Below are 57,671 nucleotides of genomic sequence, written 5' to 3' on the forward strand. Positions count from 1 at the left end.
GGGGATGTCCGAGAACTCCTACAATGCCGTGCTCTACTATGAGCAGTATGGTTTGCAGGCGCGCCTTGCCTATAACTGGCGCAGCAAGTTCCTGGTGGATCCGGATGCCTGGGGCGGCCCGGCCTGGATAGACGACTACGGCCAGTTGGATGCCAGCATCAGCTACGACATCACAGACAACTTGACCCTGTTCAGTGAAGCCTCCAACCTGACCAACAACCGCTACTCCGGTTACATCAAACGCGAAGATCAGGTGAATTATCTGGAACGCTTCGGTACCCAGATAGCCGTGGGTATTCGCGGCAGCTTCTAAAAACAGAGTTTGGGTGAAAGGATAACGCCTTCCGCCCAAACTCCATGTCGGCCCGGGAAACCGCCATATAGCCTAGGCTGACATCTTTCAAGTTAATCCTTCAAGCCGATGATTCTTAATTAAAAGCTACTCTGTTGCTCCCAAGTCACCCACTTGCTTAACAAGCAAAACCTGGGTTAGTCTCTAGCACTCCTTTTAACACCCGGCTGACAAAAGTAGACGCGATTCAGCCGACTCAGCATCCGGCATAGAAGGCCGGCTTCAAGGAATTGGCCGGGCGGTTAATCCCAAGCACTTCCCCCAAAATCAAAGGACTCGAAAACTGTGATCACCTGCTATATCAAATACGTCATCAAACCCAAGCAACTGGCCGAATTTGAACGCTACGCCAAAATGTGGATCCCCTTGGTGGAAAAGTTCGGCGGCACCCATAATGGTTATTTTCTGCCGAGCGAGGGTGCCAGCAATATCGCCCTGGCTCTGTTCACCTTCCCGAGCCTGGCAGAATACGAAAGCTATCGCAATCGAGCCAAAGACGACCCTGAGTGTCAGGCGGCGCTGGTATTTGCCGAACAAACCGACTGCATTGAAAGTTATGAGCGCAGCTTCTTTCGGCCAGTGCTCGGTTAAGGAGAACGAAGATGCCTTCAAGCTTGTTTGCCCCGACACTCGAGACTTCGAGACTCAGGCTCCGGCCGCTGCAAGTGCAGGATGCCGATGCCCTGCTGGCGATATTTTCCGATCCCGAAGTGATGAAATACTGGAATACCGCGCCCTGGACCCATAGCAGCGACGCGCTGGATTTTATCTCTGCCGCCAAGCAGGGCATGACCAGGCAAGAGGGCATCACCCTTGGCATATTCCAGCGGGATACCTGTGAGCTGCTGGGGAAATGCATGTTGTTCAGCTATGACAGCGGCTCCAAACGGGCTGAGATAGGTTTTGGCCTGGGCAAAGCCGCTTGGGGCAAAGGCTATATTCAAGAGGCCGGCGAAGCCCTTATCGACTATGGCTTCAACACGCTTAAACTCAGACGCATCGAGGCCGAGATAGATCCCGGCAACAATGCATCGGCCAAGGCTCTGGATAAACTCGGCTTCATCCGGGAAGGTTTGCTGCGCCAGCGCTGGCAAATCAATGGTGTTATTTCAGATTCGGCGCTCTATGGGCGACTGGTCAGCGATTGACCATGGCTCTGCATCAGGCGGCGCAGAATGGTATCGGCTGTTTGGCGCCGGTGAAGCTATGGCGCAAATGAGTGAAACAATAAAAGGACTCGATAGTTTGGATAGTTTGCTTGATACGCTGAGGATGCTGAAGAAGTACCAAGACGATTTATACTGCAATCCACCGGCAACAGAGGCGCAAATCGATCAGTTGCTTAATGTCTGGGAGTCTATTCCACCAGATTTACTGCCCATCGACTATCTGGATTTGCTCAGGTATGCCAATGGCATCCAAATTAACAATGTCATCCTTAACTCAATCGACGAACTATTGCACTGCAGCCTGGAGCAGGATGACTTTTTACAGCTGGGCCATGAAGGCAACCTGGACAGCATAGTGTTTCACCTCCCCAGCGCCGAATACCGGGTAGTGAATTTTTTCGACTTACGGGAAACCTTTGAAAGCTTTGAGCACCTGAAAGATTTGATAGCTTACCTGTTGCGGGAGCAAGGAATAATGTCTTAGGGAAACTGACATTTTGAATGTTCAAAGTTGGCTGTTCACGCCAGCGCCCTGTCGGTCAAGCGTCAGTAAGATCAGCTTTCGCCCTGGCTTTGCTCCTGTCTTTGATAGTCATCCTCCATACGGCGGACAAAGTCCTCCATCTCCTGGCCCGGGGTAATGGGGAAACGCTCCGGCAACTGTGACAGATTAACGATACGGTCGACCCGAAAGGAGCGAAAGTCGTCTCTCAGTTCACACCAGGCCAACAAGGTCCAGGTGCCGCGCCAAAAGTAGATAGCCAGCGGCCTTATTTTGCGCTGACTGGCGCTGCCTTTTACATCCTGATAGTCGAGCAACACAAAGTGGCGCAGCCTGGCGGCAATACGCAGTGGGTCAAGATAAACAAACTCTTGCTGATCCAGATAGAAGTCCGGTGAGAACATCAAACTCTGCAGCGCCCGCAAACGCTCAGGCACCACGGCTTCGACCTTGATAAGCGCCTGTTTGGCCGCCTTGCCCAGCTCATTGCCGCCCCAGGTCTGCACCATGCGGATCCCCAGTTGAATCGCTTCCAGTTCGGCCTCATTGAACATCAGCGGCGGGACACTCACCTCCTGGCGCAGCAGATAGCCAAGCCCGGCCTCCCCTTCGATGGGGATACCACTGAGACAGAGATCCTGAATATCCCGGTAGATGGTTCTGACAGAGACTTCCAGGCGCTCGGCCAATACGGCCGCAGTGGTCAAACGGCGGTGGCGCAGGATCTGCACTATCTGAAACAAACGGTCGGCGCGGCGCATGACTTAATACCATTCCTTATAGCTGTTTGATTTGAATTCCAAAGTTTGGCTTGAAACGCCTGGCTTACAGCGCAGACCAATGACGATTTATCCCTATACACCATGCATTGCCCTACTAGCCTGCCACCCTTTCATTCTTGCTAACTGAGTAAACGCCTATGCGCTATGGTATTCATTCAAGCAAAGACCGACATTGCGTCGGTCCCGATAAAGATAACAGCGCTGAGCTTACAGCTGCATGGCCCACAAGCCAAGTCGGTTGCCTTCGGAATCGGCTATTTGGGCACAATAGCCACATTCACCTTCCTTGATGGGCATAGGTGGCAAGAGGATTTGCACACCCTGTGCTTCCAGCTGACCTATGGTGGTACCCAGCTTGTCACCCAGGTGGAGGTAAACCACGGATGCCGTCATTGAAGGGGCCATCTGCGGGTGTTTAATCAGCCCAAAGCAAGCGGTATCACCACTGGTGCGGCTGACGCTGACATACTCACACTCAGGCATAGGGTCTTCGCTGCAGTGCAGTCCCAGCACCTCTTGATAAAAACGCTTGGCGCGAGCCATATCGGCAACCGGGATCTCACTCCAGACCAAAGGGATTTCTGCTGACATTTTCACATCTCCATGTTGATTCAGTTGTGGCAGGAGGACCATCCTCCGCCGTCCTGACAAGCTTGGCTCTCAGGACGAAAACAAGTATGCACAGGTACTGCTGACAACCTGTTGTCAGTAGTCTGAGCGAAAACACCAATAAAATTTGTATGGGAGTAAACGACAAAAGGCCCGCAGTGCGGGCCTTTATCTATCTTCTCAGCGGTTTTCCGGGCAGTAGGTTACTTGGGCAGTGACGCCTGATGGCCGCTGACGAAGGCATCCAGCGCGGCTCTGGCCCGGCTTTCGGCATCTGCCAGGCTGTCGCTTGCCTGCATAGGCTCAACCACCTCGTAATAACACTTGATCTTGGGCTCGGTTCCCGAGGGCCGCACTATCACCCGGGCACCGCCTTCAAGGTGGAAGGTCAGCACATCACTGGCCGGTAATTCGATGAACTCCCGCCGCCCATCGGCGTAACGCCGCTCGGCCGATTTGAGATCCTCGGTCACCAATACCGCCATGCCCGCGATGGACTCGGGAGGATTGGCCCTCAGATGGGCCCCGATATCCGGCGTTCCCGGCTTGAGCGCTATGCTCACCTGAGTATTGAGGTGCAAACCATAGTCGCGATAGAGTTGTTCCAGCCGATCCCAGATGGTTTTGTCCTGTGCAGCCAGCTCGGCAGTCAGCTGGGCAAAAGCCACCAGCGCCGACAGGCCGTCCTTATCCCACACCATGCTGCCCACTGTGTAGCCCAGCGCCTCTTCATAGGCGAACAGGAATTTATTGCTGTCGCTCTGACGCTGCATACCAACATTGGTGAGCCACTTGAAACCTGTGAGCGTGGTATAAAACTCACCGCCCTTGGCCTTGGCGATTTTGGAGAGCAAGGTTGAAGAGACTATGGTGGTTCCCAGCAGACGCTGATTGGCCGGCGCCTTGGACAATAGATAGTGGCCCAGTAAGGCCCCCACCTGATCGCCGGTGAGCATTTGGTATTCGCCATCATCACGGCGCACTGCTACCGCCAGCCTGTCGGCATCCGGATCGTTGGCACAGGCCAGCAACGCCTGATGCTGCTTGGCCTCGGTGATAACCAAATCCATGGCGCCCTTCTCTTCCGGGTTGGGGAACTTAACCGTTGGGAAGTCACCATCCGGTTTTTCCTGGGCTGCGACAGAATAAACCTGAGTAAAACCGGCATCTTTGAGCACTGTCTTGGCCATTTCTGCGCCAACACCATGCATGGCGGTATAGGCCAGGCTCACCCTTTCGGGCGCCGTTTTGTGCTGCAAGACATCGGCATGGAACACACCGCGGCGATAGTCCTGATAGAAATCATCCTGCAGCCAGATAAGTTTGCCCTGCTTGGTGGCTTCACTCTGCTCCAGCCAAGGCAGCTCTTCGTTGGCAGCCTTATCTATGCAGGCAGCAATACCTGAGTCATGTGGCGGAATGATCTGCGCGCCATTACCCCAATAGACCTTGTAGCCATTGTATTGCGGCGGGTTATGGCTGGCGGTCACAACGATGCCGGCGGCAGCTTCAAAGTGTTTCACCCCAAAGGCTACCAGAGGCGTGGCGGCCACTTTGGCGGTGAGTCGCACCTTAATCCCCATGGCGGTCAACACGCTGGCGGCATCATGGGCGAAGGTACGTGAGTCATGGCGGCCATCGAAACCTATCACCACACCGCGGCTGGCGGCATCTTTAACCTGGGCGAGCAGATACTGCCCCAGGCCCGCTGTGGTTTGGCGGATAACCAAACGGTTCATCCGCATTGGACCGGCGCCGACCACGCCCCTGAGACCGGCGGTGCCGAAGGCCAAACGGCCGGCAAAGCGGGCGGCCAATTCAGTTTCATTACCTTCGGCTTTAAGACTCAACAGCTCATCCCGAGTTTTAGGGTCGGGATCTTTGTCCAGCCAATGTTTCAGTTGCAGCTCCAGATGAGTATTCATAGGTGGCCTCTTTGACAATCAGTTTCATTCCAAAGTAAGAAAAACTCAGGTCCGCGACAAGTGAATTTGCATTAATTTTATGATTTTGTTCGGACTTTAAAGCAGCCCCTCCTACTTAAGTCAGCCCTTTGCCATCAGTATGGCTAGTTTGCAGCGGCAACGAGAACTCTTGTAGAGCCGCTCCCGGCTTGATTTGGCTTGGCTTAAATTTCTGCTTCATATCGGAGTTGGCTTATCAGCAGATTGATACCGGCATTTCAGCGGGACATATTGATGGAGATAACGTTATTGAAGATCTCCTTGTCAAATTGCTGCTCCAGTTGTTGCCGCCAGGGCATGGGACAGACACGCACCAGGAAGAACTGTTCCCGGGAGGTATCTGTCACAAATGCCATGCCGTGCTGCATCAATTCATAGTGGATATCATGGACAAACACCATGGAGAAATTCTGCCTGCCGGTAAGCTGGTTGATATCCTCACGGCTCATGCTGACCCCATGCTCTACCTGCTCGAAACGCTTATAAAGCCAGTCGGCAAACTCTTTGGCACTGACCATAGACATAATCCCATTCCTTATAGAAGTTTGAGTCACTCAAAGCGCTGTCAGCCGTTCGAGTACCAGCCGGATTGGCGATAGCATAGTGATTCTATGGCGAGTCAGGTTAGGCGGTAATCGACTGGCCATATCCATAAACTATAGTCGAGCCCGGAGTGCCGGGGAGATGAATGGCAACCTGCCTGAGACAGTCGCTGAGTTCACTGACAAAGCCCAAATGTAAAAACGCCCCACAAACCTGATTGCGGGGCGTTTTGTCAAATAGCCAAGTAGGCCGTTAAAGGATCAGAGCTTGAAAATATTGTCTTCCGAGTCCCGGTCCACCAACTTGATGAAGGGATCGACCCCGACATAGGCAGGTTTTTCGCTCAGCACCAGTTCGAGATGATTCTCGCCGCTCTTGAGCCGGTATTTCTGCAGCGACAGCACCTGTTCATCCTGTTTGAGCTTGTCCGGGTTGACCTTGAAGGCGCCTATATCAATCCACTCGTCCAGCGGTACCTCCTGCTCAGCGCCCTTCTCTGAAGCGACCCGGCGCTGGGCATAGATATCCAGACTGACTTTAAACTGGCCTTCCGGCGTTTCGGTTACCTTGGCCTCGGTCAGACGCAGGTCATAGAGGCTGATTTCAGAGAAGGAGTCCTCAATGAAACGCGCCTCGGCGCCGTCCGTATCCCGCTTCAGATAGCTGAGCAGGTCCAGAGTGGTCGGGAAAGGATCGCCGCGGAACTTGTAGCGCTCAAGGAATGCCTTCAAATTGGCATTGAGCCGTTCTTCCCCCAGGCGGTCACGGATCCCCATCATGATCACCGAGCCTTTCTGATAATGGATATAACCCTGCCCTTCACTGCGCAGTAACGGCTGTTCGCCCTTGCTTTCCGATGAGCGACCTCGCAGGTAGCGGTCAAGCTCATACTTGAGGAATCGGCGCAGCATCTGCGGGCCATACTTGTGCTCCATCACCATCAGCGCCGAGTATTGTGACAGGCTCTCGGAGATAACCGCACTGCCCTGTACATCGGCAGCACCAACCTGATGCCCCCACCACTGGTGTGCCACTTCGTGGGCCGTCACATAATAGACGGGGTCAATATTGTCCGAGTTGCGCAGGTCGGTGATAAAGCCGATACGCTCAGAGTAAGGCACAGTGTTGGCAAAACTCTGGGCAAAGGAGCGATAACCGGGAAACTCTACTATACGCAGTTGCTTGTGTTGATAGGGACCAAAAGCCTGGGTGTAATAGTCGATAGAGTCTTTCACCGACTCTATCATTCGCTCCACGTTCCAATAGTGGGCCGAATGGTAGTACACCTCGATCACTATGCCCTTGTACTGCTGCCGGTCCACTTCGAAACGTCCGGAGAGGATCGAATAGAAGTTCACCATGGGGCTGTCCATCTTGTAATGGAAGAAGTTGCGACCATTTTCACGCCATTGCTGCTGCAGGTATCCAGGTACCAGGGCCATCTGTTGGCCCGAGGTGGAAACCGTGGCTTCAAAGTCGATAAAGTCGCCGTCTACGCCAAAGAAGTTCTGCCGATAAAAGCGCGTGTCTTCCAGCTTATTGGCTCTTGGTTTGTCTTCAAGACCACGTTTCTCACGCTCGTGGCGATCGCTGAGTTCATAACCTTCCTGATACCCAAACTGAGGCAGCAGCTCGATATTATTGATAAAGGTGCCGTTTTCGACCACAGACAGATCAAAGTTAGACTCTTCAACCCCTTGGGTTTCCCGAATCAAATGAATGCGGCCGCTGATTTTCTCCCCCGGCGGCAACGGCTTGTCAAACACCAGCCAACTGATATTGAACTTATCGTCAAACTCGCCCAGAGTCGCCCCCGGTAAGGTGATACTGAGATCTTCCGCGCGGGTGTGGGACGGTAGACTGACCAGTAATTTGCTTATCGGCTTGTCCTGTTTGTTGACCCAATCAAGCTTGATATCGGCCTCGATTCGCCGTGACTCGGGATAGATATCAATGTCGGCCTTGACCGCAGTGGTGGTCAGCACGGGCAAAGACGCATACTGCTTGAATTTCTTCTCATAGTCGGCACGCAGGTCGGTTTCCTCATCATTGGTATAGTAATGATTGACCACCTTGGTCTGGTAGAAGATATAGCTGCCGCTGGCAACAAACAGCAGCACACCAAAGGCCGCCAGCAAGCGTCCCTTGGCCCCCAGCTGACCGCCCAGCAGGGCAAACCTGTGTTTCAGAGGCTGTTTCGGCCCCCTGTGATAGAGACCATAACCCAGCACAAACAGCAGCAGTGAGAAACCGCCCCAATAGAGCATATACAGGCTGTGGCTCAAGAGTCCCCAGCCGTAACCATTCATATCCGAATAAACCAGGTAAGGGGAAGCGCCGAAGTTATACAGCGAATGACCAAATCCCCAACTTGCCATCACAAAGGTCGTCAGGTAGTAAGCGACAAACAGCCCCATACCGGCATACTTGTTCGGGCTGAGCACCTGAAAGAAGAACGCCAGTACCGCCGACATCAGCAGTGGCAACAGATAGTAGAAGCCCAACCTGATGGCGTATTGAGCCAATTCGAGATTGTACTGCCCCTTGATCAGTTGGAACGTAATTGTAGTCAGGGTCGCCAACAGGTACAACAGCGCCATCACCAACACCACAGCCACCAGTTTGGAAGCCCAGAACACCAGGTTCGGCACCGGCAGACTGTCGACTATGTCCCCCATTCCGGAGTTGCGCTCACGCCAGACAATCTCGGCGCTGTAGTAGATGAGTACTATCACCATCAACAAGCCGGTGGCCCCGGCAATATTATCGACCATGTCCTGGGTCAGCGGCCAGTTGGAGGTACCATACCAACCAAAATCACCGAACATGGGCCCAACCAGGTTAAAGACGGTGAGCAGCCCCAAAATCACAAACGGTGCTGTGTAGAGCACCTGGCGGATTTCAAAGCCGACTCGAGCCTTGAACTGCGCCGAAGTCGATGGCGAGCTTGCGCGGCTCAGTTGCTGCAAAGGCTGCAATGTCGGGGTTGCAGACTGCTTGCCGGCGCGTTTGTCCTTCTTGCGAGTAAGTGTTGGTTGGCGCCAAACCTTGGCTACAAGCAGCAAGATGACCGCCAGAGAAAGCCACATGGCGCGGTTGCTGAGCATAACACCGGTCAGCTCCACCAACTGGGTGTTTTTCTCGGCTATGGTCCAGTAACGGGTAACATCGGCAAAGGTGCGCAGTGCAAAGGGATCCAACATGGCCGCCAGCGTGCGAAACTGCGGCTGACTGGCCAGCTCGCCGGTGAGGTTGTAGATAATAAGCAGTGCTACGGCTGTCAGATACAAACCCATCATGGAGCGAAAACGGCTGGCCATGGCATAAAACAGCGCCGATATCAGCAGCAGGCTCGGCGCGGCCAACAGCAGCAAGGGCAGCAGATAATAGCTGAGCCGATTTTCACCGAAACGGCTGGCATCGACCCAAGGCATAAAAGAGCCGAGCCACATCGCCAGCGGCACCATGGAAAACACCGCCATGACCACCAGATAACTGCCAAAAAAACGCCCCAACTGATAGGCCAGCGGAGTCAGCGGTTTGGAATAGATCAGTTCCTCCATCCCGTGCTGCTGGTTGCGCACCGCTGTACTACCGACAAAGTTGACCACGGCAAACATGGAGATAAAGCTCATGATCAGCAGGGTCTGGGCAATGCTGAAGGGGCTGTTCTTCAGCACCTCACCGCCACCACCTATCTGCACATTGTTGGATACAACGGATAGAAAGCTGATTAAAAACAACAGCAAAGAAACAACATAAAAAGATGGCTGCCGCAGATAGTAGCGCCATTCAAAGCGTAACATGGAAACAAACATGGGCAGTTCCTCAGGCAGCCTGAACCGGCTTGCTGTTGCGGTGGCGATGCAGGGTGCTGAAATAAAGATCTTCCAACCCCGGCGTTGCCTGAGTAAAACCTTCCGGCGCCGAATCGGCCCAGACATGCAGCACAGTGCGCCCGGCAAACAGGCGTTTGGCAATCACATTGAGCTGTTGTTCAAGCTCAGTGGCCTCGGCCTGGCTAACAGTGCGAGTCCAAATTTTTTGCTCCAAAGAGGCCACCAACTCCATGGGATTGCCCTGCAGCAGGATCTGACCACCGGCGAGCACCGCCATATTGGCGCAAAGCTCCGAGACATCTTCCACTATATGGGTCGAGAGGATAATCACCTTCTCTTCCCCCAGGCTCACCAACAAGTTGTGGAAACGGTTGCGCTCCTCAGGATCCAAGCCGGCGGTGGGTTCGTCGACAATCAACAGCTTAGGGTCGCCAAGCAGCGCCTGCGCAATCCCGAAACGTTGACGCATACCGCCGGAAAAACCGCTGACCGCCTTGTTCTTGTGTTGATAAAGGTTGGTGTGTGCCAGTAAGCCATCCACCATCTCACGCCGCTCACCCTTGTTGTTGATCCCTTTGAGAATAGCCAGGTGATCGAGCAAGTCCCAGGCGCTGATCCTGGGGTAAACGTTAAAATCCTGCGGCAGATACCCCAGGGTCTGACGCAATTTTTGCGGCTGTTTGAGAATGTCTATGCCGTCGAAACTAATGCTGCCGCTATCGGCACTTTGCAATGCGGCTATGGTGCGCATCAAAGAGGATTTGCCTGCACCGTTGGGGCCGAGCAGACCAAACATCCCTTTGTCTACCTGTAGATTTACATTATCCAGTGCCTTAACACCGTTGTCATAGGTCTTGCTTAGGGCTTCGATACTGAGCATAGTTTCCTCATGCCGGAGAGATAAATGAATACCAAGCTAGCATGATTTAAACATTACAACTTGCAAAATTTGTAACAAAGATTCAAACATTTAACATACTTTGTTCGCTAACGCCGATAACCTTTTGCTGTACAGTTTCTCGGCGGCGCAGAGATGCCGCCAGTGATGGATTGCAATATGTGCGGTACTTTGGTGCAGTACTTTGGCTCGACTAAAAGGCCTTCACTTGCTGCAGTTTCAACCCATTGAAATCCTGCTGCCCTGTGAGTCTCGGCCCCTGGTAAACCAGGCTGTCTTTTGCGCCGGCAGCAAAGGCGAGTTCCTGCAAGGCGCGCTCTTCTATCATGGTCAGGCCGCCGGCATATTCGTCGCTTGGCTGGATGATAAGCAAAGGCGCCTTGGCAAAAAGTTTTCGCGGTAGTACCCGCTTAACCAGCTGTTTGAGCAGAATTTCGGCCAGGTAAAAGTCCGCCAACGGAGTACGGACATGGTCGAAGGGATTGAGGCACTTAACTCCCTTGGTCGCGGCCAGTCGCCGCGCTTCATCGCCCACTGCCAACAGCTTGAAACTGCCCTTGTTATCCTGCTGCACTGCCACCTCAGGAATGGTCTCAAGGCTGACTTGCCCCAGACTATGACGACTGTCGGCAAGGGTGAGCCTGATACGTTTGGCGTTGAACTCGATATAAATAAGCGCCGGCTTTGTGCCGGGCAACAGCGACAACATGTTATTTCCTTATGATTTTCCTGAGCTAGTGGCCAAGAGAGCGCCTTAGCTTATTCATCCCCTGCTCCATACTGACGATGACCCTGTAATCCAAGTCCCTCTTGGCGGCTGAGATGTCGTAGTAGTGGCTGCAGGAAAGCTGTTTGGCGACAAAGCGGGTCATCAGCGGCTCCTGCTTGATAGCCAGCAGTCGGTAAATTCCTTCGAGCATGGCGCCAATAGCGTAGGCCAGAGTGGCCGGTACCCGCTTTTCCACCGCGGGTAAGTTGTCACAGGCAAGAATGCTGTCGAGCATGGCCGCCATAGTAAGGGGCTGATCGTTACTGACAAAATAGGCCTTGCCATTGCAGCGGCAAGGTTCAGCCAGCAGGCTCCTGGCCGCGCTCAGGTGGGCAAAGGCGGCATTGTCGATATAAATGGTGTCCACTAATTTATCGTCACGACCCACCAACTTGAGCCGGCCCTTGCGGCCTCGCTCCAGCACGCGGGGCACCAGATGAGGATCGCCAGGCCCCCAAATCAGGTGCGGCCGAATGGCCACTGTCTTCAAGCCCTCTTTGGCACTGGCCAGCACCAACTCTTCCGCTTCCGACTTGGAGGCGCCGTAATGGTTGAGATAACGCCTGGCGTAGGGAACGGATTCATCGATACCGGCCTCATCCTTGCCATCGAAAGTGACACTCGGCGTGCTGGTATAGACCAGATAACCAATCCCCAATTCACGGGCGCAGGCGATGATGTTTTCTGTCCCCAACACATTGGGGCGAAAATAGCTTGCTCTGCTGCCCCAGACTCCGGCCTTGGAGGCAACGTGAAAGATAAGCTCACAGCCATCGAGGGCTTGTTTCAGTGCTTGCTTGTCGCAAATATCGGCGCGCACCATGGTGGCGCCCATGGCCTCGAGCGCCGGATAATGGCCCCTGGCCACCCCCACGACCTGAATACCGGCAGCCAGCAGCGGCCGACATATGGCTTCTCCCAAAAAGCCCCCGGCGCCTGTCACCAACACCCGCTTGACTCGGGTCGCGAGTTCCCGGGCCAGCGCCAACAGCTCGGGATGAAGTTCATCATGCCCGGTTTCTTGTGGCAAAACCGCTGTCTCTTGTGACAAAGCCGCGGGCAAATCCTGCGATGAGGCTATTGACTCAGATGATTGAGATTGCGGTGCTGATGTGGCCATAGTGGTTTTCTGTCTCTGTTATCTATTTTGGTTTTCAGCGGTTTCCATCCAACTGTTTTTGCGCCCAAACGGCAAGTTGCTCGCGGAATATCTTGGCATTGTGGCGCACATCCATGGGAAAACCAGGATGCAACATAAAATGCCTGATGCCTCGGGTCACTGACTGCTTGTCGGCAAGTGCCTGCAACTCGGTAAACAGCTGTTGCTGTTCGGCTGGCGACAGGGATTGCTCAAGCTCGATGCAGATAAGCGGTACTTTTTCGGGCACAGTGCTATCAAGGAAAGTGCTATCAAGGAAAGCGCTCTCTTGGACTGTCCCCCCGCCGCCAGGCTTATTCTGCATCAGTTCAACGCCAACCAGGGCCGAACGTTTAACCTGAGGATGGGTATTGAAAATCCGCTCACAGGGAATAGACAGATAGCGCTTTTGCAGCTCACCGTCCTGAATGACATCCACTCTGTGGGCCTTGCGGCCACACATCCATAAACGGCCCTCGGCATCAAGATAACCGAGATCGCCCATCCGGTGCAATTGCCTGCCTTCATAGGCAATCTTGGCCTGCTTGTTGGCGCCTTCGCGGCGATAGTAGCTCTGGTTGACCACAGCGCCGTCAACGACGATTTCGCCTATCTCCCCCGTCGCCAACTCGAGAGTCGGCGACCAGCTGTCGATGGCCTCTTCACTGATCCCTATGATACTGACCCTTATTCCAGATACCGGCTTACCGACACAGATGCCGCCGCCCTTGTCGGTGATGGCGGCGGTAGCGCCAAGCGCCTTGCTGCCAATCATGGAAACAGGCAGGGATTCGGTGGCGCCATAGGAGTTGAGCACTTCGACATCCTCGGCCAACATGGCGGAGAAACGCGCTATCGCCTTGGGGTCGGCCGGTGCGCCGGCGGATATCACCCGCTTCAGGCTGTGCAGCCGGCGCCCGTGTCCGCCGCGTCCCAAACGGTCGAGCAAGGCGGGGTTCACGAACATATTGCTGCAGGCATAGTGCTCTATGGCGGCAAACAGGTTTTCCGGTCTGGCGGTTATCGGTTTGCTGGCATCCATTTCAGGCACTATCGATGCCATCCCCAGCGCCGGTCCAAAGAGAGCAAACAGTGGGAAGGTCGACAGATCCCGCTCGCCGGGACGAATGCCATAGTCATTTCGCAGCGCAGTTATCTGCGCCTCAAACATGCCGTGGCTGTAGACCACGCCTTTGGGAGTACCGGTGCTGCCACTGGTAAACAAGATGGCCGCCATCTGCTGCGCGCCGAGCTGCGCCATGGGAAATGTGACTGACTCGGGTGCCCTGGCCAACAAACGGCTGACACTGCTGCCTCCCCAAGGAGGGTTACGGCCAAGAAAGCCTTCACCTGCCGTCAGCAACAAGCGGATACTGGGTTTGCCCCAACCGAACAGCAATCTGGCCACATGAGCCTTGGGGATCCCAATAAAGGCATCGGGCTCGGCTTCGGCCAGACACTGCTTGAGCTTGGCGATCCCCATGCCGGGATCTACCATCACAGGGATGATCCCCGCCTTGAACAGGGCAAAGGTAAGCACAAAAAACTCTATCCCCGGAGTCACCATAAGCACGGCTTTCATCCCGGGCTTGAAGCCATAGTCGAGCAAAGCGCTGGCAAGCCGGTCGCTGTCGCTGTCCAGGGTCTTGAAATCAAGCTCCTGATAACTGAACTTACCACCGCAGCGACGCTGCACGGCAACCGCCAGGTCCTCGCTCTGGTTAATGGCCGCCTGCTTCAGGTGGCGACACAAGTTGTGCCCCTTGGCGGAGTTTGCCTCTGGGGCCGGTTCATTTGCGGCCACTTGCGAGTCTTCGGCGGGTGGGAACATCTCAGTCAGCGCTCCCGGCTGAGGTTGTTTCCGCCGATGCCTTTTCTTTAGGGTTAGATGTTTGTTCGTCGGCGCTTTTAGCCACTGCCGTTTCATCAATAAAGCGGCGAATATGGGCTATCACCTCATCACTGGCGTCTTCAAGAATATAATGGCCGCAGTCGGCAAAGGCGTGCAGCTCGGCTTTGGGCAGGCGCTGCTGCCAACCTTCAAGGAAGTGCCGGTCAAAGACAAAGTCCTTGAGACCCCAAAGAATAATGGTCGGCACCTGGGTAAACTGCTGTAAACTGGCATCAATCGACTGCACCAAGTCCCAGTTTCTGTCGCCGGGCTTGAGCGGAATATCCTGTACAAACCTCAAAGTCGAGATTCGATTTTGCCAGGAGTTGAATGGTGCCACATAGGCGCGGCGCACATCCGCAGCCATGGGCGCACGTTTGACTCCCACATAGGAAGCCGCGGACGAGAAGGCATTGAAGCCCCGCACCAGCAGGGTGCCAAGCGCGGTATCGCGGCAGATTTTCAGCGCCAGCGGCAAGGGCTTGCTCTCTGGCAAACCGAAGGCGGCGGTATTGAGCAGCACCAGGCGTTTAATCCTCTCAGGATAGCGGGCGGCATAGCCCATGCCTATCATGCCGCCCCAGTCATGCAGCACCAGTGTGATATTGCTGCGAATATCCAGACTGTCCAGCAGTGCTTCCAGATCGTCGATACGCTGCGCCAGCGTGTAGTCATAGGCATCATCGCCCGGTTTGTCGGACAAGCCGCAGCCGATATGATCCGGCACCACACATTCATATTGGTCGCTTAACGCCTGCACCAGGTTACGGTAGTAAAAAGACCAGCTGGGGTTACCGTGCACCATCACCACGGCATCGGGGCGTTGGCCGTTAATCCCGGCGGGTTTTTCATGCACATAATGCAGTTTGTGGCCGCCGAGCGTGATGAAATGACGCTTGAACGGGAAGAGTGTATCTAGGGTGGCCATTGGCTATCCTGTTGTTAATTTTGGTTATTTAGGCACTATTCTAATGGGCCCTGTCGAATGGGCATTGTCTAAAACCTGTATCAAGGGCTTACCAGCGCAGCCCCAGCATCATGCAGTTGAGTCCCGAGCCTATGCCAAGAAAGCTCACCCGGTCGCCTGCCTGCAAAAAGCCTTCACCGTGGGCCAGCGCCGCCGACACAGGCAAAGAGACAGTGCCCATATTGCCAAGGCGGGCAAAGGTGGGAAACTCTTTGTGCTCGGCAATGCCCAGGGCGCCCAGTACTTGCTTTCGGTTGGCAGCCCCCACCTGATGACAGATAACCTTATCCACCTGTCCGGCAAGCCACTGGCGCTGCTGCAAAAACTGCTCCCAGGTCTGGCGCGCCAGCTCCACCCCCTCCTTCAAAAGGGCAACGGCATCTGTGCGCATCACCTCGCGGTAGAGGCGGTTACCGACCTCGACAAAACCCCACTGACACATCTGATGATGCTCCGGCGCCGCCAACTGACTGGCACCGAGCAACTGATGCTTGCGGGAGGTGGTAAGCGGCAAGCTGCCATCCGTGAGGATAACGGCCACGGCACCTGAGCCGCCGGTCAGAGTGGCCAGAGACGCCGCAAAGTTTGCCATGCTGGGTTCGGCCAGCATCTGCTCTATGGACGCCTCGACTATCTCCCGGGATGATTCACAGGACACCACCATACCGGCGCGGATCTGCCCCAGCTCAATACGGTTGGCCACATCCAGAATACCGGACAGGACTCCCAGGCAGGCGTTGCTGATATCAAAAACGGCGCAGTCGCGCCCGATACCTATGGCAGAAGCCACAGCGCAGGCCGTGGCCGGCTCATGCTGGTCACGGCAAACGCCGGTGTAAACCAAGGCGCCCAGTTGTTTGGGCTCCAGCCCAGTCTCGGCCAGCGCCTTTTGGGCGGCGCACACTGCACCTTGGGAAACCTTGAAGCCCTTGGGCCACCAACGACGCTCCTCAATGCCCGTCAGGGCAGCGAGTTGCCCAATGGGGATACGAAACTTTTGATAAAGCGGCGCAAGCCGGGATTCCAACTCGCGGCTGGACACCATTTCCGGCGCCAACTCATAAGCCAGACTATTGATATACACACGGGAATAATTCATGAAAAGCCAATCGCTCTCTCGGGCGCTCTGTGCCCTTGTTATCTTTTGGGGTCGTGATAATTAAGTCTTATGCCCCAGGCTGGCGTCATTTGACCAAGAAACGCCGGGGTATTCAATAAAAAACGCATTAAGCCGGTACTTGGCGCCGACTAATTCCCCGCTTGAGAGACATCTCTGTCCAAGCGGGCGTTGTTGTTTCATTTATCGGCTACCAGGCAACCAGGCATGGATTAAGGCATTGCGCGGCGTGGTGGCCTGCTCACAAAAGGCGCCTAGCTGCACCCGGTAACCGGCCTCCAACAGGAAACAGACCCTATCGAGCAGCAGATACCGTTCAATAACCGGCCGAAACAGATGTGCCGCCAAGTCAATACGGGCGGTTAATCTGCGCCTTTGCTCCCCCAAGCGCTGATAGGCGGCAAAATCCACCGCCTCAGGCAATAGCATTCCCTTTTGCGCCGCGGCCCAAAGACAGAAGTCCTCGAAGCTGCCGGACAGCTGACTCTGCCGCACAGCAGGCAGTGGCAGATAAGTGTCCTGAGCACGCAGCTCACGCTGCAGACTATCGAATCCGAGCCGCCAACTGACCTCTTTGATCCTGTCGGCGCGCGCCTTTTGATTGGCAATAACACTGTGATTAAGCGGCAGTTGCAGCGCCGTCTTATCCAGTCGCAGCGCCTGCTCTTGGGCACTTTGACTCAAGGGAGTGATATCGCCGGAGGGCAAGAGGTGATAACAACAAGGGGAAACCGAGACCACAGCGGTACCACTTGCAACCGCGCGGCGCAGCAGCGTCAGGTGCAGCTCGCCGCAGGCATGCAGCGCAATGGCATGCTGCTTGGGCTTGAGATAACAAGGCTCGGCGGCAAAGGCATCGGCACAGACAAATTGCTGCGGCAAGTTACGTTTTTTTGCCGCTAGCTCGCCGGCTTCGCACAAAGATGCTTGCCACTCCAGGCTCAATACCGCCTTGCCGCTCAAGGCGCTGAGCAGGCGCCCGAGATGCCCTTTTCCGGCGCACCACTCCAATAAAGGAAAGGGGTTGTTATGGGTGGCGATGGTATTGGCAAAGCGGCTTATCTGCTGCCATTTTCGGCCCTTTATACCGGCACTGAGCCGGGCCTCGGTTGACGCGCAGAGCTTAGGTTGGCCATTATCCTGCTCAGGTGCCGGATAATCAAAGAGGTGCCAGGCAAAGTGTCTCTTGTCCCACAGGGCCAATTCCTGCTCGCTCAAGTCTGCAACCAAGGCCGGCCAGAGGGTTGCCAACAACAATGACTGACTGGCATCCACAGTCTCGAGCGCATCGTCATCAATAGCCCAGAGCGCTGCGGCCAGCTTGGCAAAGCGCTGCTGCCAGGGAAGCTTGTGGTGCTCGAAACTCCTGACACTCCATAGCGCGCGGCTTGAGAGCAACAATTGACTGAGCTGTCGAAGCTCTGCTTTCACCTCGGGCAAGCTGCAATCAACTGCCGTCAGCCGGGTGTCAACCCTGCCAGCCACTGGCTCGGCTTGCCGGGGGGAATTCTGTTGGCAGTCACACATTTTACTGGCCCGATTAACTTAAAGGGGTCGCATTATAGCCCCTGGTTGCCTTTGAGGAAAATAGCGCCACCCAAGCAGGAAACAGGGGCAAAGCCTGCGAAAAAGCTGGGGTTGAGTCTCCCGCTTGCTGATAGCTTTACAGCCAAGGGGAAAAGCCAGCAGTAAGGACTAATTCACATAACAATTTGATTAAAAGTGGATTATTGTTTCAATAAACCATGTCTAAAGCCCGAATTATCATCTTTCCTGGCGGCCTGGCAACGAAAGCTGCCGCCGCTATTTTCAGGTATAAATCCGCTCAAAGCTGTTACCTTTGCACCTGCCGCAATAGACTGGTGCACTCAAGCTGACAAAACAATCGAACGAACTCAATCTAACGAACTCAATCTAACGAAATGGTCGAGTGAAATTGGTCGAGCGAAATCAATCGCGCCAATTCATGGCGCTACACTCCGCCGCTGAACAGAATATTGATAAGAAGGGTGTTGAATGATCCAATCTCCCTGTGTGGCGCGCTGCGGCCTCAATGAAGACGACTTTTGTATGGGCTGCCTGCGCCATATAGATGAAATCGTCAATTGGAGCCGTTGCCCGGATGAAGAGAAACGCGCCATTATTGCCAAACTCCCAGAGCGAAAATGCGCCTTTTCGGGCATGGAAAACAGCGGCATTATCAGCAGAACCAAATACCTCGAGGCAGAGGCCAGGCTTGGGCGCAGCGACAAGAGTAAAGCAAGTAAAAAAGAGTGAAACAGCTTTAAGCGTTCAAGGCAACTAAGCCTTCATAAAGAAAAAGACCGCAATCGCGGTCTTTTTGGAATTTATGGATCACTCAGTCATTACTGCTCTGAGCTGACATTCCCAAGGGAACTGGCGGCACCGCCATTACCGTTGTGGGAATGGTGAGTTTCTGTGAGGCGACGCATCAGCGGCAATACTGCCAGCGCGATAAAGGTACAAACCAGCGCCGCTATCCCCAACTTGTTGAACAAGCTGGTGTAGATGGGCAGAGTCTCAAGCGGATCGGTTATGTTCTTCGGCACACTGGCGAAGTTGGCCACCACACCACCCAGATACTGAGAGATGCCCGAGGCGACAAAGTAAGCCCCCATCATAAAGCCCCCCATGCGCTCAGGTACGTAACGGGCAATCATAGCCAAGCCCAAACCACTGACCAGCAGCTCACCGAGTGAGTATGCGCCGTAACCCCAGATCATCACCCAGGAAGAGGTCTTGCCATCGACGGCGAACATACCGGCAAAGCTGTAGATGAAGAAACCCAGCGCCACTACGGCAAAGCCCAGTGCGAACTTGGCGGCGATGGAAATATCCTTGTTGTTACGTCCGGCAGAGGCATAAACCCAGGCCAGTACAGGACTGAGCAACATGATCCAGATAGGGTTCAAGGCCTGGAACTGCGCCGGTGACCAGGTCCACAGATCGATACCAAAGGCCTGGAAGTTCCAGTCGACGTTACGCAGGGCAAACAGCGCCAGCGAGGTAGACATCTGTTGGTAAAACACAAAGAAGAATACGGTTTGTACCGTCAGAACCAAGGCGGCTATCAAACCGGCCCGTTCACTGGTTTCACTGTTTTTAATCAAGTAGATAAAGATACCGAGTACGGCGGCACCAGCGGTGTAAACAAAAGCGCGGGCCACATCTTCATATTCGAGGATAAAGGCTGAAGCCACTACAGACAGAGCCGCCAGGCCGAGTACCGCAAACAGCTTATTCATTTCCACCGGACGGGTATCCGGCTCCGAGCCATAGTTGGCCAGAGTCTTACGCATCATGGCGTAGTTACCCAGGCCTACCAGTAGGCCCACGCAGCAAACGGCAAAAGCCGCATGCCAGCCAAACTCGTTGCCATAGTTGGCGTTGACGTAATCTTTAATCCAGGGAGTCAACAACATGGAGAAGGTGGAACCCACGTTTACCGCCATGTAGTAAATGGTAAAGGCGCTGTCTATCTTGGAGTCGTCCCCTTCATAGATTTTGCGCACCAGGTTACCGGCATTGGGTTTGAACAAACCGTTACCGACAACGATTACCCCAAGGGCCGAAAACAGGAACCAGGTGTTTTCGGTCGGCACTGTCATCAAGGCATAACCCAATGACAGAATACCGGCACCGAGCAACATGGTGCGCTTGGTACCGAGAATTTTATCCCCGACCCAGCCACCAATCGCCGGCGACACATAAATCAATGCGGCACAGGCACTCCATACCAGGTTGGCGCGACTGTCCTCAAACCCTAGACGCTGTACCATGAAGTACACGATAAGCGCCTGCATACCGTAGTAACCGAAACGTTCCCATAGCTCGATAAGTGACACAGTCATAAAAGAATGCGTCTTGCTTACCTTAGGAGACCCTAATGTCATTTTGCTTGCTTCCATCTTGATTTGAAATAATTGTCAGACGAGTATAAGACTGCTGGCCGCACAATCCAACGCAAACTCTGGGGCAAAACACACTTTGTCGCAATTCTCCTACTCAGCTCAAATTCCATTGGCGAATTTTTCAACAAAACACTTACCTTCAGTGGGGAAAACAGAGCAAACCCAGCTGCCACAGGGGTTTCCACTAATTAATGAGAATTTTTATCAGTTCCAAAATCACCACCAAGGCGACTTGAAAACAGCATTTATCAGCGTCTATGACATAAAAAAACCGTCCTTGAATGGACGGTTTTTGCATTGAATGGCTTAAGCCTTATCAGGCCTTTCCAAAAGAAGCGGTCAATCTTTGGCCGCCATTCTAGCCTTGAGATCGGCAAAAGGATTAAAGGTGGCCGGCGCCTGTTTGGCTTCACTGGTGTCGCCGTACTGCACCAGTTCTTCAAACCTGGAGTGCTCGTTGTCATGGCAGTAGAGACACAACAGCTCCCAGTTGGAACCATCTGAAGGGTTGTTGTCGTGATTGTGATCTCTGTGATGCACAGTCAACTCACGCAAGTTCTTGTGGGTAAACTCCCTGGCACAGCGGCCACAGACCCAGGGATAAAGCTTGAGCGCCTGCTCCCGATAGCCTTTTTCACGACTTGCCTGATACTCACGGGCCTGCGCCAGCACCCGATCCAATTTACTCTGTTCTGCCATCTTTCTTTTCCGGTGAACGGGCCCTTAAGGGCCCTCTACATATTCTGCGCTGGACAGATGCAGATAATGCAGGTGCTTCTCATACTGAGTCACCACATCTGCCTGGATCTGCTCTTCCGTATAACCCATCACATCATAATACTGTCCGCCGTGTTCGAGGAAGACTTCAACCCGGAAGTAGTTATTTTGTGACTCATCCTCAGCTCCTGCCTGAGTCTGATGGGTCACAGGCAGCGTAAAGGCGCGGATCCGCAAGCCATAGACAAAGGTCTGCACCTCTTCATTTTCGATGACCAACCTCACCCTGTCTTCATCGTACTGGAGATCGGCATTGATACCGCGGGACAAGAAGCCCTGAGAGACCTTGGACAGCGCCGGTGTCGCCACGTTGTCGACAAAGCGCCGCGCCTGCTCGTAGGAGGGATGCGACACCAACACATCTATCCTGTCTTCCCAGGACACGCTGGTTCTGGCGTACTGTACACTGGTGGTATGCAACTGCACGCTGTTGATCTTGAGCCAGTCATCCTGCAACGCCTTGAACAGGCCAAAGCAAATAAGCAGCATCACCAACAAGAACGGCATGGCACTGGCAATCGCTGCCGTTTGCAACGCCTGCAAGCCACCTGCGAGCAGCAGCACGGAGGCAACCACACCTTGCATCAGGGCCCAGAAGATCCGCTGCCATACAGGCGCATCGGCATCGCCGCCTGAGGTCAGGTTATCGATCACCAAAGAGCCTGAGTCCGACGAGGTCACAAAGAAGGTCACCACCAGACACACAGCGATGACTGACAGCAAACTGGAAAGCGGCAAGTGCTCGAAGAAGGTAAACAGGGCGACTGACACATCGGTAGAAACCGCGGTAGCCAGATATTCGGCGCCATGGTTCATGATGGCATCTATCGCCGAGTTACCGAAAACCGTCATCCACAGGAAGGTGAAACCACTGGGAACAAACAAAATCCCCACTAGGAACTCACGAATGGTGCGGCCGCGGGAGACCCGGGCGATAAAGGTACCGACAAAAGGTGACCAGGAGATCCACCAGCCCCAGTAGAGCAGAGTCCAGCCACCGAGCCAGTCATTCTTCTGCTCGTAGGCATAGAGGTTAAAGGTCTTGCTCACTAGCTCACTCAAATAGCTGCCGGTGTTTTGCACGAAAGACTGCAGCAGAGCAACCGTTGGACCAAACAGCAGTACTATCATCATCAGCACAAAAGCCAGCCCGAGGTTAAGCTCACTTAAACGCTTCACCCCTTTATCCAGGCCGGAAAACACAGAGCCGGTGGCGATAAGAGTGATACCTATGATCAGTGCCACCTGCACAGTGCTGCTGATAGGGAAAGAATCACCCAACAGATAGTTGAGTCCCGAGTTAACCTGCAATACCCCGAAGCCCAATGAGGTAGCCACACCAAACATGGTGCCAAGCACGGCAAAGGTGTCGACGCAGTGGCCTATGGGGCCATAAATACGTTCACCAATCAGAGGATAAAGGGCACTTCTTGGCAGCAGCGGCAGCTTATGCCGATAGCTGAAATAGGCCAGACTCAAGGCCACCACCGCATAGATGGCCCAAGCGTGAATCCCCCAGTGGAAGAAGGTGATCTTCATCGCTTCTTTGGCGGCTTCAACTGTCTGGGGATCCGCGTCCGGCGGTGCCAGATAGTGCATCACAGGTTCACCAACCCCAAAGAACATCAAGCCTATGCCCATACCGGCAGAGAACAGCATGGCAATCCAGCTCTTGTAGCTGTAATCCGGCTCGGCATGATCCGGCCCAAGCTTGATATCACCGAAGCGACTCACCATCACAAAGATGATGAATACCAGAAAAATGGCCACGCCCATGATGTAGAGCCAGCCGGCCTTCAACTCCAGCCAGGATTGAGCTGACTTAAATAGCTCCTGTGCTTCATTCGGCCAGACGGCACACACCAACACCATGAAGGCGATACAGATCACTGACGAAAAAAACACCGGAGGATTAATACTCGACTTAATCAAATTTTGCGCTCCTTTTTACGGATAAAACTGCGCTGCCTGCGATCAAGTTCCTAAGTTACCGCTGAACTCGGCCGGGGACAACGCTTATCCAAAGCCACACCAAAAGCTTATAGGGTGTTTATGTGCAGTGTGTGACACCCTTCCGCGGACAAGCTCTCGGCTTGATAAAAATGGAAGAGATAGGACCCACCGGGATCAAAGTGTTGGCGGGACAGACAAGATTACCGTGGCATATTGAATGGCAATCGACTCGGACACAAACTGCTACTTTTGGCAACAATCGGCGCTGATTATACACAAAAACGGACAAAATGGGGAGTCTCTGGCGACTCCCGCTCACAGAATCAGCCTTTTCCTACTCGCCGCTCTTGGGGGTTTGTGAAATACCCGCGGTCAGATTAAAGCGCATCGCCTCCTCGAATGACCAATCCACCATGATCAAATCCTCTCGTTTGACCAGACTGGTGACCCCGGCCATCTGATAGGAGAGTTGAAACAGCACAGGCACCCAGTCCCCTTCGGGCAAGGCATCGAGCAGCGGCTGAGGCGGCTTGTCCGTCATAATAAAGCCGACCACAAAACCGCCGTTTGCCTGGCGCACCAACACTGTTTGCTGCGACTTGGGCTTACTGCCATCTCGGTTCATCAAAGAAGCAATATCGCGAATACTGCCATAGACAGACTTGAACAGGGGAAAGCGCATCAACTGCCGTTCAATCCAGCTCCAGAGCCAAACGATGGGGCTGACAGAAAACAGTAAACCGGCAACAAATACCAAGGCTGTGACCAATATAAAACCGGCTCCGGTAAATACAGTGTCCATGCCCACCAGAGAGAAGAGTAACTTGCCCAGGCTGTCGAGAGATTCAAACAGGGACCAGAACAGCCAGAGACTAAGCGCCATGGGCAGCAGATTAAGCAAGCCGCGGATCAGGGTTTGTTTCATTGAATTCCTCTTGATATTTAAGACGGTATAGGGCGCAGGACAGAGGCTCAAAGGAAGGTTTCTCGGCCGCCCCTTCCCCAACAGGCGCTCAACTCTGTATCCTGACAGAGACGCAAATCGATAGCAAAATGTTGTGCATTACCCCGGGAGGCCGCAGGGTCTCCCGGGTGCGACAAGGAGAATAACAGCATGCGCGTAACCCGACTGGATCACCTGGTGTTGACCGTCCGCGACATAGAGCAGAGTGTCGCCTTCTACCAAAAACTGGGCATGAAACGCCAAACCTTTGCCGATAACAGAACGGCGCTGCAATTTGGCGATCAGAAAATCAACCTGCACCAGCTTGGCCGCGAATATTACCCCAATGCCGCCAAAGCCCAAAGTGGTTCGGCGGACTTGTGCTTTATCACCTGTGGTTCACTCGAGGATGTTATGGCGCATCTCAATGCCGTGGGTATCGACATAGAAGAGGGCCCCATCGCCCGTACCGGCGCCACAGGCCCGATAGACTCAGTCTATATTCGCGATCCTGACGGCAACCTGATCGAGCTGGCAGAATACCGCGTTGACTAGGCTGGGCTTTGACGAGACTGCTTTGACTAAGTCCTATGTTGACTAAGTGCTCTGTTGACCAAGTGCTCCGTTGACCAAAAGCTCCGCTCACCAAGAGCTCCTTTGGCCGGGCGGTGCAGCCTACCGAGCTGCACCAGCCTGCACTGGCACAAAAAAGCCGCTTGAATGCAAGCGGCTTTCTCTAAGGCTCGCGGATAAGAGCTTAAAGCTCTTTTTCCATCTCCTCGTAGGAGACATGGCGTACATCTTTGCCCTTGACGTAGTAAATCACGTACTCACAGATGTTTTTGCAGCGGTCCCCTACCCGCTCAACCGCGCGGGCAGCCCAGAGCACATCCAGCACACCTGGGATAGAGCGGGGATCTTCCATCATGTAAGTCATCAACTGGCGAATGATGCCTTCATATTCCTTGTCCAGCTTGGCATCTTCCTTGTGCAGCTCCAGCGCCGAGTCGGCGTCCATCCGTGCCAATGCATCCAGGGTCGAGTGCAACATACGGGTGGCATGGCGCCCCATGGACTCGATACTGACCAGCAGCGGCTGCTGATTATTGCTGCGCTTCTCCTGTGCCGCCTTGGCGATACGCACACAGGCATCGCCGATGCGCTCAAGATCGGCAATCGTCTTGGAGATGGCTATCACCAGACGCAAGTCACTGGCCGCCGGCTGACGCTTGGCAATGATACGGGTACACTCTTCATCTATCATCACCTCCATGCCGTTGACCTTGTGATCGCCCTCGATCACCTGTTGCGCCAACTCGGCATCCAGGCTGCCCAGGGCATCCAGCGCCTGTTCCAACTGCCGCTCCACCATGCCACCCATGGCCAGCACCCGGTTGCGGATATCTTCCAACTCGGCATTGAACTGGCCTGAGATATGTTTATTCAGGTTCTTGTTTTCCATTTGCTTCCCCTTGCTCGGACGCAGCGTTTATCAACCGTAGCGGCCGGTAATATAATCTTCGGTCTTACTCTGTTTTGGCGTAGTAAAGATAGTGTTGGTATCCGAGTACTCAATCAGCTCGCCCATATACATAAAGGCAGTCTGATCCGACACCCTGGCCGCCTGCTGCATGTTGTGGGTCACTATCACCACTGTGTACTTGGACTTGAGCTCGGTGATCAACTCTTCGATAGTCAGGGTCGAGATAGGATCCAACGCCGAAGTCGGCTCATCGAGCAGCAAGACTTCCGGCTCGATGGCTATCGCCCGGGCAATCACCAGACGCTGCTGCTGACCACCGGATAGCCCGAAGGCGTTGTCATGCAGCCTGTCTTTCACCTCGTCCCAGATGGCGGCGCCGCGCAGTGAACGCTCACAGGCTTCATCCAGCTCACGGCGGTTACTCACGCCCTGCAGGCGCAGGCCATAGACGACATTTTCATAAATGGACTTGGGGAAAGGATTGGGGCGCTGGAACACCATGCCCACATTGCGTCTCAGCGCCGCGACATCCACTTTCTTGTCGTAGATGTTTTGACCATGGAGCAAGATCTCCCCGTCGATATGGCAGTTATCCACCAGATCGTTCATCCGGTTGATACAGCGCAGCAAGGTGGACTTACCGCAACCACTGGGGCCGATGAAGGCGGTGACCTTCTTCTTGGGGATCTTCATGGAAACATCAAACAGCGCCTGCTTGTCACCATAGCGCAAATCCAGGTTACGGATCTCCAGCGCCGTCTCTTCGGCAGGCAGGTTCGCCAGATCCAGCGTCTCAGTATTCATTACCGATGAGTCTATCGAAATCATATTCTGTCCTATCACTTCAGGATAATCGTCAATTAGTGTTCAAGCGAGCGGTACTTTTCACGCAGATGGTTGCGCACGCTGATAGCCGTCAGGTTGAGTGCCACGATCACAGATACCAGCAGGAACGAGGTGGCATAGACCAAAGGTCTGGCAGCTTCTACGTTGGGGCTCTGGAAACCAACATCATAAATATGGAACCCGAGGTGCATAAACTTACGCTCAAGATGCACGAAGGGGAAATTCATATCCACAGGCAAGGTAGGCGCCAACTTGACCACACCCACCAGCATCAGTGGTGCCACTTCGCCGGCGGCGCGGGCAACAGCCAGAATAAGCCCTGTCATAATCGCCGGGCTGGCCATGGGGATAATAATCCGCCACAAGGTTTCGGCCTTGGTGGCCCCCAGTGCCAGGCTGCCCTGACGCACTGAGCTTGGAATACGTGACAAGCCTTCCTCGGTGGAAACTATCACCACAGGCAGGGTCAGAATCGCCAATGTCAGTGCCGACCAGATAACCCCGGGAGAGCCAAAGGTGGGCGACGGCAACGCCTCTGGATAGAACAGCTGATCCAGCGAGCCCCCCAACATATAGACGAAGAAGCCCAGACCAAACACCCCGTAAACTATCGAAGGCACACCGGCGAGGTTGATCACCGCGATACGTATCATCTTGGTGATCGGCCCTTTCTTGGCGTATTCGTGCAGATAGATGGCGGCCACCACACCGAATGGTGTCACTATCACAGCCATCAGCAACACCATGAATACTGTGCCGAAAATCGCCGGGAACACCCCGCCCTCTGTGTTGGCTTCGCGGGGATCGTCACTGATAAAGCGTCCCAGACCAACAAACCAGTGGCCAACCTTGTCGATAAAGCCCATGCGGTTGACATAGCTGACATCCAGCACCGAATCCAGGCTGAGGGTCACTTCTTCGCCGCGCATGTCGCGTACTATCACAGAGTCACGCCCGGCTTGCTCACGCAGAGAGAACAGCTGCTTTTCCAACCCTTGATAATGCTGATCCAGTTGCTGACGCTTGGACTCAAGCTCGGCTTTACGCTCAGGCGTCAGGGCATCGTCAAGCTCATAGCCACGTTCTTTGAGGCGCAGACGTTCCAGCTCATAGTTAACCGCGCCTATGTCCTGCTTCTGCAGTGCCATCGCCTGATCGGCCAGGTCCACTGCGCGCTCGATATGCTCCTCGAGTGAGTTCTGCACATCGCCGCCGAGCTCCAGCCGCTGGCCCTTCTCAATCACGGCCACAGGGTAGCCGTAGAAGTTACCGTTCTTGGTACGCTCTATCATGGCCAAGCCTTCCGGGGTGGAGCGCGACACAATATCTGTCTCCAAAATCCAGCGGAAATCCAGGCCGACAAACTCACGGTTACCCGTCTTGACCAGATAGCGGGTCACAAACTCACCCGGCTCTGAGTTGAAGTGATAACCGGCGGATTTCAACCGCTCGGTCGGCACTTCTTCTCTGTCGTACAGCTCTCCTATCAGGGTGTAGCGCTGGCCTTTGTCATCCTGCATCTCCCACTGATAGATATCCGCGGGCCAGAAATAGCTCAGGCCACGCCAGGCGATGAGTAACAATAGCCCCAACACCGCAATCAAACTCAGGCTAACGGCGCCCCCTGTCATCCAGATCCAGGGAGAGCCTGATTTAAACCACTTACCCATTGCACAAACCCCTTAAGGTGATTGGCGAAACATCTAGTGTTCTATTCATAATTTATCTCCCGTTACAGTGAGCTGTAGCGGTCGCGCAGACGCTGACGCACCACTTCGGCCACAGTGTTGAACAGGAAGGTAAAGATAAAGAGCACAAAGGCTGCGAGGAACAATACCCGGTAATGAGAGCTGCCGATGGCCGACTCCGGCATTTCCACCGCGATATTGGCCGCCAGGGTCCGCATCCCTTCAAACACGCTCCACTCCATGATGGCGGTGTTCCCCGTGGCCATGAGTACTATCATGGTTTCACCCACGGCGCGGCCAAGGCCCATCATGACTGCCGAGAAGATCCCCGGGCTTGCGGTCAGCAGCACTACCCGGGTCAGGGTCTGCCAGGGGGTCGCTCCCAAGGCCAGGCTGCCGTTCGACAGGTGACGCGGCACAGAGAAGATGGCGTCTTCGGCAATGGAGAAGATGGTTGGAATGACGGCAAAGCCCATGGCAATTCCCACCACCAGCGCGTTACGCTGATCGAAGGTGATCCCCAGCTCATTGGTGATGAACTGGCGGGTGTCGCCGTGGAAGAAGGCCACTTCGATTGCCGGGCTGATGGCAAAGGAGAACCAACCGACAAAACAGATAACCGGGATCAGCATCAGTTCCTGATAGGTTTCCGGCAGTATCGCCTTGATGCGCCCCGGCAGCTTGGACCAGGCATAGGCACTGGTCACTATGCTTATCGGCAACAGCAACAGCAAGGCCAGAATGCCGGGCAGATGCTCTTCAATCAGCGGTGCCAGCCAGAGACCGGCCAGGAAACCGAGGATCACTGTCGGCAGGGCTTCCATGATTTCAATGGTGGGCTTGACTATGCTGCGCACCTTGGGCGACATGAAATAGGCGGTATAGATGGCGCCGGCAATCGCCAGAGGAACGGCAAACAGCATGGCATAGAATGCCGCCTTGAGCGTACCGAATGCCAGCGGCATCAGGCTGAGCTTGGCCTCGAAATCATCTGAGCCGGAAGTGGACTGCCAGACAAACTGCGGCTCAGGGTAACCTTCGTACCATACCTTGTTCCACAGAGCGCTCCAGGAAACTTCCGGGTGATCGTTGTCAACCGCGTACAAGTGCAGCTTGCTGCCATCTTCAATGATCAAGGCATTGGAGCGGGGGCTGAAGCCCATAACACCCGGCGCCTTGAGATCGAACTTCTTGTCGAACAGCTCGCGCTCACTCGTGGTGTAAAGCAAAGACAGTTCACCCTCGGGGCTCACAGTGGCAAAGCTCTTGCGGTAGAACTCAGAGGCTATGGTGTCCACCTTACCCAAACCGCTAAACTCGCGGATCTCTTGATAGACACGGCCGCGGTCGCTGGCCACCTGAAAATACTGGGCCACCACACCGTTATCGTAGCCGACCAGTAGTGAACTGGCGCCCGCCAGCAGGCTCAAACTGGTGACCTTGGCCTTGGCTTTCTCGACATCTATCACCTGTTGCAGCGAGATTTCATCCACATACTGAATGTTGTAGACAAAAATCTTGTTGCCGGACTGCAGCAGCAGTTGGCGCTGATCCGGGGTCATGAGTTGATGTTCAGTACGGGAAGGCGCATCCGGCAGTGGCATGGTTTGTGTGTTCCACTCCACTTCCTCGGTCATCATGTTCTCTTCGCCGACCATCTTGGTCAGTTGCCAGCGATTCTGGCTGTCCTGGTAGGCAAAGCTCATGCTCTCCGAGCTATAGCCGAAGGCGAGATTTTTGAGTGGCGAGCCATCCTCGGCAACCGTCAGTGCCGACTCCCCCAGTGGATACTTGACCTTGGGGGTGATCAGACGCTGGTTATTGGGATAGCTGACACCAAACTCGACCCCGGCCAACAAGAGTTGACCGTTATCCAGTCCGAGGGCAAACAACTGCTGGCTTGGGGCACTGACGGCGCTGCTGACCACTTTGCTCGAATCTGGCACAGGCAGTTTCACCTGTTGGTGCTGCTGATCGCCTTTGACCCTGAAGAAATCCACCACGCCTTGGTCACCGACCCGATAGAGCAGTTCATTTTGCTCGTCACTGCCCACCATCAGCGTCTTGTCTGAACTGGCCGGCAGACTCACTTCGGTGACGGGTTCAACACTGGCGCCGTCAAACACCGGCTTAATCACGTAAAGCAGATAGAAAAAGATCAACAAAAGGGCGACGAACACCATGGTTCCGCCCACTGTTACCCCTATCTGCGCGGCCTTATCCTTGAAGGCTCTGCGGCCGGAGCCCTTGCTCACCAACAGATCTTTCGACGCAGAAGCAGGCTGAATGACCTGACTTTCCATTAAGAACCTCTATTATTAATAGCTGTTAGGCTTTTTTACCGAATTAACCGTACGTTATTGCGTTTCGGCCAACCCAGGTAAGACCATCCCTTATCGAGTGGCTGGGATTATATGACGCAAAAATGACAATAGTGTTACATAGCTTTTTTTAACATTATTCAGGAGTCTGTCTACCATGCTTCGTTACCTTATCACACTGCAAGTCCCTGACAGAAAAGGATTGGTTGAGCAGATTGCCCATGCGGTCAGCCGCCACGGCGGCAACTGGCTCGACTCGGAATTACGTCATATAGACGGGATTTTTGCCGCTATTTTGCTGCTTGAGGTTCCCAGCGAACACTGGGATGACCTGCTCGATGCCCTGGAGTGCATCGATGGTATGGCGCTCACCAGCGCCAGGGCCGGCCAGCAGCAGAAATATATCAAACGCCTGAGTTTCAACCTGGTGGCCTACGACAGGCCCGGGCTGGTGCTGGACATTTCCAACAGGATCAATGCCCTGGGCATCAATATCGAGCAATTCAGCAGCAAGTTTGAAACCGCTGGCCATACCGGCATCGCCCTGTTTCGGGCCACCATCAGCCTGGGATTGACCGACCCTATGCAGGAGGAACGCCTGACCGAATCCCTCTACAGCATAGGTGATGATCTGGTACTGGATAAGCTGAATCTGACCTGAGCCCGATACAGCAGCTGCCCGACCTGTGACTCTTGAACGCCTGCAAAAGCAGCAACCGATGTGCAATCGATAATTCCTGTTAGGAAAACTGATACACTGGCGAAAATCACAAGAACAGAGTTTTGTCGTTATGCTTGGAACACTGAATAAGATGGCCGTCGCCCTGGACGAGAACCATCTGGCACAATACACCCTCAGAGTGGCTGATCAGCGCCTGGCGTTGAACCCTTTGATCGGCAAGAGTTTAACCCTGAGTCACACGGGTAACATCTTCTGCTGCAACTGCGGCAAGAAGACCAAGAAGAGTTACTCCCAGGGCCACTGTTATGTCTGTATGCAGAAACTCGCCAGCTGCGATCTCTGCGTGATGAAACCGGAAACCTGCCACTATGATCAGGGAACCTGCCGCGAACCCGAATGGGGCGACACGCATTGCATGGTGCCCCACTATGTTTACCTGTCCAATACCTCGGGAATAAAGGTCGGCATTACCCGCCACACCCAGTTGCCCACCCGCTGGCTGGATCAGGGAGCCACCCAGGGGCTGCCGATATTCAAGGTCAGCAGCAGGCAGCTTTCCGGCCTTATCGAAGTCGAACTGGCCAAACTGATTGCCGACAAGACCAACTGGCAGGCGATGCTCAAGGGCAACAACGACGAGATAGATCTCAAGGCCAAGGCCGAGACGCTATTGCCGAGTATCGAAACCCGCTTGCACGAGCTGGCAATGAGCCGCGGTGATTACAAGATAGAAAGATTGACCGAGACAGAGACGCAAATTCACTACCCGGTCAGTGAGTTTCCAAAGAAGATCAAGTCCCATAACTTTGACAAAGAAGCCGTTGTCAGCGGCACTCTGATGGGCATCAAGGGGCAGTACCTGCTCTTCGATACCGGAGTAATCAATATCCGCAAGTTCACCTCTTATGAAGTGGAAGTCAGCTACTGATTTTTTAATTCGAGCAAACCAACGGCGCCACTTGGATGGGCGCTGTATTTTATCCCTCAGTACCTTTGGTGCTTGCCAGTACCCCAGAGGCTGCCTATGATGGCCGCCAATAACGCCCTTACACAGATACAGAGCAGAATATGGCCACAGACTCCATGATGGGATCCCAGACTATCGCCGCCCAAACCCAGGCTTGGGTCAAGGAGGTGATCATGAAGTACAACATCTGCCCCTTCGCCAGGCGGGAAGTCGAGCGCGACTCGATTCGTTACACAGTTTGCGAAGAATGCCGCATGGATACGGCCTTGCAGGCGTTGCTGGACGAGTGCCAATATCTGGATGAGCACCCACAAGCGGAAACCAGCCTGTTCATTCTGCCGAGGGGCTTTGAAGGCTTTCACCTCTATCTGGATCTGTTGGCCTTTGCCGAGCAGCTGTTGTTCGAAGAAGGTTATGAAGGGGTTTACCAGTTGGCCAGCTTTCACCCCGACTATTGTTTCGAAGGGGAGGCCCAGGATGATGCCGCCAACTATACCAACAGAGCGCCCTATCCGACCCTGCACATCATACGTGAAGCCAGTATGGAACAGGCCCTGGCCGAATATGATGATCCTGAGTCGATTCCCGAGCGCAACATCGCCTTTGCCCGCCGCAAGGGCAGCGAGTTCTTCGCCAAACTGCTGCAAAACTGCCTGAGCCGAAAACCATAAAAAAAGCAGATAAGCCTTGATGTGATTCAGGCTTATCTGCCCCTTCCCGGGCCTTACCCCAGGCCTTGAAACCCTAGACTTTGAAACGCCCGAGGGTTACCTGGGTCTTATTGATTAGGTCGAAGAGCTCACTGCCATGGTGCGCCGCTTCCTCGGCGCTGCTGGCGGAGACTTCACTCAGATGATGCAACTGTTCCAGATCATGGGACAGACTTTCGGCCGAGCGTGCCTGAGATTGGGTCGCCGAGGCTATCAGGCTGTTGACGCTGGAAATGGCGTCTACCTTGGCGGCAATCAGCTGCAGTGCTTCACGGCTCTGCTGTGCCTGCTCAACCCCCTCCCGAGCCTTGTTACAACTGGCATTCATCACATCTGCGGCATCTTTACTGCCGGCTTGCAAACGTTCTATCATCGCCTTGATCTCTTCGGTCGACTGCTGGGTCTTGCTGGCCAGAGAGCGTACTTCGTCGGCCACAACGGCAAAGCCCCGCCCCTGCTCACCGGCACGGGCCGCCTCTATGGCCGCATTCAGTGCCAGCAGATTGGTCTGCTCGGCAATCGCCTGGATCACTTCGAGGATCCGCCCTATCTGCTGACTGTCATCATAAAGCCGCTGAATCACCCCCGAGGCCCGCTCCACCTCGGCGGCAAGTGAGTCTATCGACTCACGATTGCGCTCTATGATGGCCTGCACTTCCTGGGATACCGCCCTGGCATCCTTGGTGGAATCCTCTGCCTCGGCCGCGTTTTGTGCCACTTCGTGGATCACGCTGGACATATCACGTATCGAGTGGGACATCTGTTCCAGGCTGCCGCGCTGCTCTTGAGTGGCGGCATTGGCACTCTGGGATGTATGGCGGCTTTGGGTGGCTATCTCGGTCAAGGAGCTCGACTGAGCGGTAACATCGGCCAGGGCTTCCTGCACCTTGATAATGAAGTGATTGATGTTGTCACACAGGCCGCGCAACTCATCGTCGCTCGAATACTCGATACGCCGACGCAGATCCCCTTCTCCGCGAGCCAACTCCTGTGCCAGTTGGGTGATCCTGTCCACCGGGCGCATCACCAGGCGCTTCATCACCAGCAGCAGGCAGATGATGATCGCCACGGCGACAGGAATAGCAACGGCTATGCCTCCCAGCAACATAGCATTTGTCTGCCGCTGGATCTCCTGAAGACCCCAGCTCATGCCCAGTACCCCAATCAGCGCCTGATCACGACTGTTGATAATGGGATGAAGTATTTGAATATCCTTGTCGGTAACCAAGGTCTGGGGCTCGCCGGCTTTCAGTTGCGGCAGATGCTGCCCCAGCGAAGCCTGCATCTGGGCGCCGGTATTGCCTGGCTCGCCAAACTGAGCAAAAACGGCCTGCGAAGCATCAAACACCACGGCATACCCGAGGTTCCCCCGGGTCTGTTTGGCCAGATTGATAAACTCCTCCTCGACCTTGTCCGCCTTGCCGAATTTCACCGCATTGAGCAGTTGTTGCGACACAAATCCGGTGATCACCTGACTGCTGACCCGCTCCATATCGACCAGAGTGCTGGTGAGCCTATGCTGGCTTATAAAATTGGTCAGCGTAAAACCGGCCAAAACCACCACAGAGGCGATCAAGGCCATCTTGCTGCTGATCCTGTTGAAGATTCCCATACAGGCCTCCCTGACTGAGGGGAAATAACAAGCAAAAGACGCTTAAAGTAGCTCTACGTTGATCCCCAGTGTAATGGCGCCTATCACTGCACCGGACGAGGGGTCGACAACAGGCAGACTCAGCTGACTCTGATAACTCTGGGTAGACTCATCCTCTTCCACCTCGCTGATATGGATACTGTCTGGCCCCTTGGCGAAGGTTTGCTGCCATTTGGCTTCATCCCCCTGCCAATAATCTGAAGTCATGGCACTCTGTCCCACATTCAATCCCTTGTCATCCATGATGAATATTTCGGTATAAAGGCCATTGCTTTGCTGCAGTTTCTGCCGCAAAAAATCGGAAAGCGGATTGTTGAGAAGCTTATCCACCAATGGCTTGTCGGCGGCAGCAACCTGAGCACGCCATTGCTTGTCCAAGTTGAGAATTTGCTCCTTGGAAAGTTCGGCATTGGCACTGTTTTGTTGCTTGATGCTATCGACGATCAAAGGGTCGCCAAGCCAACTCTTGACCTGGGTATTGGCAAGTTCGCTGATGGCGGCTTCATAGTCGTTGGCATTGGCTGCGGCGGCAACAAACATAGAAGTCGCGCCGAGCAGCGTCACACTGAACAATGCAGCGCAAGATTTGCTGCGACAAAATTTGCTGATAGAGGTCATCTGGGTTGCTCCCTGCTGTGATAGAAATCATCCTGAGATAAGACTAGTCAACAAATCACAAGAGCGCTTGAAAGATAAAAGAATATTCTTAAGTAAGCCGCAAGGCCCAGGCTGACGCCGCCCACTCCAGCCTGGGCCAATAGGGCAGCTCTTCAGAAGGTGAATCTGTGCGACAGGCTTAGCACCAACCTGGCATCGGCATTGTCCGAGTCCAGGCTGGTATCTTCACCTGCCAGTTCAATATCTATGCCGTGATATTGGGTCTGGTAGGCGATGCGGTAGTGTTGATAGCCTCTGCTTCCCTGCCACTGCCACTTGTCTGTATCATCCGATGTGGAACGGTCAAAACTCAACCTCAGCCGGTGACCGGGCGCCAATTCAAAACTGTGGGCCAGCATCACTATGCTATGGCCGGCACCGGTACCAAAGTAATCCCAGCTGTACCAGAGATTCAGCTCCGACTGACCGAATGGCGACTGATAACCCCACTTGGCATAAGCTTCCGGATAGTTGTAGTCATCGGAAAAGGATTCGCCGTGATAGCTGTAATAGGCAAGCCCGGCATCCAGGCTCAGGTGTTCATTGAACTGGTAAAAATAACCTGCATAACCGTCAAGTTCCAACCAGGTATCATCGCCACCACCGAAGTCGACATTGGAAGCGAAGCTGCCAAGATACCAGCCACTTTCACTACTGTAATCCAAGCTGGCCTGTAACGCCGGGCCTTCATCTGTCTGACTGACCCCGTTGAAACTGTAATCCGATGCCAGGGTCACGGTCGATGACCACTCGGCCTCGGCCGTGAAAGTCAGTGTCAGCAGTGCCGCCACACCGCCGCTCTTGAGATAATTTGTCATGGCGTTCAAGCGCATCTGTGTTCCTCTTTTGGTTTTATGGATTGAAGCCGACATCAGTCAGCCAACTCTATTTTATTAAAATCTATAGTGTTTTCTTTGGGAGAGCCTTGGATCCGGCCCAAGGTTTTCAATTTGGTCAGCAGCATGTAACCGGCACAGGCGAAGATAAGCCCAATGGCCAGGGCCCCAACCCATTGAATCTCCAGAAAATCAAGCTGGAACAGCAAGGTCAGCAGTACCATCACGGCGATATTGCCAAGCAGATAGTTGCGTTTGCCGAGCCTGGCAACCGTCAGCCCCAGGTTATCCGTGTAGAGACGGATCAATGAGTCCAGCGAATTGATCACAAAGGTTATGCCCACCATGACCATGGCCAAGTTATAAAAGCCGGATGTGGATATGGCCTGGGTATCGTAGAAATAGAGGACACTGAACCAAATCGCGATGGGAATGGAGGGAAACACCATCATGGCCAGCAGCAGCTGCCAGGTTTTGATCCCGCCGACAAATCGCGAGGTAAACTGGCCTATCATAATGCTCCAGGCAAACCACCAGAACAGGTAAAAGGCGTGATAGTCATTGAGCGGCAACACAAAATGCTTGATATCGACAAAGTACTCACCCAATAACGAAAAGGTGGTAATGAAGTCGCCGACAGTGCCATTCTCCCCTAAAAATGCGCCGCTCCACATCAGGGCTATCAGCGCCACAAACAGCCAGGTACTGGCCAGGCTGAGCACCTTGACGTATTTAATGCTGGTACTGGAATAAACCGCGATGGCGATGACGGCAAACACTATCAGATAGAAGGCGCCTATGACGGACTCTCCATCGCCCATCTCCGGCAGATACCAGGGCAAGTTGCTGAGCAGCAGATAAGCAGTGAAGGCACAGGTGCCGATAATCACCATGTTGTTGATGAACTTTACCGCCTTGAGTTCAAAGAACTTCACTCTGGGCTCAATGACGCAAAAATAGAAACAGGTGACAAAGTAAAAACCCCAGATGAGAAAGGCCCAAAATCCAAACTCTATCGCCAAGGGATTGGAAAAGGCGTATTCGGGGCTGCTGTTGGTATCTGTGTAAGTGCCGAATTCGGTGAGCGGGAACATGATCAAGCCTACATCCAGGCCTGAGGTGAACAAAATAGCGATAAAGGTGTTGATCCGCACCGGGGTGACACCTACGCAGGGGATGTTGCCCCACCGATACAGGATCACCCCTATCATGGCAAAGGTAAATAAGATCCCTGCTGAAAGCCAAAGCTCCATAATTTTTCCCTTTATTGTTGATTTAAATTATATTTTTCTAATTCCAGCCCCAGACTAATGGCGAATTTTGGCCAGCAAAAAGCCCTCGGCTTGGCTGCGCCGATTTCAGCATTGACAGGGGTTAAGGGGCCGACTGCAGACTGGCCCCTTGGATTTTAAGATCAGCTAGGCCGCTCGGGTGCGTGGCAGCGCTGCTGCGCTCGCCACTTGTCAGCCAGAACAACTGTGGCATCAGAGGCCGGTAAGGCTTCACGGCCGCGGATAATATCGGCGGCCTTCTCTGCCAACATTATGGTCGGTGCATTGAGGTTGCCATTGGGAATGGTGGGGAATACGGAAGAGTCCACGACTCTCAGTCCTTCAATGCCATGCACCCGGTTTTGCGGGTCCACCACGGCCATGGGATCTGTGCCCATCTTGCAGGAACAGGATGGATGATAAGCACTCTCTACCGAGCGACGAACAAAGGCATCTATCTGCTCATCGGTTTCCACCTCGGCACCAGGCTGGATCTCTTCTCCGCGATAACCATCGAATGCCGGCTGATGAATAATCTCCCGGGTCAGGCGCACACAGGCGCGAAAGCCTTCGATATCATCCTGGTGTTGCAAATAGTTGAAACGTATCTGCGGATGCCGGTGCGGATCGCTGCTCTGTACTCTGACCCATCCCCGGCTCTTGGGTTTATTGTGGCCGATATGCACCTGAAAACCATCACCATCAAAGGCTTCCCGGCCGTCATAACGCATGGCAGCGGGCAAGAAGTGATACTGGAGATCCGGTGCGGCCAGGCCCGCCTTGGAGCGGATAAAACCGCAGGATTCAAAATGGTTGGTCGCCCCGAGTCCCGTCTTGGTAAAGAACCAGCGGCTGCCGATCAGGAACTTGTTCCACCAATCCAGTTTGCGGTTGAGGGAAACTGGCTGGGTGCAACGGAACTGAAAATAGAACTCCAGATGATCCTGAAGATTCTCCCCCACCCCGGGCAAGGCATGATCCAGCTCAATACCGGCTTCTTTAAGGACTTCGGGCGCACCTATACCGGAAAGCTGCAGCAGATGGGGCGATCCCACGGGACCTGCTGAAAGGATCACTTCGCCGCCCATGCCAACCATGGCCTGCTGCAACTTGCCGCCGCATTCATAGCGCACCCCGGTTGCCACCTTGTCCTGCAGCAATACCTTGTGCACCAAGGCGCCGGTCACCACTTTTAAATTATCCCGTGTCATGGCCGGACGCAGATAGGCATTGGCCGTAGACCAGCGCACACCATTTTTCACCGTCATATGCATGGCGCCAAAGCCTTCCTGTTGAGCACCGTTGTAATCATCTGTGGCCAGGTACCCGGCTTGCACACCGGCATCAACAAAGGCCTTATACAGGGGGTTAGCCATGCGGTTGCCGTTGTTGACCCCCAAGGGCCCACTACCGCCTCGATACTTGTCACCGCCAAAGGCCCAAGTCTCGGCCTTTTTGAAATAGGGCAAGCAATCGGCGTAGCTCCAGCCCTCGGCGCCACTGGCCTGCCACTCATCAAAGTCATGGGCGTGACCGCGGACGTAGACCATGCCGTTGATGGATGAAGAACCGCCGAGCACCTTGCCCCTGGGACAATGCATGCGCCGGTTGTCCAGCCCCGGTTCAGGCTCGGTTTCAAACTGCCAGGCGTACTTTTGGGTATTCATGGGAATGGACAACGCCGTTGGCATCTGAATAAAGATGCTGCGATCGCTGCCGCCGGTTTCCAGCAACAAGACCCGTTTGTTTTTATCTTCGCTCAGGCGGTTGGCCAGCACGCACCCTGCGCTACCGGCACCGACAATGATGTAATCGAAATTCTGGTTCATAACGGCTCCTTAAAATGGACTTTCCAGGGGCTGCATGCCGACATAAACCGATTTGGTCTGGGTATAGGCCTTGAGGGTTTCACTGCCGTTCTCCCGGCCGACTCCCGAAAGCTTGTAGCCACCGACGGGCATCTCCGAGGGTGAAGCGCCATAGGCATTGATCCAGCAAATCCCGGCCTGAAGCCGATGAATCACCCTGTGGGCGCGGCGAATATCGCGGCTAAATACCGCAGCAGCCAAACCAAGGGCCGTATCGTTGGCACGGCGGATCACTTCCTCTTCATCGTCGAAAATCAACACAGACATCACGGGGCCGAAGATCTCTTCACGGCAAATACGCATCTTGTCATCACAGTCGACAAATACGGTCGGCTCAACAAAGAAACCCTCTGGGGCCGAGTCCGGCGTCAAAGGCTTGCCACCGCAAAGGAGCCTCGCCCCCTCAGCCTGCCCAAGGGCGATATACCCGAGCACCTTGTCTCTATGCGCGCTGGATATCAGAGCGCCGAAATTGGTGTCCGGCGCCATGGGGTCGCCGGCCTTGATATTGGCCATCCTTTGCTGCAAACGTTCGATAAAGGCCGGGTAAAGGTTGCGGGCGACATAGACCCGGGTACCATTGGTACAAATTTCACCTTGGGTATAAAAGTTGCCCAGCATGGCGGCGCTGACGGCATCTCCCAGCTCGGCGTCTTCAAAGATGATCAGCGGAGACTTGCCCCCCAGTTCCATTGTGACATCCTTGAGACTGGAGGCCGCTGCCGCCATCACCTTCTTGCCTGTGCCCACTTCGCCGGTAAAGGACACCTTGGCGATATCCTCACTGTGAGTCAGCCATTGACCTACTTCGGCCGCGCCCTGCACCACATTGAACACACCGGCGGGCACACCGGCTTCGATAAAGATTTCCGCCAGCTTCAGCGCCCCGAGCGGGGTCTCCTCAGACGGCTTGAAGATCATCGCATTACCGGCGGCCAACGCCGGCGCCGACTTCCAACAGGCAATCTGCAAAGGATAATTCCAGGCGCCGATACCGGCACAGATCCCCAGAGGTTCTCGGCGGGTATAGAAGAAATCATCGCCAACACTTTGCTGACAGCCTTCCAGGCCCACCACTATGCCGGCGAAGTATTCTACGGCATCTGCCCCTGTGACCACGTCCACCACAGATGCCTCCTGCCAGGGTTTACCCGTATCCAGCACTTCAATTTTGGCCAGCTCATCGTTGCGCTGCCGCAGCAGGGCCACGGCCCTTAACAGCACCCGGCTGCGGGCCATGGCGCTCATGGCTGACCAAGCGGCAAATCCGCGTTTGGCACTGGCAATGGCCGCCTGTTTGATGGCCTCATCGGCCACTTCAACGCGGTATTGCACCTGGCCCGTGCCTGGGTTAATCACCTCAAAGGATTCACCCGAGGCGTTGGCCATATAACGACCGTCAATAAAATTCTGATAAACAGGCTGTGTCATCAATGTACTCCGTGATAAGCCAGACTTTGGTCAATGAAATCGATACACCAGGATTCTGCGGCAGCAAACGCCTGCTCAGGTTCAGGACTGAGAGCACTGCGCAGCCAAAAACCGTCAATCATGGCGGCCACCTGCTCGGCACTCTTGAGCGCCTGCTCCCTGGGCAATAACTGTTTGAAAGAGAAGGCCAGGTTACTCTGCAGTCTGGCACTGTTGACCTGCTGCAACCTGGCAAGCCCGGGCTCATGCATGGACTGAGCCCAGAAATTAAGCCAGGTACGGGTAGCCGCCCCCGAGCGTTGAAACTCGGTGAAGTTGGCCGCCACTATGGCGTGCAGCCGTGCCTTGGGGGAAAGCTGCCGCTCTGCCGTTTGCGCCAGCAAAGCCAGCTTCAGTTGCTCCAGCAAATGCCGCAATGTCGCTTCAATCAGCTCCTGCTTGCCACCGAAATAATGGCTGATGATCCCCGACGACAACCCGGCCAAGTGGCTGATGCTGTTGATGGTGGTATTGTGCAAACCATTGGCGGCCACCGAGGCCATAGTGGCATCGATCAGTTGCTGGCGGCGCACGGGTTTCATTCCAATCTTGGGCATATTTTTTATTAATTGACCGTTCAATTAAAAACAAGCCTAATGATTTGAACTGTAATTATCAACCTGACTGGAGCCGAGTTTTAAGATCACACAAGTCACAAAACAGTGATTTACCTCACAGCAACAAATGCTTACGTTGCTTGAAATTTATCTGAAAAAGTTTCTATTTACCGACAAAACTTCGCTATTTCTGAGGTGTTAACCGAAAAATTACCGCAGAACGACCCAAGCGTTCACCGTTAAAATAGTTACAGCAGATATCATTTGAGCTAAAACATTGTGACTCACTCTCTAACCCGATAGCGCAGATAAATACGCCTGTCGCTCCGGACCTAACCTGCTGCTTGGAAGCCGGACACTGAGATTGAGACTGGGGCTGAGGATAAGGCGATGAGTAGTGGGAAGCAGAGAATAAGGTGACAATGAGAAAGAGTGATTAGAATGAGGAGTTATGACCAAAAAAGAGGAGTCATGATTAACAAGAGGAATACTGAACCTGGAAGCCGACTAACGCTGAACCATGTTGGGACGGGTAACAGATGAATAAAGTGAAAAGGCGGATAAAGCGCAAGACAAGAGTCCCTACGAGGGACTCTTGCATCAGATGAAGTTGGCTGAGATCAGAAAAGTAACTGCCGCAGCAAGACCTATGACCGACGACCGAAATCTATCAGGGTGTTGCGATACAGTTCGAGCAGCGCCTCGTTGCGCACCCCTACCCCAACACTTTGCGCCGGCATATCGCTCCAGTCATCATGGGGATGGCGCCGCTCGTAGGTTTTCTGCATTGTGTGGCCAATGGCCGGCCCGGAGCAAACCACCCGCACAGGCCCTTTTCTCAGGGTAAACAGGCTGGGATCTATCACATAGGCAATCGCCGAGGGGTCGTGCACATGGCAGCCGGAAATCCCCAGGCTACGCTGGTAAAAGTCGAGATAGAAACGGCTTATCTGGTGAATAAAGCGTCCCGGCTCACCGGCTTCATCGCGCAGCTTATCCAGATACTCGGGCGTAAAGAAACTCTCATGGGTCACATCCAGACCGATAATCACCACGGGCCAGTCGGCAGTAAATACGATATCGGCCGCCTCGGGATCGTCATGGATATTGGCTTCGGCAAACGGGCTGACATTACCCTGATGGCCGTTAACCCCGAAGGCCCCGCCCATGATCACCACCTCTTTAACCAGTTTGGTGATCCCGGGTTCATGCTGCAGCGCCAGTGCCAGATTGGTCAGAGGCCCAACAGCCACCAGAGTGATCTCCCCCGGCTGCGCCTTGAGCTGCTCGACGATATACTGCCATGCCGGACGGGGATCGGCGCTTAGGCTGACATCGGCGGCGGTGACTTGCAGATCGCCAAAACCGGTATCACCATGAACTATGGTGGTAGGGCCGACAGGAGGGCGCGACAACGGCTTATCCGCCCCCATGGATACGTCTGCCTTCATGCCGTATTTCTGTTTCAAGTAAAGGGCATTGCGAGTGCTGTTTTCAATGGTGGCGTTGCCAAATACTGTGGTGATACCGATAAGATCCACAGATGTATGCCCTTCGGCAAACAGAATTGCCATTGCATCATCAATACCGGGATCTGTATCCAGGATAATTTTCTTCGTCACAATCCAGCTTCCTTTGTGATGTTATTGATATTATCTGTGCCGCTGCAAGCCGGCGGCACTGGCCCATTCTAGCGCTAAATCTCACGCTGTGCGCCCCATAATACCGCGCCCTATCGAGGAAATGAGACACAGGGGTCAGTATCTGTTCACCTGAGGGCTATCACTGCAATATTCGGCTCTCATCCGGATAAGTTTGATAGTCCATAAAAGCGGCGAAATGCGCAATCAAGCGATATGAATCACCGCGGTATTGCAGGCAATTATTGCTTTTCTGACAAATGCCTACAGCAAAGATGCTGTTCTTGATAGCTGCGAGCGAATAGGACTTTAGTCTGATATCAGCCACAACCACCTTCCATTAACATCGATACATCAAAACAACAACAAGAGGTGTCCCATGAATGCTGTGCTGTTGATGTTAATGGGCCTGGGCGCGATGGCGGCCGGCTATTTTGTCTATTCAAAATTCATCTGCGAAAAAATCTTCAAAGTCGATCCCAACTTCGTGACTCCTGCACACGAGATGCAGGATGGTATCGACTATGTGCCCACCAATAAATATGTGCTTTGGGGCCACCACTTTACCTCTGTGGCCGGAGCTGCACCGATTATCGGCCCGGCTATTGCGGTTATCTGGGGCTGGGTGCCGGCCTTCCTCTGGGTGGTGTTCGGCACCATCTTCTTTGCCGGGGTGCACGATGCCGGCGCCATCTGGGCCAGTAACCGCAACAAGGCCAAATCCATAGGTGCGGTCACGGGTGATGTTATCGGCGAGCGGGCCCGCAGCATCTTTATGGTGGTGATATTCTTGGTGTTGCTCATGGTTAACGCCGTGTTTGCCGTCGTCATTGCCAAGCAGTTGATCAACTTTCCCAGCGCTACCCTGCCGGTTTGGGGCGCCATAGTGGTGGCACTCATCATAGGCCAGCTCATCTACCGCCGTCTTATCAACCTCTTGGTGGTGTCCATTGTCGGCGTGGCAGCATTGTACGCGCTCATCTATATCGGCCCGTCTTTGCCGCTGGCATTGCCGGAAACCCTGGGGCCTCTGTCGGATAACCAAAGCTGGATCATCCTGCTGTTTGTTTATGCCGCCATCGCCTCGCTGCTGCCGGTATGGATGCTGCTGCAACCACGGGACTATATCAATGGTATTCAGCTGTTTATCGGCTTAGGCTTGCTTTACGGCGCCGTGCTTCTGGGCGCGCCTGATATAGTGGCACCGGCCTTTAATACCGATGTGCCCGAAGGCACTCCATCCATAGTGCCACTGCTGTTTGTCACCATTGCCTGCGGCGCGATTTCCGGCTTCCACGGCCTGGTTTCCAGCGGAACCACCTCGAAACAACTGGATAAAGAACCGGATGTACGTTTTGTCGGCTACTTTGGCGCCATAGGCGAAGGCTCTCTGGCACTGGCGGCCATCATAGCCGCCACAGCGGGTTTTGCGACCCTGGCCGACTGGCAGGCTGTCTACCACGCCTTTGGTCAGGGGGGCGTCAGCGCCTTTATCAAGGGCGGCGCCAATATCCTCGAATCCGGGATAGGCATGGATGAAACCATGGCACAAACCCTGCTGACGGTAATGGTAGTGCTGTTTGCCGGTACCACCATGGACACAGGCTTGCGGCTACAGCGTTACATATTCCAGGAATGGGGCAGCATCTATAACCTCAACTGGATGCAAAATGGCGCCATCGCCACTCTGCTGGCCGTGGGCACCTGCTTGCTGCTGGCCTTCGGCGCCGGCGGTGACGGCTCGGGTGGCATGCTGATCTGGCCGCTGTTTGGCACCACCAACCAGTTGCTGGCTGGCCTGACACTGCTGGTAATCACAGTGATGCTGGTGAAACTGGGTCGCCCCATGTGGTATACCCTGGCTCCGCTTATCTTCCTGCTGGTGATGACCACCATGGGCCTGCTTATTCAGCTCAAGGGCTTCTACGACAAGCAGGATTGGTTCCTGTTCACTCTGGACTTGGTGGTACTGATCGCCGCCATAGTAATTTCACTGGAGTGCAGTGCCACGTTGAGCCGCTCGCTCAAGGCGCGTAAAACCGCGGCGGAGAACGACTGATGAAGCTGGCGAAGATCAAGGCATTGGTCAAAGACCTGAGCTACCTGGCGGAAGAGGCATATAACGCCCCTTTTCGCTCGGCAGTCGCCCGTGCCCGTAGGGAGCAGGACGATCTCTTTATGTTGCTGATCTTCTCCGAAATGATGGGGGTACCCAACCCGGCCAGTTACTACACTCTGGAGCTGCAGCCCTTGATGCTGGAAAAGTTCCATGACTGGCACCTGCGTATGGGTATGCCCCACTCACCGCTGGATCAGTTCAGATGCTGTTGAAACAAGATGTTAATTAAGGACGGGCTATGGCGCAGCTGACCGACAAACGTATTCTGTGGGTGGGTGGCAAAGGCGGTGTCGGCAAGACCACTGTCTCCTCCTCACTGGCCCTGTTGGCAGCCGGGCGCGGCAAGAAAGTCCTGCTGGTGTCCACAGATCCGGCCCACAGCCTGAGCGATGCCTTTGCCAAGCAGATAGGCGATCACTGCACCCGGCTGGCACCGAATCTGGATGCACTGGAAATCGACCCGGATGAGGAAGTGCGCCAACATCTCGACCGGGTCAGCCAACAGTTGAAGAGTTTTACCCGCCCGGAGATGTTCGCTGAAATCGAGCGGCAGATGCGCCTCACCCGACAGTCTCCCGGTGCCCAGGAAGCCGCCTTGCTGGAGCGGATTGCCAAGACCCTGGAAAGCGGCCTCGGTGAATACGATCTGATTATTTTCGATACTGCGCCCACCGGCCATACCCTTAGGCTGCTGAGCCTTCCTGAGGCGATGGCCGCCTGGACCCAAGGTATGTTGAGCGCCAATCAGAAATCAGAGAAGCTCGGCGCCATGCTGTCGCACCTGACACCCGGGCGGGGCCGTGATGTCGATAACCCCTTCGACGATCCGGCCGAGCACGCCACCGCCGGAATGGCGCCGCGCAACAAGGCCATAGCCGAAACCCTGCTGGCGCGCCAACGGCTGCTGCAGCGCACCCGTGAGCTGATTAAAGATCCGCAGCAAACAGGGCTGCTGTTTGTTCTGACCGCAGAGAAGCTGCCTATTCTGGAAACCTGCCGCGCCGTGGCCAGCCTGCAGGCCGAGCAGTTACCGTTGGCCGGTTTGGTAATCAATCGACTGCTGCCACCCGAGGCCGACGGCAGTTTTCTTGCCAAACGCCGCCAGCAGGAAGCCGTGCACCTCGAAGAGATAGACGTAAACTTTAGCAAGCTGCCCCGCTTTCGACTGCCCCTCAAGGAAACCGATATCCAGGGCCTGAGCGGTCTTGAACAGATGGCGACAGAACTGGCCAAAGCCGGGCTGTAAATTCAGCCAATTTCCCTTCAATCGTTTGGCCTATTTCACCAAACGCAGACAACACCTACCTGCACCCAATCGCGAGCCCCGACAAGGGGCTACTGATATCAGAAGGTATACCTTTGACACAGCTAAATCCGCAGCATAAGAGACGCCGTAGCCTATAAAACCAATCACCAGAAAACTTCACAAAACTTTGAATTTAAAAAGATAAAAACCAATCAACTCAAATCAAGAAGGCGCAGTGGCGCAGCAGTCTCTACATCTCAACGTTGCCTGTTACCAAGATCACCAACCTCAAAGTTAACAAAATTTAAACAATCGCTTGATTAAAACCAGTGTTAGCCATATACATGAGGGTGCAGAAGTTTAGCAGTTGCGAAATAAACCAACATTAACCAGCAACTTCGTGGACTAACCTATGAAAAAGCTAATCGGACATGGAGATTGGCCCAGTGCCAAAAGTCTGTTCTCTGCCCTGATCCCCGGCCTGTTTGCGCTGGGAACCCTACCCCTAGCTGCAGCTGAAACGCAAACCACCCAGGCGGTCGACAGCCTGGCGCAGCAATGTTTTATTATTCAATCGCCAACCAATGGCCAGTATCTGCATCGCTTCCATCAGGGAGGCACTGTGGATGATGGTCTGAGTTATCGTTTCGATAATATCAGCCAGGCCGAGGCCAGTGCGTTTTACTTCAAACCCAGTCGCCGCGGTCATTTTATGATGACAGACGCAGATGGCCGCTTCTTTGCCAGCCATCTGCCGGCCGAAGTCAGCGCCGGTCGTTACCCGGGGGAATTTGCCGAGTGGCGGGTTGACGCCGAAACAGCGCCATCCGGTGAATTCAGTTATCGCTTTCACGCCGTGGGCCTCAATCTGGGACTCAGGCACAACTACAGCGGCGGAGGCTTGTATTTCTTCGATCTGCTCAACCCTGGAAACAACACTTCAGAGGCAAGCTTCAAGCTGGTTGCCAGTGACGCCTGCAGCGCGTTTCCCGAGGTTGAAGTCAATGCCAGTGGTGATTTCTCCGCCCTGAAAGGCGATGCTTCACTGCCGGTGCGGGGTCTGGTCGATGCCCACACCCATATCACCTCGTATGAGTTTATGGGCGGCAAGATGATGCATGGCAAGCCGTTCCACCGCTGGGGGGTGACCCAGGCGTTGAACGACAGTGCGGTGATCCATGGGCCGAATGGCTCACTGGATCTCATCGGCAATCTCTACTCCTTCAACGACGCCAACTTCCGCTATGACACCCGAGGCTGGCCGGACTTCCCCTGGTGGCCCAATCACGAGCAGATGACCCACTCAGGTTACTACTACAAGTGGATTGAGCGCGCCTGGCTAGGCGGTTTGCGCCTGATGGTCACCCATCTGGTGGAAAACGAGGTGTTGTGCAACGCCCAGAAAACCATCAATCCCGCCAGTTGGGTCAACCCCAACGACTGTAACACCATGAACAGCATTCAGTTGCAGATTAACCGTCTCAAGCAAATGCAGGAGTATATTGATGTGCAGTCCGGCGGCCCCGGCAAAGGCTTCTTCCGCCTGGTGTCCTCGCCTCAAGAGGCTCGCGAGGTCATTGCCGACGGCAAGCTGGCGGTGCTGATGGGCATAGAGGCCTCAGAGCTGTTCAACTGCGGTATCAAGGATGATTGCAACCGCCGCCAGATTGAAGAGCAACTGCAGCAAGTTTATGCCAAGGGGGTGAGAATCCTGTTCCCGACCCACAAGTTCGATAACCAGTTGGGCGGCTCAGTGGTGGAAGACGGCTTTATCAATATCGGTGAAGTCTTGGCGACGGGCCATTTCTTTGAAACCCAGGCCTGCGACGCCGACACCCAGGGCAGACCATTCAAGTCCGGTTTCCCCATTTTGGGCGAAATCCCAGTGCTCAAGGATATTCTCAATGCCGTGGGTCTCAATCCCCAGTACGACGAGAACATGCTGCACTGCAACAAGCATGGCTTGTCCGAAAAAGGCGTCTACCTGGTTAACCGCATGATAGATATGGGAATGTTGATAGAACTGGATCATATGTCAGCACAAACCGCCACCAGTGTGATGGATATTGTCGAACAGCGTCAATATGGCGGGGTGATCACCAGCCACAGCTGGATGACTGATGGCACCCAAGGCAGGCTGCACCCCAACACCCTGCGCCTGGCCAAGGTCGGCGGCTTTATGGCGCCCTACAACAGTAACGCCAACCATCTTGGAGGCAGTATTGATAGATACCTGCAGTTGATAGCCGATACTCCTTTTCTGCCGGGTGTCGGCCTGGGAACCGATATGAGTGGCCTCGGCGCTCAGGCCGGTCCCAGAGACGATGCGGCCACTAATCCACTGCACTACCCCTTCGTCAGTGAGTTCGGTATCCAGTTTGAGCGTCAGGTATCGGGGAATCGTGTATTTGACTTCAATCAGGATGGCATGGCCCATTACGGTATGCTGGCTGATCATCTGCAGGATGTGCGCGAGCAGCTTGGCGGCAGTACCTATGAAGCCTTGATGAACTCGGCCGAAGCCTATCTGCAGATGTGGGAGCGCGCAGAAGCCCACAGGGATGAAGCCTATATCAATCCACTGCCGACCTATGTGCGGATAGTCAACCGCGCTTCGGACAAGTGTATGGATATTCCGGGTAATGGCAGCGATATGGTCAATGGCACAGATGTGATCCTCTATGATTGTGAACGCGACGCCTGGGATCAACGCTGGAGCTTTGATGCCGACAAACGCATGTTCAGCAACAAAGCCAATCCATCCTTGTGTTTGGACAATCGCGGTCAGGCCTACAATGAAGGCGAAATCGTGGTATGGGAGTGTGTCGACAGCGACAATCTGCGTTGGGATTATGACGGCCGCTTTATTCGCAGTGCCCATGACGCCAATATAGTGGCCGACGCCTATGGCCGTGGCAACGATGCCCAAGTGGGTCAATGGCAATTTCATGGCGGCGCCAACCAGCAATGGTTGCTCAGGCCTGAGATGACTATTCACCGCTGGGTCAGTTTGCGGGATAAACGTGCCGGGCTATGTATCAGCGCTCCCGAACAGGCCCAAAGCGGCAGCCTGGTGAACCTGGACAACTGCAGCAACCGTCAGGGGCAAAAATGGTACTTCGATCCGATAAAAGGCAGTATCAAACTGGCTGGTGACGCGGGACTGTGCCTGCACATTCCGGGTGGCAATACCCAGGATCATAGCCAGTTGGCACTGGCGCCCTGCGATGCTTCCAATCCGGCTCAGGCATTCGATAAAGACGGCAGCGTGTTCTCAAGCCGAATGGCACCCAATCAGGTGCTTGATGCCTCGGGAGAACAAGCCGGCGCGGCTCTGATCCTCTACCACCACCATGGCGACAGTAATCAGAAGTGGAAGTCCAGCCTCTGATCCAAGCCCTTAAAAAACAGCAAGGCCGGTTCAATGAACCGGCCTTGTTTATTGTGATTTTTTTTACTTGGTGTTAAACCAAGCTCGCCATAAAAGACTTAGGCTTCAATGCCTTTGCTGGCCAGGAACTCATCATAAGTGCCCTTGAAGTCGCTCACGCCATCAGCGCTTATCTCTATGATACGGTTGGCCAGAGATGAAACGAAGGCGCGGTCATGGCTGACAAACAGCAAGGTGCCTTCATAGAGCTCGAGGGCGTTGTTCAACGACTCAATCGATTCCATATCCAGGTGGTTGGTTGGTTCGTCCATCACCAGAATATTGGGCTTTTGCAGCATCAGCTTGCCAAACAGCATACGCCCCTGCTCACCACCGGACAGTACCTTGACAGATTTCTTGATGTCGTCGGCGCTGAACAGCATACGGCCCAGCACTGAACGCACCGCCTGATCGTCATCGCCTTCCAGACGCCACTGACCCATCCAGTCGAACAGGTTCATATCATTTTCAAAGTCGCTGGCATGATCCTGGGCGTAGTAGCCGATACGATGGTTTTCAGACCACTGAATGGTACCGCTCTTTTGTGGCAACTCGTGGATCAGAGTACGCAACAAGGTGGTCTTACCCACGCCGTTTTCACCCAGAATCGCGATACGCTCGCCCACTTCAGCGATAAAGTTCACATCCTTGAACAGCAGCTCATCGTAACCATTGCTCATATTCTCAACAATCAAAGCGTTACGGAACAGTTTCTTCTCCTGCTCGAAACGAATGTAGGGGTTAACCCGGCTGGAAGCCTTGATCTCATCCAGCTTGATCTTGTCGATTTGACGGGCACGGGATGTGGCCTGCTTGGCCTTGGAAGCGTTGGCAGAGAAGCGCGCCACGAAGGTTTGCAGCTCGGCAATCTGTGCCTTCTTCTTGGCGTTTTCAGCCACCAGGCGCTCGCGGGCCTGAGAGGCGGCTGTCATATATTCATCATAGTTGCCCGGATAGACCCGCAGCTCACCATAGTCCAAATCCGCCATATGGGTACAGACAGAGTTGAGGAAGTATCTGTCGTGGGAAATGATGATCATGGTGCTGTTACGCTGGTTAAGCATCTCCTGCAGCCAGCGAATGGTATCGATATCCAGGTTGTTGGTCGGTTCGTCGAGCAGCAACACATCGGGATCAGAGAACAAGGCCTGTGCCAGCAGCACCCTGAGTTTCCAACCCGGTGCCACTTCACTCATGGGGCCAAAATGTTGTTCCAGCGGAATACCCACCCCGAGCAGCAGCTCACCGGCGCGGCTTTCTGCGGTATAACCGTCCATTTCGGCAAACTGCATCTCAAGATCGGCCACTTTAATGCCGTCTTCTTCGCTCATTTCCGGTAAGGAGTAGATGCGATCGCGCTCCTGCTTCACCGCCCACAGCTCTTTGTGGCCCATGATCACTGTGTCGATAACGCTGTGCTCTTCATAGGCGAACTGATCCTGGTTCAACTTACCCAGACGCTCGTTGGGATCCAGCGACACATTACCCGAGGTTGGCTCCAACTCACCGGAAAGGATCTTCATAAAGGTAGACTTACCGCAGCCATTGGCGCCGATAAGGCCGTATCTGTTGCCTTCGCCGAATTTAACCGAGATGTTTTCAAACAGCGGCTTGGCGCCAAACTGCATGGTGATGTTAGCTGTCGTTATCACTGTATGATTCCAAAATATCCAGATGCGGGACCGGGCCATGTAAAGCCGCGTCCAAGAGCCCAAGGCCTGTGATTGGCCGGGTAAATAAAGCCGGGCACTATAACATTCCTGCGTGAATTATCAACCAAACTCGCGGGCAGCCAGAGAGATAAAATAGTGCAACCATATGTTTATAAAAGACTTTAAAAATCTTCTGCAAGCAGATTAAAAATCCAGATCGCGGCCACACACCAAGGTAGTTTCCGCCTTGTTTGTTGCAAAAGTGCTGTAACAGCCAAGTTCAGCGCGCAAAATATCCGCCGGCAAGGCATATCCCGGCTCACCATTGATAGTGATGCTCTCGCTGTCCTCGGTGTAATCCGTGCTCAGCGTGGTGCCATCGGCCAACTGCCAGCGACTGAGAAATGAGTGCACATTGGCACAAACCGTGATTTCACACTCCAGGGTCTTTTGGCTGTCACCCTTGATCACTATGCACTCAGTGGTTTTCTCGCCGCAGCCCGCCTGAGCAGGCACAGAGACAGCGCTGAGCAGCAAGACGCCGCCTAGCAGACTCAGCTTAGCTGCCACGGTTAATTTTCTGGATTGCATTTTCCTACTCCTTTCCCATTTCTTTTCTCATTCCCTGTTGCCCTTGCGGTGGCTCACTTAGCCAGCGATATCCAGCCCCAAGCTTATATTGACCAAAGGCTCTTATAGACTAAAGGTTCTGACAGGCTAAGGGCTCAGGCCGTGACTGCAGGCTGCCTTTTTCGGCAGACATTATTGCTGAGCAAAGGGAAACCCCTTATTTAAACAGGAAAAACAAGGCGATAAAACAAGAAAACAATAAAAAGCCGGGGCAATTTCCCCGGCTCGAACACTGAACAAGCTTAATCCAAAGACTGACGCCGCAAGCGGTTGGCGTTGGTCACCACAGTCAATGAAGACAGCGCCATTGCCGCGCCGGCCACCACAGGGCTCAGCAAGATCCCTGTCAGCGGGTACAGCACCCCGGCCGCAATCGGGATCCCCAGAGTGTTGTAGATAAAGGCGCCGAACAGGTTCTGCTTGATGTTGCCAAGTGTCGCCCGCGACAGGGCAAATGCCCCGGCCAAACTGCCCAGCCTTGGGTTAAGCAAGGTCAGGTCGGCACTCTCTATGGCAATCTCTGTGCCCGAGCCCATGGCAATGCCGACATCGGCGGCCATCAGCGCCGGGGCGTCATTGATCCCATCACCGACCATGGCCACCACTTCACCCTGCGCTTGAAACTTACTGACCCAGGATTGCTTTTCATCCGGCAACACCCCGGCGATGACTTCCTCAATCCCCACCTGACGCGCCACGGCTTCGGCTGTGGCCTGGTTATCACCACTGAGCAATACCAAGCGCTTGCCCTGGGCCTTGAGCGCGGTCATGGCTTCTTTGGCATCGGCTTTGATTGGGTCACTGATCCCCACCAACGCCAGCAGTTGATTATCTCGGGCCACCAGCACCTGGGTGTGTCCAAGCGCCGCCCCCTGCTCCAGTCTTGCCTGGTGCGTCTCGGTCAGCCTAATGCCCAGTGCGTCCATTAGCTTGCTGTTACCGACCGCCCACTGCCGGCCTTCAAACTGCCCCAGCAGACCTTGCCCCTGGCGATAGTCAAACCCCTGCGGTTCACTCAGCACAACCTCTTTGGCTTTGGCGGCATCCAGCAGCGCCGCAGCCAATGGATGGCCCGAGTGTTGCTCAAGGCTGGCCACGGCGCGCAGTAGCTCGCGCTCATCAAAGGCATCATCAAAAATATCCACCTGGGTGACGGCGGGCTTACCTTCTGTGATGGTGCCGGTCTTATCCAGCACCACACAGCTGACCTTGCTGGCGGTTTGCAGCGCCTCACCGTTTTTCACCAACACCCCCATGGAGGCGGCTCGGCCGACAGATACCATGATGGACATGGGCGTCGCCAGCCCCAAGGCGCAGGGACAGGCGATGATCAGCACACTGGTCAGCACCACCAGCGCATGGGACAACGCGGGCTCAGGGCCGGCAAAATACCAGATGATGGCCGCCAGCAGCGCAATCACCACCACCACAGGCACAAACACGGCAGCTATCTTGTCTGTCAGTCGCCCTATGGGCATCTTGGAGGTCTGGGCCTCCTGAACCAGGGCGATAATCTTCGCCAGACGGGTATCGGCAGGCCCGGCAGTAACTTGGTAAATAAGGCTGCCGTTTCCATTGACTGTGCCGGCGCTCAGACTGTCGCCCACGGATTTAGCCACGGGAATGGGTTCGCCTGTGAGCATGGACTCATCGAGCAGCGAATTGCCTGAAAGCACTTCACCGTCGAGCGCCACTCTGTCACCCGGGCGCAGTCTCAACTTGTCACCCACCACCAGCGCCGCTATGGCCACGGTTTCATCGCCGTTTTCGGTGATCTTGATGGCCGTATTGCTCTGCAGGCCAATAAGCTTCTGCACCGCTTCACTGGTCTTGCCGCGGGCTCTCAGCTCCAATGCATGCCCAAGGTTAATCAAGCCGAGGATCATCACACTGGCCTCAAAATACACATGACGGGTGCCGTCGGGGAAAAAGCCGGGAATAAGCACCACCAGCATGGAGTAAAGCCAAGCTGTGCCCGTACCCAGGGCGATCAGCGTATCCATGTTGGCACTCTTGGCCTTGAGTGAGCGCCACATACCACTGAAGAAGTGCCCCCCGGTGGTAACCAGCAGCAACAAGGTCAGCAGCCCCATGGCGCCCCAGATAAGTTGGCTTTGGCTATCGTGGATCATCATGTCACCACCGGCCAGGCCCCAGATCATCAAGGAGATCCCCAGCCCGAGACCGGCGATGGCCTGTCTGATCCGGGTGCGATATTCCCTGGCATCATGCTCGGCCTTGTCGGCCATAGCACTGGCGGCGTCGGTTATCGGCTCCGCGCGATACCCGGCCGATAGCAGCAGCGCAACGGCTTCAGCTACTGGCAGCCCAGCGGCCACGCTCACCTGCTTGTCGGCCAAGTTGACTCTGGCCTCGACCTCTTTGGCGGCAAAGGCTTTTTCTATCTTGGCCACACAACTGGCGCAGCTCATATCCGGCACAAACAGCAGTGTGGGGTTGGCAGGGTGAGCCGTGGCGGCCTTCTGCTTGACAGCTTTATCGGCATGCTTGCCGGTTTCAGCTTCAGTTATAGTTGCGGCCACTGCCGGTTTCAAAGTGTCAGCCTGAGCTTCTGTCTCAGTCTCGGTATCAGCCTCGGCATGCTCATCGCGCCAAGGCTCGGCGGTAAACCCGGCGGCCTTTAACAGCTCGGTCAACTCGGCGGCAGTTTTTTGGCTTTTCACTGCAAGCCGTTTCTGTTTCAGATTGACTGTCACCTCGGCTTCATCGCTGAGCGCCTTACGAATACTGCCCTCACAATGGCCACAGGTCATATCGCCAACATAAAAGTGGAAGTTTTCCGGCTCACTTGTATTACCTGGCGCAAGCGTTGGCGGGGTAAAGCCTGCGCCCGTTATCAATTCGGCCAGTTCGGCCGCGCTCTTGTGACTTTTCAGCCGCAGCTGTTTGCCTTTAAGGTCGACTTCTACCTCAAGCTCATCAGCCAGCGCCCTGCGAAGCTTACTCTCACAGTGGCCGCAGTTCATATCGGCAACATGAAAGTTAAAGCTGGCAGGGGCTTCAGGGCTGGGTTCAGGGCTGGTCTCTTGCGCGCTGTCACCGGCGCCGGGAGCCGCAATCTCGGCCTGCTCAGCGTCATAACCTGCGTCTTTCAGTCTCGCCAGCGCCGTGGCGGGGGTAAGCTCAGCGCCCGGGGCGAATGTCAGCGTCAACGACTTATCGGCCACCTCGGTAGCGGCTTCTACGCCGGTATCGTCGGCAAACAGGGCCTTTATCTTGCGGGCGCAGCCGCCGCACTTCATATTCGTTATGGTGAATTGCATCTGGTCCATTGGAAACTCCCTTCTGTGCCCCTCGCAAGCGAGGCTGGCTCAACACTGGGATAAAGGTTAAAGTCTCCAGTAACGGGAGAGTCAAGCTCGAAAAATCATCCGTGAGATAAAAGGTGCACTGACTCTCAACAATACGCTTGCGGCGCGACAAAATAGCCCACAATAGTCCAAATACGGCAGAAAGCGGGAGTTTGACGATGAAAATAGGCGAAGTGGCCAAGGCAACCGGTCTGAGTATCAAGAGTATCCGTTATTACCATGACATAGGCTTGGTTGAGGCCCACAGAGGCGACAACGGATATCGTGAGTATCGAGCAGCCGAAATCGAGGCGCTCAAGTTTTTGCAACACTGCCGCGAGCTGGGCTTTACCTTGGATGAATGCCGGGATCTGTTGCAACTGAAACACAATCCCAAGCGCTGCGCCGAGGATGTCAAACGCCTGGCCAAGGGGCACCTGCAGGCGCTGGAAGAAAAGATGACCAGACTGGCCTCACTGCATGCCCAACTGAGCGAGCTGGTATCTCAGTGCCGCGGTGGCAGCCAGTCTGAATGCGCCATCATAGATGGCCTGTCCAGCGAAGCCAAACAGGCCTGAAGTTGTCACTCAGGCAATTTGGCTTGCTGCCCGGGCCGCGCCAAGGCTGCGGCATTGTCCAGCTTCAGTGCCGGCAGCGTGCCCGCCGGGGTGAAATCAAACACCATGCCGTAGAACACCAGCTCTGACTCCAATGCCAGTATCTTGTTGTGGGGCTGGCGAAAGCCGTGCCCCTCCCCCTCAAAGCCGATAAACGCCGTGGGAACGCCCTTGTCTTTCAGCGCCTTGAAGATATGCTGCGACTGATTCGGTGGCACCACCTTATCTTCGAGCCCTTGCAACAGCAGCAAAGGCTCATTGAATCCCTGCAGGTGATACAGGGGCGAGCGTTCACGATACACAGCCTTCATTTTGGGGTAAGGGCCTATCAGTTGATCCAGGTATCTTGACTCAAACTTATGGGTTTCCTTGCCCAGCACCTCGATATCACTGATCCCGAAATAGCTCACCCCGGCCTTGAACTTGTCATAGAAGGCCAAGGCCGAAAGCACGCTCAAGCCACCGGCACTGCCGCCGCGAATCGCCAGTTTGTCAGCACTGACCCAGCCTTGGTCAACTAAAAACCCTGCGGCCCAGACAGCATCCTCAACATCTGCCTTGCCCCAGTTGCCATAGAGACTTTGGCGATATTGGCGACCAAAGCCGGTACTGCCGCGGTAATTGAGTTCAAACACGGCAAAGCCGCGACTGGTCCAGTACTGAATGGCGCTGCTGTAAGCCCGGTTGGCCTTGGCGGTCGGGCCACCATGCAACATCATCAGCAGCGGCGGCCGGGTGTCCGGCTGGGGTTGGTAGTCACCATTTACCGGCGGATAAAAATAGCCGTGAGCCTTGTCTCCCCCCTTGGTGGTGAACTCCACATTGATGGCGCGGGAGATATATTTGGGATCCAATCCGCTGATCTCCGGGGCATACACAAGCTCTGTACCGCGGCCGGAAACCTTGTAGATGCCACGCTCGGGTGTTGGCCTATTGCCAACAAAATAAACCCCGTCGGCTCCTTGCACCACCTGCCTGATATCGGCAAAGTCGGCGGCCAAAGGTTCAATGACCCCAGTCTGCAGATCCAGTCGCAGCAATCCGGCATCGCCTTCCTTGTTGAAGCTGGCTATCAGGGTGTTTTCATTCTCAAAGGCGTAAGCATGCTGGCCCAGCTTCCAGGCAGGGCCGCCGATTTCAGCCTTGAGTTGAGTAACCTGCTCGATACTGCCGTTGGCATCCAGCCGATACAGGTTCCACCAGTTGTCATAGTCGGCAATAAAATAGAGCACACCGCCAGGGCTGAACAGGGGTTGCATCAGTGCGCCCTTGCGCTCAGGGGCGATTTGCCGAATATTGGTCAACTGTCCCTTGCGGTTGAGATCCCCAAGCCACAACTGGGTATTATCCCAAGGCATGTTGGGGTGTTCCCAGGTGATCCAGGCAAGCTGTGTATTGTCGGCATTAATTGCCGGAGAACTGATAAAGTCGTGACCATCGACGAAGATATCCCCTTCACCGGAGAAATTCAGGTTAATGGTCACCAAACTGGCCTTGGGCTCTCCCGGTTGGCGATGATCTTCCCGGACACAGATAATCCGTGAGCCCTTGGGATAAGAGATACAGTCGCCGTGACGGGTGCCATTGGGTGTCAGTGCCAGCGCCTCCTGATTGGGCGCTATCCGGTAAAACAGCTGATCCTGCCCCTTGGTGACAAACAGGCTCTGGCCTATGCCGAGAAAGTCGCCTCCGCCATATTCATGAACGCGGCTGCCAATACCAAAGGCCGGCGCCACCACACTGGTAATGCTGCCGTCTTTTTCGAGACGCTTGATCCCCACCTTGCCACCTTCGGCCGGGCTGGATTCCGAGAAATAAATCGCATCACCGACACTCTGCAGCTCACCTATTGCCGAGGCACTGCCGTAGACTTC

At 54.5% G+C, this 57,671-nt stretch carries 46 protein-coding genes and 1 pseudogene (2 of these 47 cut by a window edge); 14 read left to right on the forward strand and 33 right to left on the reverse strand.

The annotated features are described in order from the left end of the window. The 4 genes from N512_RS0110595 to N512_RS0110610 all read left to right on the forward strand — a co-directional run. Positions 1-313, forward strand: the 3' portion of a protein-coding gene (locus N512_RS0110595) for a TonB-dependent receptor (RefSeq protein ID WP_028780311.1). Its footprint begins 2,531 nt before the window's first position; 313 of the gene's 2,844 nt are visible here — the last part of the coding sequence; the start codon falls outside the window, past its left edge; it ends in the stop codon at positions 311-313. A 324-nt stretch (positions 314-637) separates the two neighbouring features. Next, positions 638-943 carry an NIPSNAP family protein gene (locus tag N512_RS0110600; protein WP_025009831.1) on the forward strand — a complete coding sequence of 102 codons (306 nt, stop codon included), beginning with the start codon at positions 638-640 and terminating at the stop codon, positions 941-943. Between the two features lie 11 nt (positions 944-954). Beyond that, the gene (locus N512_RS0110605; protein WP_028780312.1) at positions 955-1,500 is read left to right on the forward strand and encodes a GNAT family N-acetyltransferase; all 546 of its coding nucleotides are present in this window, start codon (positions 955-957) and stop codon (positions 1,498-1,500) included. Beyond that, positions 1,451-2,005, forward strand: a complete 555-nt coding sequence (locus N512_RS0110610; protein ID WP_148823123.1) for a hypothetical protein — start codon at positions 1,451-1,453, stop codon at positions 2,003-2,005. The genes N512_RS0110605 and N512_RS0110610 overlap by 50 nt, the downstream gene beginning before the upstream one ends. Before the next feature lie 71 nt (positions 2,006-2,076). Here the strand turns inward: N512_RS0110610 and N512_RS0110615 are convergent, their stop codons facing one another. From N512_RS0110615 to N512_RS0110670, 12 genes are all read right to left on the reverse strand, one after another. Continuing rightward, the gene (locus N512_RS0110615) at positions 2,077-2,784 is read right to left on the reverse strand and encodes a helix-turn-helix transcriptional regulator (RefSeq protein ID WP_028780314.1); all 708 of its coding nucleotides are present in this window, start codon (positions 2,782-2,784) and stop codon (positions 2,077-2,079) included. Between the two features lie 228 nt (positions 2,785-3,012). Further along, positions 3,013-3,396: a VOC family protein gene (locus tag N512_RS0110620; RefSeq protein WP_025009828.1), complete on the reverse strand. Its 384-nt coding sequence runs from the start codon at positions 3,394-3,396 to the stop codon at positions 3,013-3,015. Between the two features lie 221 nt (positions 3,397-3,617). After that, a complete protein-coding gene (locus N512_RS0110625) occupies positions 3,618-5,339 on the reverse strand; it encodes a phospho-sugar mutase (RefSeq protein WP_028780315.1) in 1,722 nt (573 codons plus the stop codon). A gap of 257 nt (positions 5,340-5,596) precedes the next feature. Then, entirely contained in the window at positions 5,597-5,902 is a 306-nt protein-coding gene (locus tag N512_RS0110630; RefSeq protein WP_025009827.1) for a hypothetical protein, read from the reverse strand. Between the two features lie 279 nt (positions 5,903-6,181). Continuing rightward, positions 6,182-9,739, reverse strand: a complete 3,558-nt coding sequence (locus N512_RS0110635) for an ABC transporter permease/M1 family aminopeptidase (protein WP_028780316.1) — start codon at positions 9,737-9,739, stop codon at positions 6,182-6,184. Between the two features lie 10 nt (positions 9,740-9,749). Beyond that, the gene (locus N512_RS0110640) at positions 9,750-10,640 is read right to left on the reverse strand and encodes an ABC transporter ATP-binding protein (protein WP_025009825.1); all 891 of its coding nucleotides are present in this window, start codon (positions 10,638-10,640) and stop codon (positions 9,750-9,752) included. Positions 10,641-10,851: 211 nt separating this feature from the next. Beyond that, positions 10,852-11,367, reverse strand: coding sequence for a rod shape-determining protein (locus tag N512_RS0110645; protein ID WP_028780317.1), 516 nt, complete (start codon positions 11,365-11,367; stop codon positions 10,852-10,854). 25 nt (positions 11,368-11,392) lie between these two features. Then, positions 11,393-12,457, reverse strand: a complete 1,065-nt coding sequence (oleD, locus tag N512_RS0110650; protein ID WP_371873725.1) for a 2-alkyl-3-oxoalkanoate reductase — start codon at positions 12,455-12,457, stop codon at positions 11,393-11,395. A gap of 124 nt (positions 12,458-12,581) precedes the next feature. Continuing rightward, the gene (gene oleC / locus N512_RS0110655; RefSeq protein ID WP_037474744.1) at positions 12,582-14,396 is read right to left on the reverse strand and encodes an olefin beta-lactone synthetase; all 1,815 of its coding nucleotides are present in this window, start codon (positions 14,394-14,396) and stop codon (positions 12,582-12,584) included. Position 14,397: 1 nt separating this feature from the next. Next, positions 14,398-15,384, reverse strand: coding sequence for an alpha/beta fold hydrolase (locus N512_RS0110660; RefSeq protein WP_028780320.1), 987 nt, complete (start codon positions 15,382-15,384; stop codon positions 14,398-14,400). A gap of 88 nt (positions 15,385-15,472) precedes the next feature. After that, positions 15,473-16,522, reverse strand: coding sequence for a 3-oxoacyl-ACP synthase III (locus tag N512_RS0110665; protein WP_028780321.1), 1,050 nt, complete (start codon positions 16,520-16,522; stop codon positions 15,473-15,475). Positions 16,523-16,723: 201 nt separating this feature from the next. Then, entirely contained in the window at positions 16,724-18,025 is a 1,302-nt protein-coding gene (locus N512_RS0110670; protein ID WP_231473562.1) for a class I SAM-dependent methyltransferase, read from the reverse strand. A gap of 534 nt (positions 18,026-18,559) precedes the next feature. Here N512_RS0110670 and N512_RS0110675 point away from each other — a divergent pair. Next, positions 18,560-18,817 (forward strand): DUF1289 domain-containing protein, encoded by a 258-nt coding sequence (locus N512_RS0110675; RefSeq protein ID WP_028780323.1) that lies wholly within the window; start codon positions 18,560-18,562, stop codon positions 18,815-18,817. 89 nt (positions 18,818-18,906) lie between these two features. Here the strand turns inward: N512_RS0110675 and N512_RS0110680 are convergent, their stop codons facing one another. From N512_RS0110680 to N512_RS0110695, 4 genes are all read right to left on the reverse strand, one after another. Continuing rightward, positions 18,907-20,454 carry a peptide MFS transporter gene (locus N512_RS0110680; protein ID WP_028780324.1) on the reverse strand — a complete coding sequence of 516 codons (1,548 nt, stop codon included), beginning with the start codon at positions 20,452-20,454 and terminating at the stop codon, positions 18,907-18,909. A gap of 357 nt (positions 20,455-20,811) precedes the next feature. Then, positions 20,812-21,171, reverse strand: coding sequence for a YajD family HNH nuclease (locus tag N512_RS0110685; protein ID WP_025009816.1), 360 nt, complete (start codon positions 21,169-21,171; stop codon positions 20,812-20,814). A gap of 24 nt (positions 21,172-21,195) precedes the next feature. Further along, positions 21,196-23,181 carry a BCCT family transporter gene (locus N512_RS0110690; protein WP_028780325.1) on the reverse strand — a complete coding sequence of 662 codons (1,986 nt, stop codon included), beginning with the start codon at positions 23,179-23,181 and terminating at the stop codon, positions 21,196-21,198. 355 nt (positions 23,182-23,536) lie between these two features. Continuing rightward, a complete protein-coding gene (locus N512_RS0110695) occupies positions 23,537-24,127 on the reverse strand; it encodes a DUF502 domain-containing protein (protein ID WP_028780326.1) in 591 nt (196 codons plus the stop codon). Between the two features lie 189 nt (positions 24,128-24,316). On the opposite strand from N512_RS0110695, the gene N512_RS0110700 reads away from it, so the two are divergent. Then, a complete protein-coding gene (locus N512_RS0110700) occupies positions 24,317-24,700 on the forward strand; it encodes a VOC family protein (protein ID WP_025886618.1) in 384 nt (127 codons plus the stop codon). A 202-nt stretch (positions 24,701-24,902) separates the two neighbouring features. Here the strand turns inward: N512_RS0110700 and phoU are convergent, their stop codons facing one another. From phoU to N512_RS0110720, 4 genes are all read right to left on the reverse strand, one after another. Continuing rightward, positions 24,903-25,607 carry a phosphate signaling complex protein PhoU gene (gene phoU / locus N512_RS0110705; protein WP_028780327.1) on the reverse strand — a complete coding sequence of 235 codons (705 nt, stop codon included), beginning with the start codon at positions 25,605-25,607 and terminating at the stop codon, positions 24,903-24,905. Positions 25,608-25,637: 30 nt separating this feature from the next. Further along, a complete protein-coding gene (gene pstB / locus N512_RS0110710; RefSeq protein WP_025009812.1) occupies positions 25,638-26,456 on the reverse strand; it encodes a phosphate ABC transporter ATP-binding protein PstB in 819 nt (272 codons plus the stop codon). Positions 26,457-26,488: 32 nt separating this feature from the next. Beyond that, positions 26,489-28,144: a phosphate ABC transporter permease PstA gene (pstA, locus tag N512_RS0110715; protein ID WP_025009811.1), complete on the reverse strand. Its 1,656-nt coding sequence runs from the start codon at positions 28,142-28,144 to the stop codon at positions 26,489-26,491. A 62-nt stretch (positions 28,145-28,206) separates the two neighbouring features. Then, complete coding sequence (locus N512_RS0110720; protein WP_028780328.1) at positions 28,207-30,465, reverse strand: ABC transporter permease subunit; 2,259 nt, start codon at positions 30,463-30,465, stop codon at positions 28,207-28,209. A gap of 175 nt (positions 30,466-30,640) precedes the next feature. On the opposite strand from N512_RS0110720, the gene N512_RS0110725 reads away from it, so the two are divergent. The 3 genes from N512_RS0110725 to N512_RS0110735 all read left to right on the forward strand — a co-directional run bounded on the left by N512_RS0110725 (position 30,641) and on the right by N512_RS0110735 (position 32,803). After that, complete coding sequence (locus N512_RS0110725; RefSeq protein WP_025009810.1) at positions 30,641-31,144, forward strand: glycine cleavage system protein R; 504 nt, start codon at positions 30,641-30,643, stop codon at positions 31,142-31,144. Between the two features lie 130 nt (positions 31,145-31,274). After that, on the forward strand, positions 31,275-32,093 hold the full coding sequence (locus N512_RS0110730; protein WP_028780329.1) for a DUF2797 domain-containing protein: 819 nt from the start codon (positions 31,275-31,277) through the stop codon (positions 32,091-32,093). Positions 32,094-32,233: 140 nt separating this feature from the next. After that, entirely contained in the window at positions 32,234-32,803 is a 570-nt protein-coding gene (locus N512_RS0110735; protein ID WP_156029169.1) for a DUF1415 domain-containing protein, read from the forward strand. A 73-nt stretch (positions 32,804-32,876) separates the two neighbouring features. On the opposite strand, the gene N512_RS0110740 is transcribed toward N512_RS0110735, so the two are convergent. From N512_RS0110740 to N512_RS0110775, 8 genes are all read right to left on the reverse strand, one after another. Continuing rightward, positions 32,877-34,454: a methyl-accepting chemotaxis protein gene (locus N512_RS0110740; protein ID WP_028780331.1), complete on the reverse strand. Its 1,578-nt coding sequence runs from the start codon at positions 34,452-34,454 to the stop codon at positions 32,877-32,879. Positions 34,455-34,496: 42 nt separating this feature from the next. After that, positions 34,497-35,111: a PDC sensor domain-containing protein gene (locus tag N512_RS0110745; RefSeq protein WP_197021449.1), complete on the reverse strand. Its 615-nt coding sequence runs from the start codon at positions 35,109-35,111 to the stop codon at positions 34,497-34,499. Between the two features lie 152 nt (positions 35,112-35,263). After that, positions 35,264-35,968: a TorF family putative porin gene (locus tag N512_RS0110750; RefSeq protein WP_028780333.1), complete on the reverse strand. Its 705-nt coding sequence runs from the start codon at positions 35,966-35,968 to the stop codon at positions 35,264-35,266. A 53-nt stretch (positions 35,969-36,021) separates the two neighbouring features. After that, a complete protein-coding gene (locus N512_RS0110755) occupies positions 36,022-37,239 on the reverse strand; it encodes a choline transporter (protein WP_028780334.1) in 1,218 nt (405 codons plus the stop codon). 161 nt (positions 37,240-37,400) lie between these two features. Beyond that, positions 37,401-39,086 (reverse strand): choline dehydrogenase, encoded by a 1,686-nt coding sequence (gene betA, locus N512_RS0110760; protein ID WP_028780335.1) that lies wholly within the window; start codon positions 39,084-39,086, stop codon positions 37,401-37,403. A 9-nt stretch (positions 39,087-39,095) separates the two neighbouring features. After that, positions 39,096-40,556, reverse strand: coding sequence for a betaine-aldehyde dehydrogenase (betB, locus tag N512_RS0110765; RefSeq protein WP_028780336.1), 1,461 nt, complete (start codon positions 40,554-40,556; stop codon positions 39,096-39,098). Next, positions 40,556-41,152 carry a transcriptional regulator BetI gene (betI, locus tag N512_RS0110770; RefSeq protein ID WP_028780337.1) on the reverse strand — a complete coding sequence of 199 codons (597 nt, stop codon included), beginning with the start codon at positions 41,150-41,152 and terminating at the stop codon, positions 40,556-40,558. The genes betB and betI overlap by 1 nt, the downstream gene beginning before the upstream one ends. A 647-nt stretch (positions 41,153-41,799) precedes the next feature. Further along, the gene (locus tag N512_RS0110775) at positions 41,800-42,774 is read right to left on the reverse strand and encodes a nucleoside hydrolase (protein ID WP_028780338.1); all 975 of its coding nucleotides are present in this window, start codon (positions 42,772-42,774) and stop codon (positions 41,800-41,802) included. Between the two features lie 397 nt (positions 42,775-43,171). Here N512_RS0110775 and N512_RS0110785 point away from each other — a divergent pair, with 397 nt between their 5' ends. The 4 genes from N512_RS0110785 to N512_RS22835 all read left to right on the forward strand — a co-directional run bounded on the left by N512_RS0110785 (position 43,172) and on the right by N512_RS22835 (position 49,548). Beyond that, entirely contained in the window at positions 43,172-44,851 is a 1,680-nt protein-coding gene (locus N512_RS0110785; RefSeq protein WP_028780340.1) for a carbon starvation CstA family protein, read from the forward strand. Continuing rightward, the gene (locus N512_RS0110790) at positions 44,851-45,123 is read left to right on the forward strand and encodes a cory-CC-star protein (RefSeq protein ID WP_025886589.1); all 273 of its coding nucleotides are present in this window, start codon (positions 44,851-44,853) and stop codon (positions 45,121-45,123) included. Before N512_RS0110785 ends, N512_RS0110790 begins: the two co-directional genes overlap by 1 nt. A gap of 26 nt (positions 45,124-45,149) precedes the next feature. Beyond that, positions 45,150-46,157 (forward strand): ArsA family ATPase, encoded by a 1,008-nt coding sequence (locus N512_RS0110795; RefSeq protein ID WP_028780341.1) that lies wholly within the window; start codon positions 45,150-45,152, stop codon positions 46,155-46,157. 412 nt (positions 46,158-46,569) lie between these two features. After that, positions 46,570-49,548 (forward strand): ricin-type beta-trefoil lectin domain protein, encoded by a 2,979-nt coding sequence (locus N512_RS22835; protein WP_081737143.1) that lies wholly within the window; start codon positions 46,570-46,572, stop codon positions 49,546-49,548. 98 nt (positions 49,549-49,646) lie between these two features. On the opposite strand, the gene N512_RS0110805 is transcribed toward N512_RS22835, so the two are convergent. The 4 genes and pseudogenes from N512_RS0110805 to N512_RS24810 form a co-directional block, all read right to left on the reverse strand. Beyond that, positions 49,647-51,239 carry an ABC-F family ATPase gene (locus tag N512_RS0110805; RefSeq protein WP_025009796.1) on the reverse strand — a complete coding sequence of 531 codons (1,593 nt, stop codon included), beginning with the start codon at positions 51,237-51,239 and terminating at the stop codon, positions 49,647-49,649. Between the two features lie 204 nt (positions 51,240-51,443). Beyond that, on the reverse strand, positions 51,444-51,830 hold the full coding sequence (locus tag N512_RS22840) for a hypothetical protein (protein WP_051472759.1): 387 nt from the start codon (positions 51,828-51,830) through the stop codon (positions 51,444-51,446). A gap of 281 nt (positions 51,831-52,111) precedes the next feature. Next, positions 52,112-54,319: a heavy metal translocating P-type ATPase gene (locus tag N512_RS0110815; protein WP_331280388.1), complete on the reverse strand. Its 2,208-nt coding sequence runs from the start codon at positions 54,317-54,319 to the stop codon at positions 52,112-52,114. 189 nt (positions 54,320-54,508) lie between these two features. Further along, a pseudogene (locus N512_RS24810) lies at positions 54,509-55,162 on the reverse strand (heavy-metal-associated domain-containing protein); the annotation flags it as partial. Positions 55,163-55,359: 197 nt separating this feature from the next. On the opposite strand from N512_RS24810, the gene N512_RS0110820 reads away from it, so the two are divergent. Continuing rightward, on the forward strand, positions 55,360-55,758 hold the full coding sequence (locus N512_RS0110820) for a MerR family DNA-binding protein (RefSeq protein WP_028780343.1): 399 nt from the start codon (positions 55,360-55,362) through the stop codon (positions 55,756-55,758). A gap of 5 nt (positions 55,759-55,763) precedes the next feature. Here N512_RS0110820 and N512_RS0110825 read toward each other — a convergent pair whose 3' ends face one another. Next, a protein-coding gene (locus N512_RS0110825) for a S9 family peptidase (protein ID WP_025009793.1) crosses the window boundary here: on the reverse strand, positions 55,764-57,671 show its 3' portion. It continues 159 nt past the right edge of the window; only the last 1,908 of its 2,067 coding nucleotides appear in the window; the start codon falls outside the window, past its right edge; it ends in the stop codon at positions 55,764-55,766.

The organism is Shewanella sp. 38A_GOM-205m (assembly GCF_000518445.1).
GTDB classification, from domain to species: domain Bacteria; phylum Pseudomonadota; class Gammaproteobacteria; order Enterobacterales; family Shewanellaceae; genus Shewanella; species Shewanella algae.

Coding starts and splice junctions, on each gene's coding strand:
- phoU (WP_028780327.1), bottom strand. CDS start 25,607: ATGGAAAACAAGAACCTGAATAAACATATCTCAGGCCAGTTCAATGCC.
- N512_RS0110615 (WP_028780314.1), bottom strand. CDS start 2,784: ATGCGCCGCGCCGACCGTTTGTTTCAGATAGTGCAGATCCTGCGCCAC.
- betB (WP_028780336.1), bottom strand. CDS start 40,556: ATGACACAGCCTGTTTATCAGAATTTTATTGACGGTCGTTATATGGCC.
- N512_RS0110730 (WP_028780329.1), top strand. CDS start 31,275: ATGCTTGGAACACTGAATAAGATGGCCGTCGCCCTGGACGAGAACCAT.
- N512_RS0110665 (WP_028780321.1), bottom strand. CDS start 16,522: ATGAATTATTCCCGTGTGTATATCAATAGTCTGGCTTATGAGTTGGCG.
- oleC (WP_037474744.1), bottom strand. CDS start 14,396: ATGTTCCCACCCGCCGAAGACTCGCAAGTGGCCGCAAATGAACCGGCC.
- N512_RS0110620 (WP_025009828.1), bottom strand. CDS start 3,396: ATGTCAGCAGAAATCCCTTTGGTCTGGAGTGAGATCCCGGTTGCCGAT.
- N512_RS0110755 (WP_028780334.1), bottom strand. CDS start 37,239: ATGGAGCTTTGGCTTTCAGCAGGGATCTTATTTACCTTTGCCATGATA.
- N512_RS0110630 (WP_025009827.1), bottom strand. CDS start 5,902: ATGTCTATGGTCAGTGCCAAAGAGTTTGCCGACTGGCTTTATAAGCGT.
- N512_RS0110635 (WP_028780316.1), bottom strand. CDS start 9,739: ATGTTTGTTTCCATGTTACGCTTTGAATGGCGCTACTATCTGCGGCAG.
- N512_RS0110645 (WP_028780317.1), bottom strand. CDS start 11,367: ATGTTGTCGCTGTTGCCCGGCACAAAGCCGGCGCTTATTTATATCGAG.
- N512_RS0110820 (WP_028780343.1), top strand. CDS start 55,360: ATGAAAATAGGCGAAGTGGCCAAGGCAACCGGTCTGAGTATCAAGAGT.
- pstB (WP_025009812.1), bottom strand. CDS start 26,456: ATGATTTCGATAGACTCATCGGTAATGAATACTGAGACGCTGGATCTG.
- N512_RS0110720 (WP_028780328.1), bottom strand. CDS start 30,465: ATGGAAAGTCAGGTCATTCAGCCTGCTTCTGCGTCGAAAGATCTGTTG.
- N512_RS0110700 (WP_025886618.1), top strand. CDS start 24,317: ATGCGCGTAACCCGACTGGATCACCTGGTGTTGACCGTCCGCGACATA.
- N512_RS0110610 (WP_148823123.1), top strand. CDS start 1,451: ATGGTGTTATTTCAGATTCGGCGCTCTATGGGCGACTGGTCAGCGATT.
- N512_RS22840 (WP_051472759.1), bottom strand. CDS start 51,830: ATGCAATCCAGAAAATTAACCGTGGCAGCTAAGCTGAGTCTGCTAGGC.
- N512_RS0110790 (WP_025886589.1), top strand. CDS start 44,851: ATGAAGCTGGCGAAGATCAAGGCATTGGTCAAAGACCTGAGCTACCTG.
- N512_RS0110785 (WP_028780340.1), top strand. CDS start 43,172: ATGAATGCTGTGCTGTTGATGTTAATGGGCCTGGGCGCGATGGCGGCC.
- pstA (WP_025009811.1), bottom strand. CDS start 28,144: ATGGGTAAGTGGTTTAAATCAGGCTCTCCCTGGATCTGGATGACAGGG.
- N512_RS0110660 (WP_028780320.1), bottom strand. CDS start 15,384: ATGGCCACCCTAGATACACTCTTCCCGTTCAAGCGTCATTTCATCACG.
- N512_RS0110740 (WP_028780331.1), bottom strand. CDS start 34,454: ATGGGAATCTTCAACAGGATCAGCAGCAAGATGGCCTTGATCGCCTCT.
- N512_RS0110640 (WP_025009825.1), bottom strand. CDS start 10,640: ATGCTCAGTATCGAAGCCCTAAGCAAGACCTATGACAACGGTGTTAAG.
- N512_RS0110750 (WP_028780333.1), bottom strand. CDS start 35,968: ATGACAAATTATCTCAAGAGCGGCGGTGTGGCGGCACTGCTGACACTG.
- betA (WP_028780335.1), bottom strand. CDS start 39,086: ATGAACCAGAATTTCGATTACATCATTGTCGGTGCCGGTAGCGCAGGG.
- N512_RS0110745 (WP_197021449.1), bottom strand. CDS start 35,111: ATGACCTCTATCAGCAAATTTTGTCGCAGCAAATCTTGCGCTGCATTG.
- N512_RS0110695 (WP_028780326.1), bottom strand. CDS start 24,127: ATGAAACAAACCCTGATCCGCGGCTTGCTTAATCTGCTGCCCATGGCG.
- betI (WP_028780337.1), bottom strand. CDS start 41,152: ATGCCCAAGATTGGAATGAAACCCGTGCGCCGCCAGCAACTGATCGAT.
- N512_RS0110685 (WP_025009816.1), bottom strand. CDS start 21,171: ATGGCAGAACAGAGTAAATTGGATCGGGTGCTGGCGCAGGCCCGTGAG.
- N512_RS0110795 (WP_028780341.1), top strand. CDS start 45,150: ATGGCGCAGCTGACCGACAAACGTATTCTGTGGGTGGGTGGCAAAGGC.
- N512_RS0110605 (WP_028780312.1), top strand. CDS start 955: ATGCCTTCAAGCTTGTTTGCCCCGACACTCGAGACTTCGAGACTCAGG.
- N512_RS0110625 (WP_028780315.1), bottom strand. CDS start 5,339: ATGAATACTCATCTGGAGCTGCAACTGAAACATTGGCTGGACAAAGAT.
- N512_RS0110735 (WP_156029169.1), top strand. CDS start 32,234: ATGGCCACAGACTCCATGATGGGATCCCAGACTATCGCCGCCCAAACC.
- N512_RS0110725 (WP_025009810.1), top strand. CDS start 30,641: ATGCTTCGTTACCTTATCACACTGCAAGTCCCTGACAGAAAAGGATTG.
- N512_RS0110680 (WP_028780324.1), bottom strand. CDS start 20,454: ATGACATTAGGGTCTCCTAAGGTAAGCAAGACGCATTCTTTTATGACT.
- N512_RS22835 (WP_081737143.1), top strand. CDS start 46,570: ATGAAAAAGCTAATCGGACATGGAGATTGGCCCAGTGCCAAAAGTCTG.